Annotated in this window: 45 protein-coding genes and 23 pseudogenes (2 of these 68 running past the window's edge); 41 read left to right on the top strand and 27 right to left on the bottom strand. The window is 71.9% G+C overall.

The features are described from left to right. The 5 genes and pseudogenes from UG55_RS13015 to UG55_RS13030 all read left to right on the top strand — a co-directional run. Positions 1-91, top strand: partial view of a pyridoxamine 5'-phosphate oxidase family protein gene (locus UG55_RS13015; RefSeq protein ID WP_066067555.1) — the end only. Its footprint begins 434 nt before the window's first position; only the last 91 of its 525 coding nucleotides appear in the window; its start codon lies off the left edge, out of view; the stop codon is at positions 89-91. Positions 92-699: 608 nt separating this feature from the next. Next, a partial coding sequence (locus UG55_RS13020; RefSeq protein ID WP_242424274.1) for a diguanylate cyclase occupies positions 700-1,888 on the top strand: 1,189 nt, incomplete at its 3' end. Position 1,889: 1 nt separating this feature from the next. Beyond that, positions 1,890-2,181 (top strand): annotated as a pseudogene (locus UG55_RS36430) (EAL domain-containing protein); the annotation flags it as partial. Positions 2,182-2,253: 72 nt separating this feature from the next. Further along, positions 2,254-3,627, top strand: coding sequence for a dienelactone hydrolase family protein (locus UG55_RS13025; protein WP_083986738.1), 1,374 nt, complete (start codon positions 2,254-2,256; stop codon positions 3,625-3,627). Between the two features lie 251 nt (positions 3,628-3,878). After that, positions 3,879-4,376, top strand: a complete 498-nt coding sequence (locus UG55_RS13030; RefSeq protein WP_066067561.1) for a hypothetical protein — start codon at positions 3,879-3,881, stop codon at positions 4,374-4,376. Here the strand turns inward: UG55_RS13030 and UG55_RS13035 are convergent. From UG55_RS13035 to UG55_RS13050, 5 genes and pseudogenes are all read right to left on the bottom strand, one after another. Continuing rightward, positions 4,322-4,960 (bottom strand): hypothetical protein, encoded by a 639-nt coding sequence (locus UG55_RS13035; protein ID WP_066067564.1) that lies wholly within the window; start codon positions 4,958-4,960, stop codon positions 4,322-4,324. The two genes, UG55_RS13030 and UG55_RS13035, sit on opposite strands and share 55 nt — an antisense overlap. Positions 4,961-5,170: 210 nt before the next feature. Beyond that, a pseudogene (locus UG55_RS36435) lies at positions 5,171-5,353 on the bottom strand (FadR family transcriptional regulator); the annotation flags it as partial. A gap of 1 nt (position 5,354) precedes the next feature. Next, a pseudogene (locus UG55_RS13040) lies at positions 5,355-5,995 on the bottom strand (FadR/GntR family transcriptional regulator); the annotation flags it as partial. Between the two features lie 732 nt (positions 5,996-6,727). After that, positions 6,728-7,267: a carboxymuconolactone decarboxylase family protein gene (locus UG55_RS13045; RefSeq protein WP_066067570.1), complete on the bottom strand. Its 540-nt coding sequence runs from the start codon at positions 7,265-7,267 to the stop codon at positions 6,728-6,730. Next, positions 7,267-7,830, bottom strand: coding sequence for a peroxiredoxin (locus UG55_RS13050; RefSeq protein ID WP_066067573.1), 564 nt, complete (start codon positions 7,828-7,830; stop codon positions 7,267-7,269). The genes UG55_RS13045 and UG55_RS13050 overlap by 1 nt, the downstream gene beginning before the upstream one ends. Positions 7,831-7,939: 109 nt before the next feature. Here UG55_RS13050 and UG55_RS13055 point away from each other — a divergent pair, with 109 nt between their 5' ends. From UG55_RS13055 to UG55_RS13075, 9 genes and pseudogenes are all read left to right on the top strand, one after another. Beyond that, on the top strand, positions 7,940-8,914 hold the full coding sequence (locus UG55_RS13055; protein WP_066067576.1) for a LysR substrate-binding domain-containing protein: 975 nt from the start codon (positions 7,940-7,942) through the stop codon (positions 8,912-8,914). A gap of 758 nt (positions 8,915-9,672) precedes the next feature. Further along, a partial coding sequence (locus UG55_RS36440) for a glutamate-cysteine ligase family protein (RefSeq protein WP_242424262.1) occupies positions 9,673-10,050 on the top strand: 378 nt, incomplete at its 3' end. Between the two features lies 1 nt (position 10,051). Next, positions 10,052-10,984: pseudogene (locus UG55_RS36445) on the top strand (YbdK family carboxylate-amine ligase); the annotation flags it as partial. Between the two features lies 1 nt (position 10,985). Then, positions 10,986-12,261, top strand: a pseudogene (locus UG55_RS36450) (circularly permuted type 2 ATP-grasp protein); the annotation flags it as partial. Positions 12,262-12,617: 356 nt separating this feature from the next. Further along, positions 12,618-13,309 (top strand): annotated as a pseudogene (locus UG55_RS36455) (N-acetylglutaminylglutamine amidotransferase); the annotation flags it as partial. A 1-nt stretch (position 13,310) separates the two neighbouring features. Then, positions 13,311-14,177 (top strand): annotated as a pseudogene (locus UG55_RS36460) (asparagine synthase-related protein); the annotation flags it as partial. 1 nt (position 14,178) lies between these two features. Next, positions 14,179-14,334, top strand: a pseudogene (locus UG55_RS36465) (hypothetical protein); the annotation flags it as partial. A gap of 66 nt (positions 14,335-14,400) precedes the next feature. After that, positions 14,401-16,563, top strand: coding sequence for an LpqB family beta-propeller domain-containing protein (locus UG55_RS13070; protein WP_066067585.1), 2,163 nt, complete (start codon positions 14,401-14,403; stop codon positions 16,561-16,563). A gap of 66 nt (positions 16,564-16,629) precedes the next feature. Continuing rightward, positions 16,630-17,055, top strand: a complete 426-nt coding sequence (locus UG55_RS13075; protein ID WP_066067588.1) for a GNAT family N-acetyltransferase — start codon at positions 16,630-16,632, stop codon at positions 17,053-17,055. A gap of 62 nt (positions 17,056-17,117) precedes the next feature. On the opposite strand, the gene UG55_RS36470 is transcribed toward UG55_RS13075, so the two are convergent. Beyond that, the gene (locus tag UG55_RS36470) at positions 17,118-18,533 is read right to left on the bottom strand and encodes a pectate lyase (RefSeq protein ID WP_242424263.1); all 1,416 of its coding nucleotides are present in this window, start codon (positions 18,531-18,533) and stop codon (positions 17,118-17,120) included. A gap of 354 nt (positions 18,534-18,887) precedes the next feature. Then, positions 18,888-19,667 carry a sporulation protein gene (locus UG55_RS13085; protein WP_066067591.1) on the bottom strand — a complete coding sequence of 260 codons (780 nt, stop codon included), beginning with the start codon at positions 19,665-19,667 and terminating at the stop codon, positions 18,888-18,890. Positions 19,668-19,961: 294 nt separating this feature from the next. On the opposite strand from UG55_RS13085, the gene fdhD reads away from it, so the two are divergent. Beyond that, a complete protein-coding gene (gene fdhD, locus UG55_RS13090; RefSeq protein WP_083986739.1) occupies positions 19,962-20,822 on the top strand; it encodes a formate dehydrogenase accessory sulfurtransferase FdhD in 861 nt (286 codons plus the stop codon). Between the two features lie 36 nt (positions 20,823-20,858). Continuing rightward, positions 20,859-21,434 (top strand): hypothetical protein, encoded by a 576-nt coding sequence (locus UG55_RS13095; protein WP_066067599.1) that lies wholly within the window; start codon positions 20,859-20,861, stop codon positions 21,432-21,434. A gap of 29 nt (positions 21,435-21,463) precedes the next feature. Here the strand turns inward: UG55_RS13095 and UG55_RS13100 are convergent, their stop codons facing one another. Continuing rightward, the gene (locus tag UG55_RS13100; protein ID WP_066067602.1) at positions 21,464-22,450 is read right to left on the bottom strand and encodes an aldo/keto reductase; all 987 of its coding nucleotides are present in this window, start codon (positions 22,448-22,450) and stop codon (positions 21,464-21,466) included. Positions 22,451-22,758: 308 nt separating this feature from the next. Here UG55_RS13100 and UG55_RS13105 point away from each other — a divergent pair. The 5 genes and pseudogenes from UG55_RS13105 to UG55_RS13115 form a co-directional block, all read left to right on the top strand. Continuing rightward, positions 22,759-24,203: TerD family protein (locus UG55_RS13105; protein WP_242424264.1), on the top strand; the 1,445-nt coding region annotated here is incomplete at its 3' end. Position 24,204: 1 nt separating this feature from the next. Beyond that, positions 24,205-24,258 (top strand): annotated as a pseudogene (locus tag UG55_RS45340) (hypothetical protein); the annotation flags it as partial. A gap of 10 nt (positions 24,259-24,268) precedes the next feature. Continuing rightward, positions 24,269-24,451 (top strand): annotated as a pseudogene (locus tag UG55_RS36475) (AIM24 family protein); the annotation flags it as partial. Between the two features lies 1 nt (position 24,452). Further along, positions 24,453-24,946: pseudogene (locus UG55_RS13110) on the top strand (AIM24 family protein); the annotation flags it as partial. Between the two features lie 31 nt (positions 24,947-24,977). Continuing rightward, a complete protein-coding gene (locus UG55_RS13115) occupies positions 24,978-25,973 on the top strand; it encodes an AIM24 family protein (RefSeq protein ID WP_066067612.1) in 996 nt (331 codons plus the stop codon). Positions 25,974-25,996: 23 nt separating this feature from the next. Here the strand turns inward: UG55_RS13115 and UG55_RS13120 are convergent, their stop codons facing one another. The 3 genes from UG55_RS13120 to UG55_RS13130 form a co-directional block, all read right to left on the bottom strand. Further along, the gene (locus tag UG55_RS13120; protein WP_066067759.1) at positions 25,997-26,884 is read right to left on the bottom strand and encodes a DMT family transporter; all 888 of its coding nucleotides are present in this window, start codon (positions 26,882-26,884) and stop codon (positions 25,997-25,999) included. Positions 26,885-27,031: 147 nt separating this feature from the next. Next, entirely contained in the window at positions 27,032-29,023 is a 1,992-nt protein-coding gene (locus UG55_RS47130) for a phosphatase PAP2 family protein (RefSeq protein ID WP_396230891.1), read from the bottom strand. A 263-nt stretch (positions 29,024-29,286) separates the two neighbouring features. Further along, entirely contained in the window at positions 29,287-30,720 is a 1,434-nt protein-coding gene (locus UG55_RS13130; RefSeq protein WP_083986740.1) for a wax ester/triacylglycerol synthase domain-containing protein, read from the bottom strand. 235 nt (positions 30,721-30,955) lie between these two features. On the opposite strand from UG55_RS13130, the pseudogene UG55_RS36480 reads away from it, so the two are divergent. The 4 genes and pseudogenes from UG55_RS36480 to UG55_RS36495 form a co-directional block, all read left to right on the top strand. Next, positions 30,956-31,172 (top strand): annotated as a pseudogene (locus UG55_RS36480) (deaminase); the annotation flags it as partial. A gap of 1 nt (position 31,173) precedes the next feature. Beyond that, positions 31,174-31,522: pseudogene (locus tag UG55_RS36485) on the top strand (dihydrofolate reductase family protein); the annotation flags it as partial. A gap of 49 nt (positions 31,523-31,571) precedes the next feature. After that, positions 31,572-31,896 (top strand): flavodoxin family protein (locus tag UG55_RS36490; RefSeq protein ID WP_242424275.1); only part of this gene is annotated, 325 nt, incomplete at its 3' end. Between the two features lies 1 nt (position 31,897). Next, a pseudogene (locus tag UG55_RS36495) lies at positions 31,898-32,036 on the top strand (flavodoxin); the annotation flags it as partial. Positions 32,037-32,108: 72 nt separating this feature from the next. On the opposite strand, the pseudogene UG55_RS13145 reads toward UG55_RS36495, so the two are convergent. From UG55_RS13145 to UG55_RS13155, 3 genes and pseudogenes are all read right to left on the bottom strand, one after another. Further along, positions 32,109-33,527: pseudogene (locus UG55_RS13145) on the bottom strand (DUF222 domain-containing protein); the annotation flags it as partial. Between the two features lie 113 nt (positions 33,528-33,640). Next, the gene (locus UG55_RS13150; protein ID WP_066067762.1) at positions 33,641-34,939 is read right to left on the bottom strand and encodes an APC family permease; all 1,299 of its coding nucleotides are present in this window, start codon (positions 34,937-34,939) and stop codon (positions 33,641-33,643) included. Between the two features lie 373 nt (positions 34,940-35,312). Continuing rightward, positions 35,313-36,764 (bottom strand): multicopper oxidase domain-containing protein, encoded by a 1,452-nt coding sequence (locus UG55_RS13155; protein ID WP_313954608.1) that lies wholly within the window; start codon positions 36,762-36,764, stop codon positions 35,313-35,315. A 594-nt stretch (positions 36,765-37,358) separates the two neighbouring features. On the opposite strand from UG55_RS13155, the gene UG55_RS13160 reads away from it, so the two are divergent. After that, on the top strand, positions 37,359-37,610 hold the full coding sequence (locus tag UG55_RS13160; protein ID WP_242424267.1) for a hypothetical protein: 252 nt from the start codon (positions 37,359-37,361) through the stop codon (positions 37,608-37,610). 22 nt (positions 37,611-37,632) lie between these two features. Further along, entirely contained in the window at positions 37,633-38,064 is a 432-nt protein-coding gene (locus UG55_RS13165) for a MarR family winged helix-turn-helix transcriptional regulator (RefSeq protein WP_066067627.1), read from the top strand. A gap of 30 nt (positions 38,065-38,094) precedes the next feature. On the opposite strand, the gene UG55_RS13170 is transcribed toward UG55_RS13165, so the two are convergent. Then, positions 38,095-39,111: a zinc-dependent alcohol dehydrogenase family protein gene (locus UG55_RS13170; protein ID WP_066067630.1), complete on the bottom strand. Its 1,017-nt coding sequence runs from the start codon at positions 39,109-39,111 to the stop codon at positions 38,095-38,097. 145 nt (positions 39,112-39,256) lie between these two features. Between UG55_RS13170 and UG55_RS13175 the strand changes: the two genes are divergently transcribed. The 6 genes and pseudogenes from UG55_RS13175 to UG55_RS36510 form a co-directional block, all read left to right on the top strand. Continuing rightward, positions 39,257-39,847, top strand: a complete 591-nt coding sequence (locus UG55_RS13175; RefSeq protein ID WP_066067632.1) for a TetR/AcrR family transcriptional regulator — start codon at positions 39,257-39,259, stop codon at positions 39,845-39,847. Between the two features lie 44 nt (positions 39,848-39,891). Further along, a pseudogene (locus tag UG55_RS45345) lies at positions 39,892-39,958 on the top strand (ATP-binding protein); the annotation flags it as partial. A gap of 1 nt (position 39,959) precedes the next feature. After that, positions 39,960-40,146: pseudogene (locus UG55_RS28480) on the top strand (ATP-binding protein); the annotation flags it as partial. A gap of 139 nt (positions 40,147-40,285) precedes the next feature. Continuing rightward, positions 40,286-40,722 (top strand): aldo/keto reductase (locus UG55_RS36500; RefSeq protein ID WP_304440408.1); only part of this gene is annotated, 437 nt, incomplete at its 3' end. Between the two features lies 1 nt (position 40,723). Next, positions 40,724-40,841: pseudogene (locus tag UG55_RS36505) on the top strand (aldo/keto reductase); the annotation flags it as partial. Position 40,842: 1 nt separating this feature from the next. Further along, positions 40,843-41,281 (top strand): annotated as a pseudogene (locus UG55_RS36510) (aldo/keto reductase); the annotation flags it as partial. Positions 41,282-41,316: 35 nt separating this feature from the next. On the opposite strand, the gene UG55_RS13190 reads toward UG55_RS36510, so the two are convergent. The 4 genes and pseudogenes from UG55_RS13190 to UG55_RS28485 form a co-directional block, all read right to left on the bottom strand. Continuing rightward, positions 41,317-41,991, bottom strand: a 675-nt coding sequence (locus UG55_RS13190; RefSeq protein ID WP_242424268.1) for a nitroreductase family protein, incomplete at its 5' end; no start/stop codon positions are given. Between the two features lies 1 nt (position 41,992). Next, positions 41,993-42,111 (bottom strand): annotated as a pseudogene (locus UG55_RS45350) (NADPH-dependent oxidoreductase); the annotation flags it as partial. Between the two features lie 133 nt (positions 42,112-42,244). Beyond that, positions 42,245-43,474 carry a CoA transferase gene (locus tag UG55_RS13195; protein WP_066067768.1) on the bottom strand — a complete coding sequence of 410 codons (1,230 nt, stop codon included), beginning with the start codon at positions 43,472-43,474 and terminating at the stop codon, positions 42,245-42,247. 7 nt (positions 43,475-43,481) lie between these two features. Then, positions 43,482-43,934, bottom strand: coding sequence for a helix-turn-helix domain-containing protein (locus UG55_RS28485; RefSeq protein ID WP_066067642.1), 453 nt, complete (start codon positions 43,932-43,934; stop codon positions 43,482-43,484). 61 nt (positions 43,935-43,995) lie between these two features. Here UG55_RS28485 and UG55_RS13205 point away from each other — a divergent pair, with 61 nt between their 5' ends. Continuing rightward, positions 43,996-44,709, top strand: a complete 714-nt coding sequence (locus tag UG55_RS13205) for an NAD(P)-dependent oxidoreductase (RefSeq protein WP_083986742.1) — start codon at positions 43,996-43,998, stop codon at positions 44,707-44,709. Between the two features lie 42 nt (positions 44,710-44,751). On the opposite strand, the gene UG55_RS13210 is transcribed toward UG55_RS13205, so the two are convergent. The 3 genes from UG55_RS13210 to UG55_RS13220 are packed head-to-tail and all read right to left on the bottom strand — an operon-like array spanning position 44,752 to position 46,405. Continuing rightward, entirely contained in the window at positions 44,752-45,687 is a 936-nt protein-coding gene (locus UG55_RS13210; RefSeq protein WP_066067645.1) for a 2-hydroxyacid dehydrogenase, read from the bottom strand. Positions 45,688-45,722: 35 nt separating this feature from the next. Then, positions 45,723-46,001, bottom strand: a complete 279-nt coding sequence (locus tag UG55_RS47135) for a hypothetical protein (RefSeq protein WP_396230892.1) — start codon at positions 45,999-46,001, stop codon at positions 45,723-45,725. Beyond that, positions 45,905-46,405, bottom strand: coding sequence for a DUF1772 domain-containing protein (locus UG55_RS13220; RefSeq protein ID WP_066067648.1), 501 nt, complete (start codon positions 46,403-46,405; stop codon positions 45,905-45,907). The genes UG55_RS47135 and UG55_RS13220 overlap by 97 nt, the downstream gene beginning before the upstream one ends. Before the next feature lie 195 nt (positions 46,406-46,600). Between UG55_RS13220 and UG55_RS13225 the strand changes: the two genes are divergently transcribed. The 3 genes from UG55_RS13225 (at position 46,601) to UG55_RS13235 (ending at position 49,430) form a co-directional block, all read left to right on the top strand. Next, on the top strand, positions 46,601-47,542 hold the full coding sequence (locus UG55_RS13225; RefSeq protein ID WP_066067651.1) for an AraC family transcriptional regulator: 942 nt from the start codon (positions 46,601-46,603) through the stop codon (positions 47,540-47,542). Between the two features lie 110 nt (positions 47,543-47,652). Continuing rightward, positions 47,653-48,969, top strand: a complete 1,317-nt coding sequence (locus UG55_RS13230) for an acyltransferase (protein WP_083986743.1) — start codon at positions 47,653-47,655, stop codon at positions 48,967-48,969. A gap of 152 nt (positions 48,970-49,121) precedes the next feature. Beyond that, positions 49,122-49,430, top strand: coding sequence for a hypothetical protein (locus UG55_RS13235; protein WP_066067654.1), 309 nt, complete (start codon positions 49,122-49,124; stop codon positions 49,428-49,430). A 12-nt stretch (positions 49,431-49,442) separates the two neighbouring features. On the opposite strand, the pseudogene UG55_RS47140 reads toward UG55_RS13235, so the two are convergent. Both UG55_RS47140 and UG55_RS47145 read right to left on the bottom strand, forming a co-directional pair. Further along, positions 49,443-49,630: pseudogene (locus UG55_RS47140) on the bottom strand (hypothetical protein); the annotation flags it as partial. A 1-nt stretch (position 49,631) separates the two neighbouring features. Next, positions 49,632-50,414, bottom strand: a pseudogene (locus UG55_RS47145) (LLM class flavin-dependent oxidoreductase); the annotation flags it as partial. Positions 50,415-50,649: 235 nt separating this feature from the next. On the opposite strand from UG55_RS47145, the gene UG55_RS13245 reads away from it, so the two are divergent. Next, positions 50,650-51,543: a LysR family transcriptional regulator gene (locus UG55_RS13245; RefSeq protein WP_066067660.1), complete on the top strand. Its 894-nt coding sequence runs from the start codon at positions 50,650-50,652 to the stop codon at positions 51,541-51,543. 61 nt (positions 51,544-51,604) lie between these two features. Here UG55_RS13245 and UG55_RS13250 read toward each other — a convergent pair. After that, a pseudogene (locus UG55_RS13250) lies at positions 51,605-51,910 on the bottom strand (carboxymuconolactone decarboxylase family protein); the annotation flags it as partial. Between the two features lie 88 nt (positions 51,911-51,998). Here UG55_RS13250 and UG55_RS13255 point away from each other — a divergent pair. Further along, the coding region (locus tag UG55_RS13255) for a hypothetical protein (protein WP_206779367.1) at positions 51,999-52,469 on the top strand (471 nt) is incomplete at its 3' end. A gap of 140 nt (positions 52,470-52,609) precedes the next feature. Beyond that, on the top strand, positions 52,610-53,440 hold the full coding sequence (locus UG55_RS13260) for a hypothetical protein (protein WP_066067666.1): 831 nt from the start codon (positions 52,610-52,612) through the stop codon (positions 53,438-53,440). A gap of 1,586 nt (positions 53,441-55,026) precedes the next feature. On the opposite strand, the gene UG55_RS28490 is transcribed toward UG55_RS13260, so the two are convergent. Beyond that, entirely contained in the window at positions 55,027-55,542 is a 516-nt protein-coding gene (locus tag UG55_RS28490; RefSeq protein ID WP_128422968.1) for a hypothetical protein, read from the bottom strand. 419 nt (positions 55,543-55,961) lie between these two features. Continuing rightward, positions 55,962-56,270, bottom strand: a complete 309-nt coding sequence (locus UG55_RS28495) for a hypothetical protein (protein WP_128422969.1) — start codon at positions 56,268-56,270, stop codon at positions 55,962-55,964. Between the two features lie 455 nt (positions 56,271-56,725). On the opposite strand from UG55_RS28495, the gene UG55_RS13280 reads away from it, so the two are divergent. Further along, a protein-coding gene (locus tag UG55_RS13280; protein WP_066067678.1) for a helix-turn-helix transcriptional regulator crosses the window boundary here: on the top strand, positions 56,726-56,861 show its 5' portion. The gene runs 611 nt beyond the window's last position; the window shows 136 of its 747 coding nt (coding positions 1-136); the start codon lies at positions 56,726-56,728; the stop codon falls past the right edge of the window.

Genomic DNA, 56,861 nt, shown 5'->3' on the forward strand with positions numbered 1-56,861 from the left:
CCGCTACGCCGAGCGGTACCGCGTCCCCCGGCCCAACCCGGAGCGGGTGGTGTTGGAGATTCTGGTGACTCGGGTTCTCGGCAGCGTCTGACCTGGGAGTTCGAGGGCTTGTCGAGCCTTCCGCCGGTCGCCCTCCCGCTGGGTGTGACGTAAATCACTTGCCATGTTACCCAATTGTTTCGGTGGATGAGCTGTCGCCGGGCAAGGGGGCGGCGTCGACGCCCGCNGCGGGCCCGGGCGGTGCCTTCGGGAGGCGTCGCAGTCGGTGCGCGGAGCGCGAGCGATGGTCGACACGGCGCGGTGACTGACAGACCGGGGTCTTGCGGACATTAGACTGCGCACTCCGGGCGGCGCGGTGCGGGAGGTGCGGTGATCGCTGGGGTTGCGGGCATGGCCGCTGCTGCGTCGTCGGTCGGAATGCTGATCGTCACCGCGGACGGCAGGGTGGCCTGGGTCAACGACGCCCTCGTCGAGCTCGTCACCGGCACGCGGGACCCCGACTCCGCCTTCGAGGCCAGGCTCGCGGTCGCCGATGCCGGGCTGCCCCTGACCGGGCTGCACCCGGCCGCCCCGCCCGCCGTCGTCGGCTGGACCAGCGCCGACGGCACCTCGCACCGGCTGCGGGTCAGCTGCCGTGACATGAGCGCGGGCCAGCCTTCGGAGCTGCTTCTCTTCGAGATCGTCGATCTTCCCGGTGAGATGGCCCCGGACGCCCCAGGCGTCGCTCCCGGTCTGGACGGTCTGGACGGTCTGGACGGGCTGCACGGTGGGGTGCCGGAGGGCGTTCCGACACCGGATGCCGGGGCCACGCCGGATATCGCTGTTCTGCCGGCCACGGCGGTCACCGCGGACGGCCCCGGTGCGACCGCCGACGGCCAGGCGGAACTCCGCTCCGTCGATCCGCTGACCGGCCTGCTGACCCGGTACGCGCTGGCCGAGGATCTGGAAGCGCGGACGGCGGGCACCGAGCCGGCGGAAGGTTCCCTGCTGCTGCTTGATGTAGATCATCTCGCGGACGTCAACGACCTGCAGGGCTGCTCGCTCGGCGACGCCGTGCTGTGCGCCGTCGCGGGTGTGCTGCGCGAGGAGCTCGGTGACACCGCCACCCTCGGGCGCTTCGGCGGTGACGAGTTCGCCGTCCTTCTTCCGGACGGGGCAGGTGCCGAGGGCCTGGCGATCGCTGATCGGCTGTGCACCGCGGTCGCCACCCGGACCGCGGCAGCCGAGGAGATGGCAGTGCAGGTCACTGTCAGTATCGGGGTGGTCCCGCTCGACCTGGCCGCGGGCAGCGAGGCCGCGTTCGCCTGGGCGGACCTGGCGTTGCGGGAGGCCAAGCGCGCCGGGCGTGACCGGGCCCGGCTGTTCACCCGCGAGCAGTACGACGAGGCGGCGCTGCGGGTGACGGTGACCGGTCGGGTCGCCGCCGCGCTCGACAACGGCCAGATGTCGCTCGACGCGCTACCGGTCATCGATCTGGCCAGCCGGGAGGTGATCGGCTTCGAGCTGCTCTCCCGGCTGCGGGACGGGGTCTGGCCCGAGCTCGGCCCGCGCGGCTTCCTGACGGCGGCCGAACACACCGACCTGGGGCTGCACCTGGACCGCTGGGTCGTCCTCCGCGCGGTGAATGCCCTGGTCAGCGGCCTTCCCGGGCGGCTTTACGTCAATCTGGCGACCAGGTCCCTGCGAGACCCGGCGTTCGGTGACTTCATTCTCTCGACGTTGCGGGACAGCCGGGTCGACCCGTCCCGACTGGCTGTGGAGATCTCCGAGAGCGCGGCGCTGGCGAATCTGGACGCCGCCCGGCGCCTGGCCGAGCAGCTCGGGGCGGCCGGCTGCCCGGTCCTGCTCGACGACTTCGGGATGAGCGCCGGTGCGGTGACCGCGTTGCNGGACCTGCCACTGTGGGCGGTGAAGATCGACTCCGGTCTTGTCCGGACCGTTGACACCAGTCCGCGTGACCGGGCACTTGTCGAGGCCGTCGTCCGGATAGCGCAGGCCATGGGGATGATCGTCATCGCTGAGGGGGTCGACCGCGCGCCGCTTACGCCGGCACTGCTCGACATCGGTGTCGGCATCGCGCAGGGGTATCACGTCGGTCGCCCGCGCCGACTGACCGAACTGCTCGGCGGTCCGGAGGGGGACGACGTCACGACGGTGATGAGCCTGGGCGGCAGGCGCTGATCGTGCCGGCGGCGCCGGCAGTGCCAGTGATCCGCTCGCCCGGCGGCGGTCACTGTGCGTAGTGTCAGCCGCATGGTTGGGGCGTCGGAGCCGACGCCGCCGCGGTACGCCCGGCTGGCGGACCATCGGCAGCGGCTCGAGCGCCGCCGGCTGACGTTCCGGCAGTCGTCGCGGGCGGCGGCCTGGTCGTTGCTGGTGGCCGGCACCCTGCTCGTGGCGATGCTGGTGGCTTCGTGCGGACCGCTGCCCGGCGCCGGCCAGCCGGCGGCCGGGGCCGAGGCCCCACCGCCCACCGCCCTCCCGCCCGCGCGTGAGCCCTCCGACCCAGGTCAGCCAGGGCCGTACGGGGTGGGTTACCAGACACTGCTGGTGCCGAATCGGCAGCGCCCCGACCGTGTTCTGACGACCTCGGTCTGGTACCCGTCGCCGCCGTCGCCGCGGCGCGCCGCGCCCGGCGGTGGTCGGCCGGGGAGCACCAGCGGCGGGCCGCTCGCTCCCGCCCGGACGGCACCTGCCGCCCAGACGATACCGGCCGTGATCGGCACCCCAGCCCGCTATCCGGTGGCCCCCGGTGTCGAGGTGCCCGCCGCCCGGGCCGAGGAGGAGGCGACGGTCGCGCCCGGCCGCTTTCCGCTGGTGGTGATCTCGCACGGCAGCGCGGGCAGCCGGGTGCAGCTCGCTTATCTCGCCGAGGCGCTGGCCTCGCACGGCTTCGTCGTGGCAGCGCCGGACCACCCGGGAGACACCATGATCGAGGCGGCCGAGGGCCGCCAGGCGCCGCTGGTCGACCTGGCCAGCGATCGGATTCTCGACGTGTCGAGGGTCATCAGCGCGTTCACCGACGACGACTGCCCGCTCTCCGCGATGGTGCGGGCCGACGAGGTCGCGGTTGTCGGGTTCTCCTTCGGTGGTTTGACCTCTGTGGTCTCAAGTGTGGGTTTCCTGCGGGCCCCGGCCGACCCGCGGGTCCGCGCCGTGGTCGGGATCGCCGGGGCCACCGAGGTCGTCCCGACCGAACAGCTCGCCCGGGTCACCGTGCCGGTGCTGCTGATCGGCGGCCGCATGGACGGGGCGGTGCCGTTCGAACGCAACACGCTGCGCGCCTTCGACGAGCTCACCGGGGCCCGCCCGCGTTACCTGGTCGCCGTGGCGGGTGGGACGCACAACTCGTTCACGGAGATCTGCGCCCAGGCCGCCGCGGCGCGGGAGGCCGAGGTGGCGCGGGCGGCCGAGGTGGCGGACGGTGTACGGCTGCGCCTGGAGGTCACTGAGGAGATGACCTGTCGCCCACCCGCCATCGCGATCGACCGCGCGCACAGCCTGACTGCCCACTACACGGTGGCTTTCCTGGAACGTCACCTGGTGGGCGTGACCGGTTACGGCCGGTACCTCACTCCCGCGACGGCCGAGCCCCATCCCGAGGCCGAGCTCCGGGCGGTGAACTGAATGGCCTCGCCGCGGCGGGAGGACACCTCCGTGGTCTGATCAGCGGGGGAAGTGACCGGTGACCTGGGGCGACGCGCGGAGGATGCCCCGGGCCACGGACAGGAGCGGGGAATCGGATGACCATCCCCGATCACGGCGGCTACGGTGGCCCGACCGGTCTGCCGCTCGCCAGCCGGCGGCGGGCCGGTCACCGCCGGGGTGCCGGGCAACGTCGCACGGCAGGGCGAGGTCTCGCAGGGAGGTCGACCAGCATGTCCGCTCGCCAGATTCGACGGTTCCACATCGAACGCGACGTCGACGTGTCCGGAGTGTCGGGCACGGGCGCGGTGGCCTACGGAGTGCAGGCTCCGGACGGCACCTGCGTCCTGTGGTGGAACTCCGACCACGGGTCCGTCGCGTTGTACCCGTCGATGGCCACGCTGCTGGCGATCCACGGCCATGGCGGGATGACCAGAGCCGTCTACATCGATGATCCCGTGGTGACCGACCGCCCTGCGGCCGCACCGACGGGCTCGGCGCGGGGCTGGCGGGTGCCGGGCGGCACCGGTGCCCGCGCCGGCCGGTCGGCACCGGCGAGGGCGGCCGGCGGGCGCGCCCGGCGCACCCGGGCCACCGGGCTTTCCTGGGAGGTCGCCACGAGGTCGATCACGGCGCGGGCGGCCGCGCGCGGTGGCATCGCCCGTGTGCTGCCCGCTCAGGCCAACGGCCGGAAGCACGGAGCGGTCGGGCCGTCCGGGTCGATGGTGTAGAGAGCCAGAGTGCCGGCCATGTCCTGAGGGTCGACACCGATGATCCGCATGTCCTCCGCCATGCTCGCCATGACGCCGAGGGCGTGGCGCAACATGATGGGCCCCATCCCGCGTGGATTGTCGACATGGGTGTGGAACTCCACGGCGGAGTCGGCGTCGGCGGTCAGTGCCGCCAGGACGCCAAGCCTGATCCTGTCGGTGAGGGCCTCCCACACCCGCTCCGATTGCGGAGCCTCAGGGCTGCGCCACACCTGGCGATAGGACATGGCGGCGACCACCGTGGCAGGGGGGCGCCCCGTGCGCAGGTGAATCGTCACCGTCCACATCGCCAGTAGCCAGCACAGCGCGGCCATGGTGCGATGAGGGTCGTCCTCGGCCCGCTCGACGAGCTTCTGTTCGGCGGCGAACCGGGTCTGGGGTGAAAGCCACGTCACGACGAGTCGTTCGATGTCGACGACGTCGATCATGGGCAGTTCACGTGGATGTGGACGGGCGAGCGCTGCGGCCCGCCGTGAGCTGGTATCTACCAGGGCCAACGCCCCCGCGTCCGGGAGAGTCTGCCAGGCGAGTCCCGACAGCGGCATGGCGCACACGGTAACCCGACGCGCGGACTTTAACCATCGGCGTTGGTGAAGGCTTGTTGTCGCTTCTGTTTCCGGTGCTACCGCTCAGTGCCGGCGTGCCGGGATTTCTGCCAGCCCCGTCACCGCACCTGTGCATTCTGGTGACGCGGAGGCCCCGACGGCGTGCCCAGAGTGCCCGGATCGGGACACGCCGGGCCCGCCGCGCCGTGGCTACTCGCCCAGAAGGTCTAGGACGATGGTGGGGGACTGGTGGGGTGAGGTGGCGATATGGGTGCGCCAGTGGGCTTCGGCGGCATCCGGGTCGTGGTGGGCGATGAGGTCGAGGAGGTGGGTGTGGTCGTGGTGGTTGTGGGGTGCGGTCTGGGGCGGCGGGGTGTGGGTGTCCAGGATGTGNCGGAGCATCCCCGCGATCATGCTGAGTGTCTGGTTGCCGGCGTGTTCCAGGAGCTGGTGGTGGAAGTGGCCGGGGTCGGGATGGGTGAGCGCGCTGTGTAGGGCGCTGAGGACGGCGTCGGTGTGGTGGGTCGCGAGGAGCCGGACGGCGGCCGGCTCCAGCAGGGTGTGGGCGGTGTGCACATCCGCGAGAGTGGTGTGGCGGTGCTCGAGGACAAGACCCGCGTAGCGAGCCGCGACCTGCCCGTCGGGCGTGTGCACGCGGGCACCGCCGTGAGCGCCGCGGCGGACCGAGATGAGCGCTTCCGACTCCAGGACGCGGAAGGCCTCGCGCAGGGTTGGTCGGGAGACCCCGAACTGCTCCATGAGGACGGCCTCGGGCGGCAGCGCGTCGCCCTCGACGAGTTCGCCGCGGACGATCTGGCGGCGGAGCTGGGCCGCCACGAGTTCGGCGGTCTTGGGCACCCGGACCTGCTGGCCGACCTTGCTCTCGGGCAGTGGGCCGAGGCGCGGTGGGCCGGCCGAACCGGTGCCGGGCCCGTCGGGCGCGGTCACCCCGGCGGACTCGCCGCCGCGCCGTGGCACGCGCAGCGCGTGCCCCCCGCGCACGGGACTGATGTTGGCCGGGTTCAGTAACGCCATGACGTGCTCCCCCAGTTCCTCATGCCGCCGGCGCCCGTGGGCTGACGTGACCGGCCGCCTCGGCGGTATCCATATCCACGCTCGTCGGTGGCCGGCGGCCCGCCGGGTGGCCTGGCGCCAGCGTCGGGAGACTTCCGGCCTGGGTAGGCCGGGCTGACTCCCACCACGGGCGCCTGCAACCGATATCCGACGTCGACTACAAGGCCGTCGACTACAAGGCGTGCTTGTGAAGTTGCATTGTGGCATCAGATTTGCGGCTTGGTTGCGCTAGGCGGAATCAGACCACGGTGTAAACCGAAACTGGCTAGGCGCAATACGGCGGCCTGGTTACTCAAAGTGGCGAGATGAGAGCGCCCGTCGTCCGGCTTCGGGAGGGCCGGCGGCGGCCCGGCGGGTGTCGATCCGCATGTTGTGCCGCGTCAGGAGGGTGTCGCGCGCGGGGGAAGGGTGGTGGCGAGGGGAGGCCCGCCGGAATCCCCGCGATCACGCTGGGTCGTCCTGAGGCCCCGTCGAGGCCGGTAACGATTCCGGCACGCGACGCGCCGTGGGGGGCCGCCACGGCGTGGCGTGGGCCGCGCGAGCGTGCTGGGAGTGTGGCGGGAGGTCGCCGGGAGGACTGGGCGGGGCTTGGGTGGCGAAGGGAAAGGCCCGGCGCCGCGGCGCGGTTGCGCCGCGAGGCCGGGCCTCGGCGAGAGCGACGTCTCGGAGTGGGAGTGGCGGGGTGCGCCGGGGTCAGGTCGCCGCGGGGATCCGTTCGTGGGCCTCGACGGTCACCGCCGCGGCGTGCACCACGGAGGCGACCCGGATGGCGTCCTGGATCACCTCGCGGGAGACCCCGCGCTGGCGCAGCTCGTGCTCGTGCGCGGTGAGGCACATCCCGCAGCCGTTGACCGCCGAGACCGCCAGTGACCACAGCTCGAAGTCGACCTTGTCGACGCCCGGGTTGGCGATGGCGTTCATCCGCAGGCCAGCCCGCAGCTTGGAGTACTCCTTGTCCTCCAGCAGGTGCATCGTCCGGTAGTAGACGTTGTTCATCGCCATCAGCGCGGCCGCGGTGCGCGCGGCGGTGGCGGCGGTGGGGCTGAGATTCTCCACCGCCTCGGCCTCCAGTTCCGCCAGCGCGGTCCCGCCGCGGCTGGCGATGGCCGAGGCCAGGACCGTGCCCCACAGCTGCTGGGTGCTCAGGTTCGACTGGGAGGTGACCGAACCGAGGTTGAGCCGGATGTCCTTGGCGTAGTCGGGAAGCAGCTCCCGCAGGTGGGCGACGCTCATCACGCCGCGACCTCCGCGGGGGCGGGTGCCCCGCTGCCCAGGGTGGCCTCGCCCTTCTGCCAGTTGCACGGGCACAGCTCGTCGGTCTGGAGGGCGTCGAGCACGCGCAGCACCTCGGCCGGGTTACGGCCGACGCTGCCGGCGGTCACCATCACGAACTGGATGACGCCGTCAGGGTCGATGATGAAGGTCGCCCGCTGCGCGACGCCGTCGTCACCGAGCACGCCACAGGCCTGGGTCAGTTCGCGCTTGATGTCCGCCAGCATCGGGAAGGGCAGGTCGCGCAGGTCCTCGTGGTTCTGGCGCCACGCGAGGTGGACGTACTCGCTGTCCGTCGAGACGCCGAGTACCTGGGCGTCGCGGTCGGCGAACTCGCCGTTGAGCCGGCCGAAGGCGGCGATCTCCGTAGGACAGACGAACGTGAAGTCCTTCGGCCAGAAGAACACGACACGCCACTGCCCGGGGCGGCTGCTGGAGGTCTCCTGCACGAAGGCGGTGTCCGGGTTGGTGGACACGACACCGGTCAGGTCGTAGGCGGGGAAGACGTCGCCGACGGTCAGCATCGGGGTGGCTCCTCTCTCTGCGCCCCGGTGTGGGGCGACGGGTCCACTCTTCCGATCGTCGACTCAGAAGGGAAATCGAAAAATTCAGCGAGTTTGATAGCCTCAGGCTATGGCGCAACCTCAGCCCACCCTGGCTCAGCTGCGGGCACTGGTAGGTGTCGCGGATCACCGGCACTTCGGTCGGGCCGCGGCCGCGCTGCACGTCAGTCAGCCCACGCTGTCGAGCGCGGTGGCGGCGCTGGAGCGCACACTCGGCATCCAGCTCGTCGAGCGGACGACCCGCAGTGTTCTGCTCACGCCGGTCGGTGAGGAGATCGTGCGGCGCGCGCGTGGCGTCCTCGGTGCGCTGGACGACATCAGCCAGCTGGCGATGAGCGCGCGGGCACCGCTGTCGGGCGACATTCGGCTCGGTGTGATCCCCACGGTGGCTCCTTACCTGCTGCCCCGCCTGCTGCCCTCGCTGCGGGCCCGCCGCCCGGACGCCCGGCTGGGGCTGCGCGAGGCGCAGACCAAGCCGCTGCTCGAGGAACTGCGCGGCGGCGCGCTCGACCTGGCGCTGCTCGCCCTGCCGACGGACGAGCCCGGGATCGCCGAGCTGCCCCTCTACGACGAGGACTTCGTCCTGGTGGCACCCGTCGACCACCCGATGGCCGGTGGGGCGGGTCTGCCACTGGCGGCGCTCGGCGGGCAGGAACTGCTGCTGCTGGAGGACGGACACTGCTTCCGCGCGCAGGCCCTCGATGTCTGCCGCGAGGCGGGCGCGCGGGAGCGCAGCGCGCTGCGCGCCGCCAGTCTGTCCACGATCGTGCAGATGGTGGCGGGCGGTCTGGGGCTGACCCTCGTTCCGGCGGCGGCGGTCGGGGTCGAGGTGGGTGAGGGTCGGGGCCTCGCGACGGCGACCTTCCGTGATCCCGCGCCGCGGCGGCGGATCGGCCTGGCGTTCCGGGCGACGTCGGCGCGGCTGGCGGACTGGAGCCTGCTGGCCGCGGAGATCCGCGACGCGCTGCCGGGCACGGGCCTGCCGGTCGCCCCAGTCACCCCAGTCGCTCCGGTCACCGGGTCGGCCGTGCCCCGCTCCGCCTGACGGTCCTCGGTAGTCGGGCATCCTCCGGCGGGACCGCTTTCCCCCGATTCACCCGCTGGTTTCCCCGGGGTACCGCTGGGTGACTATTCCGGAACGCGGGCACAAAGCCCCGTCCCCGCGCGGCTGTCGCCAGCCCGGGCGCACCTCGCTTCCATCGCGGGTTCACCGCCGCTTCCGGGCGTTTCGTCCGATCCCGCCACGCCCACGGGTCGCGCACGTCGGATTTCGGGTGCCCGCGTTTCGACAGTGGTTCGGACCATCCGGTCCGGCGCCGCCGGAGCCGGCGGCGCCGGACGGGCCGGGCGCAACGTCAGCGAGCGGTCACAGGCGGACTGTCCGCCGCCGGACAAGTGGGCCGAGGCACTCCCGTGTCGGGGAGTGTCGGAAGTGATTCCCGGTAAGCTGAGGTCGTTTCGTCATGGTTTAAACACCTTCTCGCTGGGTACTTGAGACGTGCTGGCGGAGGCGGTGACCTGCCCTGGGCTGGCACGCAGGCGTCGTCCGTTCCCCCGCCCGGGGCGGGGTGAGGTGCTGTCCGCGGATCCGGCCCGCATGGAAACCGCCATGTGTGCTGGGCCGCGCCCGATCAGTTCGGAGCCGATGTGAACAGGCGAGACCGTGGAGTGACCGCGGCATCAAGGATTTCCGCACACGGGGCGACAACTTACGGAATCCCGCCCGGGATCAACCGGACAAACGCAAGCGGTGACACGTCCACGACATATCCCCGTAACCCGTCGGCCCTAGTGTAGGTATTCATGAGCGACGCGCGGATTGCGGCGGTCGGAGTAGAAGAAGAGTTTCACATCCTCGATCTCGGGACGCGGCGGCTCGTTCCGCGGGCCGCGGAGATACTCCGCGCGCTTCCCGACGACCAGTTCTCCCCAGAGCTCCTGCGGTCGGTTGTGGAGACCAACAGCAGACCGTGCACGGACCTCGCGGACCTGCGGGTCGACCTGGTCGACCTGCGCCGGCGCCTCGCTGCCGCGGCCGGGTCACTGGGGCTGGGCCCGGTGGGGGCGGGCACCGTGCCGATCGTGGGCGCGGAGGTCCATGACGTCTCGCCGGACCCGCGCTACCTGCAGATGGCGGAGGAGTACCAGCTGCTCGCGCGTGAGCAGCTCATCTGCGGCGCCNAGGTCCATGTTGACGTCGCCGACCGTGACCTCGCGATGGCCGTCACCGCCTGGGTCGCCCCCTGGCTGCCGATGCTGCTCGCGCTCTCGGCGAGCTCCCCGTTCTGGAACGGGGCCGACAGCGGTTACGCGAGTATGCGGACGATGGTCTGGCAGCGCTGGCCGACGGCCGGTGTCGCCGGCCCGTTCCGGACGGCCGCGGAGTACGACCAGCTGGTGGCGGACCTGGTCAAGTCGGGGGTGATCAGCGACCCCGGGATGGTCTATTTCGACATCCGGCCCTCGGCCCATCTGCCCACCGTCGAGCTGCGCATCTGCGATGCCTGCCCCGACGTGGACACGGTGATCCTGATAACCGCGCTGTTCCGTGCCCTGGTGTGCCGGGCGATCGACGCCGTCACCGCGGGCAGCCCGCCGCCGTCGCCCCGGGCCGAGCTGCTGCGGGCCGCCACCTGGCGGGCCGCCCGCTCCGGCATCGAGGGCGACCTCGTCGACATCTCGGGTGCCGGCAGCATCCCGGCGGAGGAACTGCTGCGGCGGCTGCTGGCCGAGGTCCGCCCGGAACTGGAGCGGCTCGGCGACTGGGAGCTGGCCGGGCAGCTGGCCGAGGCGGCCGTCGGGCGCGGCAGCGCGGCGTCCCGCCAGCGCCGTGCCTTCGCCCGCCGCGGGCTGCTGACCGACGTCGCCGACCTGCTGCTCACCGAGACCCGGGAGTCGCCCGCCGCCTCGCTGGATCCGCCCGGTGTCGCCCGGTCGGTACGCCCCGCGGGGGAGGCCGGCTCACTGCTGGACCACTACCGGCCGACCGGCTTCGACGAGGCCGTGGAACAGCGGGACGGCGTGCGGCCGGCCTACCGCGGCGTCCTGCGCACCATGGAGCGGCTGGGCCCGGCCGTGCTGGCCGAGCGGGGCGAGGCGATGCAGGCCGAACAGCNGGAGCGGGGCGTGGTCTTCCGGGTCGACGGCGAGACCCGCCCGTTCCCGTTCGACCTGGTGCCGCGGGTCGTGGACGCGGCCGACTGGACGCGGCTGCAGGCCGGGCTCACCCAGCGGGTGCGGGCGCTGGAGGCCTTTCTGCGGGACACCTACTCCGAGCGCGCCGCGGTCGCCGACGGCATCATCCCGGCCTGGGTGGTCAACGACTCGCCCGGGCTGCGTCACTCGGGGCGGCTGCTGTCCCGGGACGGCGCGCCGCTGTCCGGCGGTGTCCGGGCGACGGTGGCGGGCATCGACCTGGTCCGCGGTGGCGACGGCGGCTGGCTCGTGCTGGAGGACAACCTGCGCGTGCCGTCGGGGGTGGCCTACGCGATCGAGAGCCGGCGGCTGACCCGTTCGGCGTTGCCGGAACTCAGCCCGCCGGGCGCCATTCTCGGTGTCGGCACGGTGCCGGCGCTGCTGCACGAGGCGCTGGCGGCCGCGGCGCCGCCGGCGGTGCGGGGCGAACCCGCGGTGGCTGTCCTCACCTCGGGACCGCAGGACTCGGCGTACTACGAGCACGCCTTCCTGGCCGAGGAGATGGGCGTCGGGCTGCTGACACCGGCGGATGTCCTGGTCGACGACGACGTGCTGTACTCCGTGGCCGGCGGTGCCCGCCGCCGGGTGGATGTCCTGTACCGGCGGGTCGACGAGGACGAGCTGATGGGCCTGCCCGGCGCGGACGGCGCGCCGCTGGGGCCGGGCCTGCTGCGTGCGGTGCGGGCCGGGCGGCTGGCGCTGGCGAACGCACTGGGCAACGGGGTGGCCGACGACAAGGTGGTGTACGCCTTCGTCGCCCGGATGATCACCTACTACCTGGGTGAGCAGCCTCTGCTGGACGATGTCCCGACCTATGTGTGCGGGGATCCCGAGCAGTGCGCGCACGTCCTGGAGAACCTCGACCGCCTCGTCGTCAAGCCGGTCGACGGGTACGGCGGCGCCGGGGTGGTGATCGGCCCGGCGGCCGGGCCGGGCGAGCTCGACCGGGTCCGCGAGGACATCCTGGCGGACCCGCGGGGCTGGGTCGGCCAGGAGGTCGTGTCGCTGTCGACCCACCCGACCTGGGTGGACGGTGAACTCCTGCCGTGTGCGGTCGATCTGCGGGCCTTCGTCTACGCCGGCCGGGAGACGGTCGTCGCGCCCGCGGCGCTCAGCCGGGTCGCGCCGCCGGGCAGCCTGATCGTCAACTCGTCGCGCGGCGGCGGCTGCAAGGACACCTGGCTGCTGCGTCCCTGAGCCTTCCGCGCCACCCCGCGCTTCGAGCGATCTCACCCGGCCCCGTCCGCAGCTGTGGACGGGGCCGGGCCGCGCGTGCCGCGGGTCGCCGCGGCCGGCCCACTCGGCCCGTTTCTGGCGATTCATTCCGGTTCGCGTGGCGGTTGCGGCGGTGGCATTGCGCACAGCAACACTGCTGTCATCGTGGTGAAACCTCGGCCGTCGAAGGTGGGTGCGCGAGCGGCACCGGATCGCGGGGCGCGCGGCGCGGCATGTCCGTGTCGTGACGTTCGTCGGTTCCGGTGGCCCGAAGGAGTGGACCCGGCCGAGGGGGAGCAGAACGACCGTCTGACCGACCGATCGACGGGAGCTGGAACATGTGCGGGCTGAGCGGTGAGCTGAGGTTCGACGGCCGCGGGGCGGATGTCGCCGCGGTGGGGCGGATGACCGCCGCCATGGTCGCCCGGGGCCCGGACGGAGTCGGGACGTGGTCGGCCGGCCCGGTGGCGTTCGGCCACCGCCGGTTGAAGATCATCGATCTGTCCGAGCGGGGCGCCCAGCCCATGGTCGACACCGCCCTCGGCCTGACGGCGGTGTTCAACGGCTGTATCTACAACTACCAGGAGCTGCGCGAGCGGCTTGTCGACGCCGGCTACGCCTTCTTCTCCACCTCCGACACCGAGGTGATCCTCAAGGCGTACCACCACTGGGGCCCGCGCTGTGTGGACCACTTCGCCGGCATGTTCGCCTTCGCGGTGTACGAGCGGGACACCGGCCGCCTCGTCCTCGCCCGGGACCGGCTGGGAATCAAGCCGCTCTACGTGACCCGGGACGCCAGCCGGCTGCGGTTCGCCTCCAGCCTGCCCGCGCTGCTCGCCGGTGGCGGGGTGTCGTCCGACATCGACCTGGTCGCGTTCCACCACTACCTGTCGTTCCACGCGGTGGTGCCGCCGCCGCACACCATCCTCGCGGGCGTGCGAAAGCTGCCGCAGGGCACCATCCGCACCGTCGAGGCGGACGGCACCACCCGCGACGAGGTCTACTGGCGACCCGACTTCACCCGGCGGCCNGAGCAGGCGTCCTGGACCGCGCACGACTGGCGGGACGCGATCGGCGAGCGGCTGCGTACCGCGGTGCGCCGCCGCATGGTCGCGGACGTGCCGGTCGGCGTGCTGCTCTCCGGCGGGCTGGACTCCAGCCTGATCGTCGCGCTGCTCGCCGAGGCCGGGCAGAAGGACCTGGCGACGTTCAGCGTCGGTTTCGAGGCGGCCGGTGGCGAGTCCGGCGACGAGTTCTACTACTCGGACATCATCGCCGGCCGCTTCGGCACCGAGCACCACCAGATCCGGGTGCCCGGCAGCGGGCTGCTGCCCGCGATCGACGCGGCCGTCGCCGCGATGAGCGAACCGATGGTCAGCCACGACTGCGTCGCGTTCTACCTGCTTTCCCAGGAGGTCGCCCGGCACGTCAAGGTCGTGCAGTCCGGGCAGGGCGCGGACGAGGTGTTCGCCGGCTACTCCTGGTACCCGCCACTGGCCACGGTCCCGCGCGCCGACGCCGTCGACGCGTACCTGCGGGTGTTCGCCGACCGCCCGCACAGCGACCTGCCGGCGATGGTCGAGGCGCATCATCTCATCGAGGCGGACGCGAGCCGCCATTTCGTCGCCGGGCAGTTCGCCGAGCCGGGGGCGGAGACCTCGGTGGACGCCGCGCTGCGCATCGACTCCTGCGTGATGCTGGTCGACGACCCGGTGAAGCGGGTCGACAACATGACGATGGCGGCCGGCCTGGAGGCCCGCACCCCCTTCCTCGACCACGAGCTGGTCGAGCTGGCCGCGGCCTGCCCGCCCGAGCTGAAGCTCGCCTCCGGGGGCAAGGGCGTCCTCAAGGACCTCGGCCGTTCCCTGCTGCCCGCCGAGGTGATAGACCGCCCGAAGNGGTACTTCCCGGTGCCGGCGATCCGGCATCTCGACGGGCCGTTCCTCGCCCGGGTGGCCGACGCGCTGACCGACCCGGCGGCGCGCGCCCGCGGACTGTTCCGCCGGGACTGGGTCGACACGATGCTCGCCGACCCGAACGCGAACCGCACGACGTNGGGAGCGAACGCGCTCTGGCAGGCAGCCCTGCTGGAGATGTGGTTGCAGACACAGGGGGTGTGAATTGCTCCGTCCGGTCGAGTCGGGCGCCGCCGGTTTCCCGCTTCAGCCCACCGCTCCGAGTCCGGAGAACCTCGCGGTGGACGGGGCGGACCTGGCGGCGGTGACGGCCCTTCCGACGCCGTCGCTGGCACAGCTCGCCGCCCCCGTGCCGGACGGCGCGCTGCCGCGGCCACGGGACGGGTCCGGTCCGCGTGACCTGGTGGACGAGTGGGCCGCCCCGCCGAGCGTGCGCGGCGCCTCGCCCGGGCCGGACGGCGCCCACGCCTTCGTGGGGGACCGCGACGGGCCGCCGGAGCTGTGGATCCGGTCTGCCGACGGCACGGAGCGGACCATCGACACCGGACCCGGGCAGGTGCGCTCGGTGCTGTGGTCGCCGGACGGCGCGCACCTCGCCGTGGTGGTCGCGCCGGGCGGCGGCGAACGCACCGAGGTGCACGTGGTCCGGCCCGACGGGACGGGACTGCGCCGGTTGGCCGGCGGGGCAGGCCCGGGCACGTCCGAGCCGACCGCCGCGACGGCGGTGCGCTGGCTGGGCGGCGGCCGGCTGCTCCTGATCACCGAGTCGGTCCGCTCCGGACTGACCCACGCGCTGGCCGTCGATCTGGCGGGACGTCGTCGGCACCTCGCGGTCGGCCTGGCCCTTCAGGTCTGCGCCGTGCACGAGGGGTTCGGCGCGGGTGCCGCGGACGCCGCGGACGCCCCGGACGACCGGTGGCTGCTGCTGCTGCGGGAGGGGCCGCGTGGGGCGCGCCGCGTCCTGATGGCGGCGGTGCCGGCTCCCGTCCCCTCCGCGGCGGCCGCGGCGAGCTTCACGGTGCCGGGCGGCACCGTCACCGCGGTGTCGGGCACCTTCAGCCCGGACGGTTCACGGGCACTCCTCGCCTGCGATCTCGGCAGGGAGCGGTCGGGGCTGCTGGAGGTCGTGGTGCGCCCCGACGGCACCCCGGGCGCGGCGCGGCTGGTGGCCGGGCGTGCCGACGCCGACCTGGAACGCCTCGCCCTGATCGACGCGACCACCGCCGTGCTGAGCTGGAACGTCGGCGGTCGCAGCGAGCTGGCGCTGCTCGATCTCGGCACCGGGGCGTCCCACCCACTGCCCTCACCGCCGCGTGAGGTGGTGACCGCTCTTCGCTGTGCCCCGGACGGGGCGTCCCTCGTGCTGGAGCTGGCCGGCTCCACCGCGCCCGGCGAGGTGTGGACCTTCGACCTCGGCGCCCGCCGGGCCGGGGGCGAGGCGGGCTACCAATGCCTCATCTCGCACACCCCCACCGCCTACCCGACGGTGGGTCTCACCGCGGTGGGCGTCGACGGGGAGCCGGCGGCCCGTTCCGCCGAGGCCGGCGGCTACCGGCTGGTGAGCCCGGTCTGCCGCCACTTCCGCGCGCACGACGGGCTGGAGCTGACCGGCTGGTGGTACCGCCCGCAGGTGGGCCCCGGCCCCCTGCCGACCGTCCTGTACTTCCACGGCGGGCCCGAGGCGCAGGAACGCCCGGTGCTCAACCCGCTGTTCCACGCGCTGCTGGCCCGGGGTATCGCCGTCTTCGCGCCGAACGTGCGCGGCTCGACCGGGTTCGGCCGGTCCTTCGAGGAGGCGGACCATCGCCACCGGCGGTTCGCCGGGATCGCCGACGTCGAGAGCGCCGTCGCCTACCTGGTGGACGAGGGCCTGGCCGCTGCGGGCCGCATCGGGGTGGCCGGGCGCTCCTACGGCGGGTACCTGACGCTGGCCGCCCTCGTCAGCTTCCCCGCGCTGTTCGCGGTGGGTGTCGACGTGTGCGGGATGGTCGACCTGGAGACCTTCTACGAGCACACCGAGCCGTGGATCGCGGCGCCCGCCGTGACCAAGTACGGCGATCCGGCCACCGACCGCGAGCTGCTGCGGGCACTGTCGCCGCTGCACCGGATGGACGCGCTCGTGGCCCCGCTGATGGTGGTGCACGGGGACCACGACACCAACGTCCCGCTCTGCGAGGCCGAACAGACGGTGGCCGCCGCCCGGGCCCGCGGGGTGCCCTGCGAGTACCTGCTGTTCGAGGGTGAGGGGCACGAGGTGGCCCACCGCGCGAACCGGCTCGCCTTCGTCCGCGCGGTGGTCGACTTCGTCGCGGCCCGGCTGGTCGGGGCCGAGGCGTCGGAGCTGCTGGGAGCGGCGGAGGCCGTGTGAGCCGCGCTGGCCGGCGACGGGAGGCCTTTCCACACTTCACGCGATGGAGCTGTAACGTAGCGTAATGTGAAGATAGAGGAGCTGGAGGCCGAACGCACCTGGCTCGCGTTCGACCCCATGCGGCAGCTGCGGCCCCACCTGACCTCGGCGGGGTTCGTCCGGCTGGTGAACGAGGTCCAGCGGCCGCAGGGCTACCGCCTGGTCGGGTCGTGGGACGGTGATTCGGGCCGGATCGTGGCGGCGGTCGGCTTCCGCGAGCTCAGCTCGCTCGCCTACGGGCGCCACCTCCTCGTGGACGACCTCATCACGATGCCGAACATGCGTGGGCGGGGGCACGCGACCCGGCTGCTCGCCTGGGTCGAGCGGGAGGCGCGCCGGCTCGGCTGCGGGCAGGTCCACCTCGACTCCGGAACCCACCGCCACGACGCGCACCGGCTCCTGCTGCGCAGCGGTTTCACGATCCCGTCCTTCCACTTCGCCCGCCGCTTCTGAGCCGCCCACCGCCGCCGACCCGGGGCGGTTCCGGGTCCGCCCCGGGTCGGCAGTCGGCCGGGCTACTTGTAGGTGATGTCGGACGTCGAGTAGCGGCAGTAGGTGCCGTCGGCGCCGCTGCCGGTCTTCGTCGGCTCGGAGCCCTTGCTGTTGCCGGTGTAGCGGTCGCAGATACTGATCTTCCGACTGCTGTCGCCGACGACGGTGATCCCGGAGAGGGTCGCGGTGTCGCCGTAGTTGGTGTTGATGCCGACGAGCGCCTTGCCCGGGGCCGTCACGACGACGTTGCGGACGATCACCGCGCGGCGGTGCTGGCTGGAGCAGTTCCCGCACGACCGGTACAGCTTGCCGAAGTCCCGCACCTGGAAGTTCTGGATGATCATCGTGCCGGGACCGTTGTGCTGGAACACCTTGTCCGCGGCCGCCCGGGCGCCGCCGCCGTCGATGGTCATCGTCTGCGACGCGGACGTGCCCTTGAACGTGGCCGCGTCCTCGCCGACGTCCTCCCACCAGACGTTGCGCAGGGTGCAGGTGCCCTTGCAGTGGATGCCGTCGGCGGCCGGCGATCCGATGACGACGTTCTGGATGACGCCGCCGTCGGCCACACTGAAGATCGGGTCCTGGCCCTCGTCCTGCCCCCCGTCACTGACCCCGGAGTAGCGCTTCAGGCCGCCGTCGAAGGTGCCGGAGATCGAGATCGTGCTGCTGACCCGCACATCCCCCTTGGCCTGCGGCCAGCTCGGCAGCGACCCGGTCGACCCGGGCGGGGAGGTCGACGCGGGCGGGGAGGTCGTCGGGCTCGTGGTGGTCGGCGTGGTTGCACCCGTCGACGGGCTCACCGCGACGTCGTCGAACGAGGCTGCCGCGTAGGAGGTCATCAGGGCGAGCTGGCCGCCACCGGCCGGTACCGCCCCCGACGCCACGACCTGGCCGTCGACGGATGCCTGCGCGCTCGTGCCGCGGACATCCAGGGCCAGCGAGTACCACCGGCCGGTCGTCACGGCCACGCTTTTCGCGCCGATGACCGCGACCCGCCCGCCGGTGACGGCCTGCAGCTCGGCGCGGCCGGACGACAGCAGCGCCAGCCGGACGAAGGTCGTGTTGCTCGACGCGCGGGCCGCGACCGCGGCCAGCCCGGCGGAACCACCGAAGACGGTCGGCTTCACCCGGGCCTGCACGGTGACATCCGCCCAGGAGGCCGAGCCGGCGAACTGCCGGGCGAGCTCGCTCGTGGCCTTGTCCTGCCGCAGGACCTTCGAACCGTCGGCGACCACCGACCAGGAGCCACCGGACTTCGACCAGCCGGCGAGATCTCCGTCCTCGAAGTCGTCGGCGAACAGGGCCGACGCGCTCGCCGCGGTCGTCACCGAGTCCGACAGCCGGTCCTGGCTCCCGGTCAGCGGGCCGGCGACCAGCGCACCGGTCGCGGCCAGCAGCACCGCGGCGGTGAGGGCGGGCAGGCCCCAGCCGATGCGCACCGGCGGCCGACCTGTTCGCGCACCCCCGCGTCGCCGGCTCGGCCGGCCGGCCCGGCCGGGTTGGTGTTGCTCGTGTTGGTCACGGTCCGCGGCGCCCGTACGACGTGCCATCAAGCCGTCCCTTCAGCGGCGGCGAACAGCCGACCCGTCCCACCCCTCCTCGGCGGTTGCCGCTTTTCGACAGTTCCGCCCTGTCTGTCGCCGGTGGATCACCGAAGGTTGCCGCCGCGGTCATCACTTTCCGCACAACGCCGCACACATCACGTGGACGGGATGGGGTTGGCGGTGTCCGAAGCGCTGGGCGGAGCCGCCGCCCCCGGCCGGCTGGCGGCCCCGAAACGCGCGGGAACGGGCTCAGAACCAGCCGCGGCGGGCGCCGAGGGCCTGCAACTGCTGGTGCAGCGCGCCGGCCAGGGCGTGCCGGTCGGTGTCGTGGTGGCCGACCCGGAAGCGGCTCAGCTGGTCCCCGCCGGAGTGCAGCAGCCCGCCGCGGCGGTCGGCCTCCAGGACGACGTCCATCCCCGCGCCGTCGACGAGGAAGGTGACCTCCAGCTCCTTGATCCGGCGGGCGTACTCACCGGACGGCCTGAGCTCGATCTCCTGGTAGAAGGGCAGGTCCGAGCCGTGCAGCCGGCCCTTCTCGACGTCCGCCGACCGGAACTGGAAGCCCAGGTCGCCGAGCGCCGCCAGCACCGCCTCCTGTACCGGCAGCGGATGCACGGCCACCGGGTCGAGGTCACCGGGGTCGATCGCGCCCGGGATCGACAGGGACGTGCGCACGCCGATCTTCATGCCGTGCAGGTGCCAGCCGCCGACGTCGGTGATCGGTGTCTGCCAGGGCACCGGCAGCTCGAACCGGCCGGCCTGCTGCTCGCCGGGCCGGATCACGAAGCCGCCGCCGATCTGCTGCGTCCCGAAGGTCACCTGCTCGTACCAGGTGGAGTCGTCGGTCTCGACCTCGACGGTCGCCTCCAGCGCGACGAGGACCTTCTCGATCTGCTGCTCGACCTTGCCGCCGGTGATGGTCGTCAACCCGGTCACCACGGCGCCCGGCAGGGTCTCCGGGCGGTCCAGCACCGTCTCCACCTCGGCGCCGCCCACACCGAGCCGCGACATGAACCGCTTCATTCCCATGACCGTTCCGTCCCCTCGTCGTCGAGCTGTCGTGTCGGGCTGTCCGCGTGGCGGGCCCGGGTCTCCGGGACACCCGTCCCGGCACCGACCACCACATAGCTTCCGACCATCACATAGCTGTAGCAGGTACCGGGCGGCAGATCGCGCCGCGTCCGCGACCGGACACCCCGCGGCCGCCCGGCGTGGTGTTTTCCGGTTGTCTGTCCGGCAACGGCGGGAGCGCGCCCCGGGGAGCGTCGGCGTCGAAGGCTCGACATGATGGATTTCTCGCCTCACCTGGGGGACGGTGTGCCTATGGGGCGAGCAACCACGCGACGTCGGGTCATGCGGGTGACTCTGGGGACGGAGCCGACGCTGCGGCCGGACACCGTCGTCGGTGAGGAGCCGCTGGAGATCCGGGTGGGCGGACGCGCGCTGGCGGTCACCATGCGGACACCGGGTGACGACATGGACCTCGCCGTCGGCTTCCTGCTCGGCGAGGGTCTGATCGCCACCGCCACCGACATCGCCGGCATGCGTTACTGCGTCACCAGTGAGGGCTCGGTCGACGAGGCGGGGCGACCCACCTACAACGTGCTGGACGTGACGCTCGCCCCCGGCGTGCCCGCGCCCGACGTCGATCTGCGGCGCAACTTCTACACCACGAGCTCGTGCGGTGTGTGCGGGCGGGCGAGCATCGACGCGGTACGGCTGCGCGGGCGGTACGAGATCGGCGACGACCCGTTGCGGATCACCGCCGAGGTGCTGGTCGACCTGCCCGGGCGGCTGCGCCGGGCGCAGCGCCTGTTCGCGACGACCGGCGGCCTGCACGCCGCGGCCCTGGCGGACGCCGACGGCGAGGTGCTGGCGGTGCGCGAGGACGTCGGCCGGCACAACGCGGTCGACAAGGTCGTCGGGTGGGCGGCGCGGGCCGGGATGGTGCCGCTGCGCGGGCATGTGCTGCTGGTCAGCGGGCGGGCCTCGTTCGAGCTGGTGCAGAAGGCGCTGCTGGCCGGGCTTCCGCTGCTCGCCGCGGTGTCCGCGCCGTCGGCGCTGGCGGTGGATCTCGCCCAGGAATGCGGGATGACCCTCGCCGGCTTCGTCCGGGGGTCCTCGATGAACCTGTACACCGGCGCGCACCGCGTGATCCTTCCCGTGGTCGCCGCCGCCCGCTGAGCCTACCGGGCGAACCACCCGATAGCATCTCCGAACGTGACCTGCATCGTCGGTGTGGAGCACGACGGACGGGTCGTGATCGGGGGGGACAGTGCCGGCGTGGCCGGCTGGTCGATCACGGTCCGCGCGGACACGAAGGTTTTCCGCAACGGCGAGTTCATCATGGGATTCACGGATTCGTTCCGGATGGGCCAGCTGCTGCGGTACAGCCTCGTTCCGCCCGTCCCGCACACCTGGGACCTCGACCGCTTCATGGCCACCGAGTTCGTCTCGGTCGTCCGGGACTGCCTTCGGGAGGGTGGCTTCGCGCGCAACGAGGCCGGTACCGAGTCGGGCGGGCAGTTCCTGGTCGGTATCCGGGGCCAGCTCTACCGGATCGACTCCGACTACCAGATCGGCCGGACCGTCGACAACTACGACGCCGCCGGCTGTGGTGAGGAGTACGCCCGCGGGTCGTTGCACAGCACGATCGGCGAGGCGCCCGAGGAACGGGTCCGCAAGGCGCTGGAGGCCGCGGCCCACCACTCGACCGGAGTGTGCCCGCCGTTCCACATCATCTCCGACGACGGCGGCCACGACTCCGGTGACCTCGACGACCGGACGACGTTCTAGGCGATCTCCCGTGGATCAAGGCCGGATGGTCAGGGCCGCCCGACCCGCTCGGCGGCCATCGCCGCCCACGACGCCGGGCCCGTCAGCGGGGAGAAGTTCTCGGCCGCGGAGGTCAGGGCGTCGTACTCGTCGTCGGTCAGCGTGATGTCGGCCGCCGCGGCGTTGCTCTCCAGCTGGGCCACGCTGGAGGCGCCGGGGATGGCGACGACGTTGGGGTGGTGCACCACCCACGCCAGCGCGATCTGGGGCACGGTCACTCCGTGTGCCACCGCCACCTCGCGCAGCACGTCGAGCAGCGGTGCCAGCCGGGCCAGGTTCTCGGTGAGGAACAGCGGGTTCGCCCTCCGCACCGCCCCGGTCGGCCGGTTCGTGACGTCGTAGCGCCCGGAGAGCAGTCCCTGCGCCAGCGGGCTGTAGGCGATGATCAGGCGGCCCTCGCGCCGCGCGAACGGGATGAGGTCCCGTTCCGGCTGGCGGCGGACGAGGCTGTACTGGACCTGGTTGGACAGCACGCGGCTGCCGAGCGCCTCCTCGGCCGCCCGCCAGCGCTCCAGGGAGTAGTTGCTCACCCCGACCTCGTCGACGAGGCCGACCCGGCGCAGTGAGGCCATCCCGCGCATCGTGGTGCGGTCGCGGACGACCGGGTTCGGCTGGTGGACCTGGTACAGGTCGATGGTGCGGACCCCCAGCCGGTTCGCGCTGGCGATCGCGCGCTGTTCGACGACCGGCGCGACCGGCAGCACCGGAAAGATCTTCGTGGCGATGAAGGCGGCCCCCGCCGCGCCGGCGGCTTCCGCGAGCGCGTCCCCGAGAATGCGCTCACTGCGGCCGAACGCGTACATCTCCGCCGTGTCGAACAGGGTTACCCCGAGTTCCAGAGCACGCCGGACGATCAGCGCAGCGTCGGTCTGCGCGTAGGACGATCCGTAGCCCCATTCACGCGAGCCGAACTGCCAGGTGCCCAGTCCGATCCTGGAGATTTTCTTCGTTGTGGAGACGACATCCACATAGCGCATGGCGTCCAGTCAACGCCACCGGCGCCAGAACGGCGAGGGGAACGTCGCGCGCTGCCCGCCCCGGCCGGTGGCGGGCGGCTGTCCGCGGCCGGTCGTGCGCTGTCCGAGGTCCGACAGGCTCCGGTGACGGGCGCGTCCTGCCGGTGACGGGTCGGGCTGCTAGTTTCCGGTCAGTCCGGTTCGTGCGGGTGGCCTCCTGCCGCCCGCCCAGGCGTCGGCCGCGACGGCGAGACGCCGGGCATCGGCAGATGCGGCGATGCGCGGCGGAGGTGCCGCGCCGCGCCGGCACGCCGATGGGAGGGAGAGCGGTGGCAACGCAGTTCAGTCGAGGCCAGAAGTCCCCACTGTCGGCGGTCACCGCTGGCACCGACCTGTACATCGGCGTCCAGATCAACGCCCCGGGCGAATGGGACGTGTCCTGCTTCGGCCTGGACGGCGCCGACCGCCTCTCGGACGACCGGTATTTCATCTTCTTCAACCAGCCGCGGTCGCCGGAGTCCTCGATTCAGCTCCTCGGCACACAGGCCGGTGACACCCAGTCGTTCCGGGTGACGCTGGACCAGGTTCCCGACTCCGTGCAGAAGCTGTCGTTCTGCGCCGCGCTCGATGGTCCGGGCAGCGCCGCGCAGATCGTCTCCGGGTACTTCCGGATCGTCGCCGGCGGGACGGAGGTGGCGCGCTACTCCTTCAGCGGCGCGGACTTCTCCGACGAGCGCGCGGTCATGATCGGAGACGTGTACCGCAAGGGCGTCTGGCGGGTCGCCGCCGTCGGCCAGGGTTTCCGGGGTGGTCTGGCGGAGCTGATCCGCAGCTACGGCGGTGAGGTCGCCGACGAGCCCGCGCCGGCCCCGGCGGCGCCCTCCTTCGGGCCACCGCCGGGTGCGGCGCCGGCCGGGGTGCCCGGTTTCGGTGCCCCGCCCGCGCCAGCCCCGGCGTTCAACGCGCCGCCGCCCGCGCCGCCACAGCCCGCCTACGGACAGCCGCAACCCGCCTACGGCCAGGCCGGGGGCGCGCACCAGGGATACGCCCAGCCACCGTCGGCACCTCCCGTCCCGCCACCCGTCCCGCCGACGATGCCGATCGCCCCCGGCCACGGCACCCCGGGCGGTTTCGGCGGGCCGACGCCGTACCTGCCGTCGCAGGTCCAGCCGATCCAGCCCGGCGCGATGAACAGCCTGAACCCGTACCGCGAGGTACCGACGGCCGGCCGCTGGACCCAGCAGAACGGCAAGCTGGTGAAGGTGACCCTCGGCCCCGAGGCGCTCGCGCTGCGCGGCGCGATGGTCGCCTACCAGGGCAACGTGGACTTCGACTACAAGAGCGGCGGGATCCGCGGCCTGATCGAGGAGAAGCTCACCGGTCAGGGCCTCAAGCTCATGACCTGCAAGGGAACCGGCGAGGTGTTCCTCGCCCGGGACGCCGCCGACCTGCACATCGTCGAACTCGGCAACCAGTCCCTGTGCGTCAACGCCAAGAACCTGCTGGCGATGGACGCCACCGTGCGCTCGGAGGTCCGCCGGATCGAGAGCCCCGGGATCCCCGGCGGCGGCTTCTTCCACTTCGAGGTCTCGGGGCCAGGGTCGGTGGTCGTGATGACCAAGGGCACACCGATGACGCTCAACGTCGCCGGGCCGACCTTCGCCGACATGAACGCGCTGGTGGCGTGGACGTCCGGCATGCGGGTGAGCGTGTCGACCCAGGTGCGCGTATCGCGCCAGATCTACGCGGGGGCCAGCGGCGAGTCGTTCGCGCTNCAGTTCATGGGCTTCGCGGGCCACTTCGTCGTCGTCCAGCCCTACGAGGTGTGAGGAGCAGGCCGTGCAGGGAAGCCTGATGGACCACTACGGTCCGACTCCGATCATGGATCGGATGAGCAAGCACGGATCCAAGATCGCCAAGGTTGTCATGCAGCCGGGCCAGGACCTCTTCGCCCGGGTCGGCTCGATGATCGCCTACGAGGGGCTCATCGACTTCAACCCGCAGCCGCCGCAGCTCGGCCGTNTCGCCTCGTCCTGGGCGACCGGCGAGGGTGTCCCGCTGATGACCGCCACCGGGCAGGGTCTGCTCTACCTGGCCGACTACGGCAAGGAGGTCATCGTCGTGCAGCTCGCCGGCGAGGGCCTGTCGATCAACGGCAAGAACATCCTGGCGTTCGACGCGCACCTGCAGTGGGGCATCGAGCGGGTCAGGGGCGTGAACATGCTCTCCGGGATGGGGATGTTCAACGTCGTCGTGCGCGGTCACGGGTGGGTGGCGCTGACGGCGAAGGGCAACCCGATCATGCTGGACACCCGGGAGGCGGCGACGTTCGTCGACACCGACGCGCTCGTCGCCTACACCGACGGCCTCCGGGTGGAGCCGCGGCGCACCGCCCGCCTCGGCGGGCTGATCGGGCGCGGCTCGGGGGAGGCGTTCCAGCTCGGTTTCTCCGGCCAGGGTTTCGTCGTGGTGCAGCCGAGCGAGGACGAGCGCCCGTCGTTCTCGGCGCGCGGCTGACCGCGGGCGCGGGTGAGAGGATCTACTGATCATGACGCACGGCGGAATGTACGGCGGTCACCCCGGTGGGATGCCCCCCGGTGGGATGCCCCCCGGTGGGATGCCCGGCCCCGGCGGGCCGGCGGGCGGTATCCGCAGCAGCCTGCTCGACAACCCCGAGGTCAACAGCAACGAGCGGTTCGCGTTGCAGAACGGCAAGATGCTCAGGGCGACCCTCGGGGCCCAGGGCATGCGTGAGTTCTACGCCCGCCGCGGCGCCATGGTCGCCTACCAGGGCGGGGCGACGTTCGACGCCCACTGGGAGGGCTGGGGTTCCCGGTTCCGGAGCTTCTTCAGCGGCGGCGAAGGCCTGAACCTGATGCGGGTCGCCGGCGCCGGCACGGTCTATCTCGCCAACCAGGCGCAGGACCTCCACATCCTCGACCTGGCCGGTGACGGCCTGACCGTCGACGGCAAGAACGTGCTCGCCTTCGACGAGGCGCTGACCTGGGACCTGGTGCGGATCGACACCCAGGTCGGGATCGCCGGCGTCGGCAACTACCAGATCGACCTGCAGGGCACCGGCAAGGTCGTCGTGTGCACCACCGGCGCCCCGCTGGTGATGCGGGTGACCTCGCAGAACTACTACTTCGCGGACGCCGATGCCGTGGTCGGCTGGTCGTCGAGCCTGCAGGTCTCGATGCAGGCGGCGGTCACCTCAAGCTCCGCCTGGAAGCCGCGGGGCAACACGGGGGAGAGCTGGCAGCTGCAGTTCTCCGGCGAGGGCTTCGTGATCGTCCAGCCGTGTGAGCTGCTGCCACCCTATGACGCGTTGGCCGGCTCCGGCCTGGCCGGGCAGTTCGGCCTCGGCCAGGGCGGCTTCGCCGGCAACCAGCTCGGCGGCCAGGGCGGCCACGGTGGCCACGGCGGCGGCCACGGTGGTGGCCACGGCGGCGGTGGTTTCGGCGGCCTGGGGAACCTCGGCGGCTTCGGCGGCGGGCAGGGCGGCGGCTTCGGTGGCCTGTTCGGCAACCCGGGTCGCCATTGACCCCCGCTGATCTTCAGTAACGGTCAGGGCAGTTGGCTGGCGGGCCTCGGCAGTGCCGGAGCCCGCGAGAGCAGGACCACTCCGGACGCGATCAGGGCGGCCCCGAACGTGACCCCCAGGAGCTGCCCGGCGGTGTCGGGCACGGGAACTCCGTAGAGCAGCACTGCCAGCAGGTAGGAGACCACGGGCGTGGTGATGTTCATGGCGGTGACCGCCGGGGCGAGCGGCCCGATCGCGTAGGCGGCCTGCCCGAGCAGGAGGCTGCTCGCTGTGGCGGCGGCGAGCGCGTAGCCGCCCCAGTCGGTCGCGGTGCCGACGATGCCCTCGTGCAGTAGCTGCTCTGTGGTCTCCTTCATCAGCACCGCGCTCAGGGCGCAGAACAGGCCCGCGGCGAGCGCGAACAGGGCGGCCCGCACGGCCGGTGACCGGCCGCGAGACAACACGACCAGCACACCGGCCATCGCGCTGGTCGCCGCGATCGCGGCGACCAGCCGGGTCTCGTCGATACTCGCCGCCGGTGGAAGTTCTCCCCGGGACGACAGCAGCGCGGCCAGCCCGGCGCAGACAGCCGCCGCGCCCCACCAGGCACCCGCCGACATCCGCCGGCCCGTTCCGATCAGGCCGAGCGGGAGCGCGAAGAGCAGCTGGCAGACCATCAGCGGCTGCACCTCGGCCACCGATCCCAGGTGCAGCGCCGCCGCCTGGACGCAGAAGCCGCTGATGTTCGCCAGCCAGCCCAGTACCCACAGCCGGTCGCGGACGAGTTCGGCCAGCAGCCGGATCCCGGGCACGGCGTGGGCGCTGTCGTCGCGCGCCGCGAACGTGCTCCGCCCGGCCGCGCGTTGCTGCAGAGCGGCCGACGAGGCGAGCAGGAAGGCGGCGAGCAGGGCGACGGGGACGGCGGCGGGCATGGTCACACAACCAGAATGGCTACCGGACGGGCAAGATCACGTAATTGGAATTGTCACAGGACACCGCGGAGGCCACCCGGCGACGCCTGACCGGCCGCCCGGGGTGCGCTGACCGGTCGGCCGGCATCCCCGGCGAGCCCGGCCCGTTCAGGCGGAGCGGGCCAGCGGCGAGGCCGGTTGCAGCGGGCAGGGTGCAGCCAGCCGGGTCAGGTCTGCCAGCGCCGCCCGCAACGCCGCCGCGAAGACCACCGGGTCGACCCGGGCGGGATCGACGGTCGCGGCCACGCAGTAGCGGCCGTTCCACCCGAGCGCGCCCACGGAGATTGGCACCTGCGCGGCGAGCGGGACGATGGGGAACACCTCGCGAAGGGGGCAGCCCAGCAGGGTCAGCGGTCCCGGCGCCCCGCGCATGTTCGACACGATCGCGGTGAAGTACCGGGCTCGGTACACCGAACGTGCCGCGGTGCGGTGCAGGTTGTTGGGCAGTGCTCCCATCAGCCGCAGCACCGCGGCGCTCGCCGGCAGCCGCCCGGACGTCCGCCGGCCCCGCGCGGCCTGCGCGACCAGCTCGGCGCGCCGGGCGACCGGCATCGGCCCGAGGGGGATGTCGAGGCGAAGCGCGGCCGTCAGGTTCCCCGGCCCGCGCGGCACACCGCGGTGATCGGCGCCCGGTATGCGCATGGTCACCGGGACAGCCGCGCGCAGCACCTGCCCCGCGGGCCGGGCACCGGTCGCGGCGACGGCCGCGGTGGCGGCGTCCCCGACCGCCGCGAGCAGCAGATCGGTCACCCGGACGTCCAGGCCGCCGGCGCGGGAACGGAGCGCCGGCAGGGACCAGGCGGACGTGAGGTACGCCCGGGAGGGTCCGAGCGGACCGGACAGTGTCACCGGCGGCGCGGCGCCGTCCCGAGCCAGGCTGACGAGCCCGCCCGCGACGGCGACCGGACGCGCGACGCACCGGCGCAGGAGCCGACCCGGGAGACGTCCCGGCTGATCCGCGGGGGCGACCGGTGCGCCGGGCGCGGCGGGCGACCCCACGTCGAGCAGGTGCCGCAGCATCGCCACGACACCGAGCCCGTCCGCCACGGCGTGGTGGACGACGACCACGACCGCCGACCGCTGTTCGCCCAGGCCGTGGACCAGCCAGATCCGCCACGGCGGCCGGCCCGCGTCGAGCGGGGTCGCGCACAGGGTGGCGACCAGGCGGTCGAGGGCGGGCTGACCGCCCGCTCCACCGCGTCCGGGCAGGGTCGTCTCCTGGACGTGCCAGGACAGGTCGGGGTGCGGATCGGCCGCCCAGCGGTGGTGGCGCAGCGGCCCGGCCGGCCGCACCCGCCGGGTGAGCCTGGGCACCGCCGGTAGTCGCCGCTCCACATGTGCCCGCAGCGTGTCCAGGGTCGGCGCGGGTGTGGCGGCCGTGTCGAGAACCGCGACCCCGCCGACGTACTGCGGGTTGGTGGGGGTCTGTACCTGCAGGAAGATCTCGTCCGCCGCGGCCACCCGGGGGGTGCGCCGGCGCCGGGCCAGCTGGTCCGCCACGACCACCGCGATCGCCACCGCCGCACCCCCGGCCACCAGGTCGAGCACGTAGTGATTGGCCGTGGCGAGCACGACCAGGACCGTCACCCCGAGATGGGCCGCGCCGAACGCCCGGCCGGCCGGCCCGACCCGGTGCGCGCGCAGGGAGGCCACCACCACCCACACCGCCCACGCGGCGTGCAGGCTCGGCATGGCGGCGAACTGGTTGGCGCCGGCCGACACGGGCCCGCCGCCCCAGGACAGCGGCGGATGGTGGATCGCGACGATGTCGACGAACGGTTCCCCGGGCAGCAGCCGCGGCGGGCTGGTCGGCCACAGTGCGAAGCAGGCCAGCCCGAGCAGGGTGGTGGCGGCCAGACTGTCCCGCGCCCAGCGGTAGGCCGGGTCGGCCCGCGCCCACAGCACGCCGAGCAGCCCGAAGGTCGTGATGATGTACGTCGTCGCGTACTCCCACGCGGCGAGGATCTCCAGCGTCGGGTGACCGCGCAGCGCCAGGTTGAGCGGTTCCGTCGCCGCGATGTGCAGCCAGCGCTCGGCGGCGAGCAGATCCTCCCCCCGGCTGTCCGCGGCGGCGCGGGAGACCGCCACCCCGTGCGTCACGATCAGGTAGAGCGCGAAGATGGCGAGCCCGATCGTCAGCTGGCACAGCGCGTCGCCGCCCCGTCCCGCGAACCTCGCCCGCCGACGCCCGCGCGGGCCACCCGGAGTCTCGGCCNGGCGGTTTCCGCGGTCCTGACGGACTGGCGATCGACGAGCCATTTAGCGTCACCCCGCTGCGCAGAGTGCCCTGGATCGGTACTGATCACGCTAGCTGGAACAGAGTGAGAGCAATTCATCACGGAAAGTCGCTGCTGGGTTGACGCTCACGCCGGCACGTCGGTCCGCGGTGCGTTCTCGCGCGGTGCGTCGGTGCGGGGCGCCGCGGCGCCCGCGGTGGCGCCCGCGGTCCTGGCCACGAGGGGGTCGAGGGCGTCCAGCTCGGCGAGCCAGTGGTCGGCGAGCTCGGTGTGGCGGGGCACGCTCGCGCTCGCCGTGAACGCGGCGCACACCTGCGCGCCGAGGCCGAACAACGCGACGGAGAGATGCTGCCGGCCGACGAACAACGGCGGCATGCCGATCAGTGCCGCGACCTCGCGGCCGGCGAGGGTGTAGGGGCCGCGCATCGTCCCGGTGTTGCTCGCCACCAGCGCGGCCTCCTTCACCCGCGACCCCGAGGAGGCGGCCTGGGCGAGCATGCGGGGCGACGCGCTGGGTGGGATCCTGTCCAGGATCCGCCGCTCGACCGCGCCGATGCTTCCGCCCGCCTTGATCCGACGGGTCTCCGCGGCGACCAGGGCCAGCCGGCGGCGCGGGTTCGCCTCCTCGCAGGGCAGCCGCAACCGCGCGCCGAAGGTGAAGTTGGAGAGGATCTCGCTTTCGTCCCGCGAGCGCAGGCTGATCGGCATCGCCGCGTGCACGGGGCGCCGGCTGTGCTCCCACTCCGGCAGCGACCAGGCGCGGATCGCGCCGGCGACGCCCGCGAGGTAGACGTCGTTGACGGTCACCCCGTTCCGGCGGGCGATCCGGCGCAGCTGGTCGAGCTCGACGAGCGCCCAGGTGTGCCGGGCCCCGCCCCGCGGCGGGCCGCCCCAGGACGTGAGCTGGCGGGTCGGGGGGATACCGCGCAGCAGCGCGGCGGCCATCCGGGCGTAGTCACGGGCGCCGGGCGGGGCGAAGGTCGGCAGGTTCCGCAGGGCGGGTTCGCGGTCGGGGCCGAACAGCAGGTGCAGCGCCTGGTGCAGTCCACTGCCGTCCTGGTGGATGTGGCTGAACCGGTAGACGACGGCAACTCCGTCGGTGATGTGCCCGTGCAGCAGCCAGATGCGCCAGAGCGGGCGGTTCAGGTCGAGCGGTCGGGCGGCGATCCGGTCCATCGCCGCGCGCAGGCCGTCCTGCCCGCTGCCGGCGGGCAGCTCCTCGGCCGTGACGTGATGCTCAAGATCCAGCCTGTGGTCGGGCCGCCAGACGAAGCCGTCCCCGGACGACTTCTCCGCGGCAGCCGTCCCGGTGCCGGGCATCGTCGAGTGGGAGAGGCGCTCGGTGAGCGCCGGGGCGTCCCGCAGCCGTTCCGCGACGTGCGCGCGCAGCTCGGTGACGGTCAGCGTCGGGTCGTCGACCAGCAGGACCACGCCGGCTTCCAGCCGCTCTCCGGGATTGAGCCGGGTGAAATGCAGGAAGGCGCGGTCACCCGTCGTCAGCGATCTGATCTCCGGAGTCTGCGGGGTCGTGTCGGCGGTCGCTGTAATCGGCTGGGTCATCCGGCTCCTTCTGGCTCCGCACCCGCCCGGCTCACTGCCGAATGATCGATCCGGCCTGGACTTTGATATCCATCCGAATACGGATTTCCGGGTCGGTGCGACAGCGTATACGCCCGGGAATCGCCCGGCCCCGGGCCCTCGGGACGGAGTTCACCCGAAGGAGCCATCAGGTACTACCATTCCGGAATTACAGTCGCCGGGCGCCTGCGACCGCGGCCGGGGAAGAGAGTGGACTGTGCGACCGCTCCGGTACTCGATCAACATCACCCTCGACGGTTGCTGCGACCACCGGGAGGGCGTTCCGGACGAGGAGTCGCACCGCTACTGGGCCGCCAGCCTTGAACGAGCCGACGCCCTGCTCTTCGGGCGGGTGACCTACCAGATGATGGAGGAGGCCTGGCGGCAACCGGCCACGGGAACCTGGCCTGACTGGATGGCTGACTGGATGGTCCNCTTCGCCCAGACGATCGACGCGGCGAAGAAGTACGTCGTGTCGGCAACCCTCGACCGGGTCGACTGGAACGCCGAACTCGTGCGGGGCGACCTGCGGAAATCCGTCCAGGAGCTGAAGCGGATGCCGGGCAGCGGCCTGTTCGTGGGAGGCGTGACCCTCCCGCTGGCCCTGGCCGATCTGGGGCTGATCGACGAATACGAGTTCGTCGTGATGCCCGTCCTGGCGGGCCACGGCCCGACGTTGTTCGCCGGCCTGCGCGAGCGGGTCGAGCTGAAGCTCGTGGGGCGCCAGGAGTTCCGGTCGGGGGCGGTTGCCCTGCGCTACCACCCCGCTCGAGTCACGGCCTGACGGCCGGGCCGGGCGCGCGCCCGGGCCGGGGATCGGTGGCGGCAATAGCATCGTCAGGATGCCGACGTTGTTGATCGTCCACCACACGCCGTCGCCAACGACGCAGGCGATGCTGGAGGCGGTGCTGGCCGGCGCGCGGGACGAGGCAATCGAGGGCGTCGACGTCGTCGTGCGACCGGCGCTGGCCGCGAGCAGCGTCGACGTGCTGGCAGCGGACGGCTACCTGCTCGGCACCCCGGCCAACATCGGCTACATGTCGGGCGCGCTCAAGCACTTCTTCGACCAGATCTACTATCCGTGCCTCGAAGCGACGGTTGGCCGGCCGTACGCGCTCTACGTCCACGGCAACAGCGACACAACCGGGGCGATCCGCGNGGTCGAGACCATCACCACCGGACTGAAGTGGAAACGCCTGCGCGATCCGCTGTCGATCGTCGGTGAGGTGGACGCCGCGGCGCGCGATGCCTGCTGGGAGCTTGGCGCAACGGTGGCCGCCAGCCTGATGCCGGAGTGATCGGCGACAGTCAGGACAGCGCGAAGGTCGGCGTGGCGGGCCGGGTGGTCAGTGGGATGGGCCGGGTGGGGNGTGTTCTTCGCCGGTGAGGTAGTTGTGGGGGTAGGTCGTGGTGGTGGCGCCCAGGGGGCTGGTCCAGGTGAACTCGCCGGGTCGGGTTTGCCGGACGGTCCAGCGGTGCTGGGGGCGGTGTTTGAAGGTGTGGTGCCGGCCGCAGAAAGGGCCGAGGTTGCTGGTGTGGGTGGGTCCACCAGCGGCATGGGGGTGGGTGTGGTCGGTGTCGGTGCGGTACGCGGGCCGGGTGCACACCGGGTGCGCACAGGTCTGGTTCCGGGCCCGGACATGGCGGACCTGGGCGGGGCTGGGGAACCGACGCTCCGCCACCTCCAGCAGCGTCCCCTGGGGATCGGTGAGGATTCGCCGCCACGTGGACGTCGCCCGCTGGGCCATCTCGCGGGCGATGGAGCCGGGGATCGGCCCGTAGCCGGGGATCTCCCCGGGGGTCGTGGCCAGGCCGAGCAGGGTGGTGACGGGGACGATGACCTGGACGTCGCAGGGGATCTGGGCGTGGGGGGTGCGGCCGGTGATCAGGTCGACGAGGGTGTCGGCACGGATCTGGTCCCGGGTCCGCCGGTCGTCCGCGCCGCGGGTGCGGGTGATGGTGTCGGTGAGGCGGTCGAGGCGCTGGTAGCAGGCGGCGGCGTCCTCGGCGGGCAGCAGCGCGGTCAGAGTGCTGGTGGCGTCATCGCCGGGGTAGAGCCGCACGTGGCGTTCGGTACGGCGTTCGGCGGCGCGGCTGTCCCCGCCGTCGGGGTCGACGTCCAGGACGGCGCGGCGGCAGGCGCGGGTGAAGGCGCGGCGGTGCCGGCGGGGTCCGCTGTCGAGGATCCGCTGTTCGACCTGCGTGGTCTTCTCCGCGTCCAGCGGGGTGACGGCGTGGTCGAGGGAGTGTAGGCGGGGTAGGTCGAGAACACCGTCGGCCAACGCCTGCAACGCGCCGGGGAGACGGCGGGAGACGGAGGAGGCGAACCCCATCTGCCCACCCGCGGACGCGGCCGAGACCCGCAGGACCCGGGCGAGCTCGTCCGGCGCCGACATCGCATAGGCAGCGAGGGGGTCCACATCAGCCGGGGGGTGCAGCCCGGTGTACTCGGCGAGTAGGCGCAGCATCCCCGCCTGCGCCGCGGCCACCACCGCAGCCTGCTCCCTGATCCGGTTGAGCAGCTCCCGCGCCTGCGACTGGAACACCGCCATCCGCTCAGCCACACCGGACCCGCCGGCGTCAGGCTGGCCGGTCTCGGCAGGACCGAGGCCGCCGCCGGGGTCGGGATCCGCTCTGGGGCGCGCGCCCGAGCGGCTGGGAGCGCCCGGCCGGGTAACCGACGGGGCGGCCGAGGGGCGCTGCGGAGAGCGGCTGTGGGCAGGCATGGAGTGCTCACCTCGATCAGGGGTCGAGCCGGAGTGGCACGCCCGACGCGGAATCGAACGCATGTTCGATTATCGTTCGTGGGGGCCACCGCGGATCGGAGTCCGAGGCAGGAGACCACACCAAGCACCGCGAGCGCCCGCCGCTCTGCCCGCCGCTCTGCCCGCCTCAGACCGCCTCAGACCGCGGTCGTCCGGCCGCCGCGCTGACCGCGGGTGGTCCGGGAGCTGACAGCCTTCTGGGCCGCGAGAAGGACGGCGGCGATCGTCAGCAGGCCCAGGGCGCGCAGGTAGACCGTGCCCTCACGGTGGACCAGCGGGGTGGCCAGTGTCGCGCAGGACAGCGCGCCGAGCGCCGGTGCCCAGGTGGGGGCGCGGTATGCGCCCGGCGGGGCCGGCTCGCGGCGCAGTACCAGCGCGCTGACGTTGACGATGAGGAAGACCAGCAGCAGGAGCAGGACGGTGGTGTCCGCCAGGCCGGCCAGCTGGCCGGTGCAGGCGAGCGCCAGCGCCAGGGCCGTCACGAGAGCAATCGCCACCGGCGGGGTGCGCCGGCCGGGCAGCACCCGCGCGAAGACGGCCGGGATCGCGCCCTGGGCGGCCATGCCGTAGACGAGCCGGGAGGCCATCACCATGTTGATCAGGGCGGTGTTGGCGACCGCGACCAGCGCGACCGCGGCGAACAGCTTCGGCGGCACCGGCACGTCGGAGGCCTTCACCACCTCCAGCAGCGGGGCGCTCGAACCGGCGAGCACGTCGGGATCGACCAGCGTGGCACAGGTGAACGCGACGAAAAGGTAGATCAGGCCGGCGATGGACATGCCGCCGAACAGGGCCCGCGGCAGGTCCCGGCGCGGCCGGCGGGCCTCCTCGACCAGGTTCACCGAGTTCTCAAAGCCGAGCAGCGCGTAGAACGCGAGCGTCGTGCCGGCGAGCAGGGCGAGCGGCGCGGGCTCATCGGTACGCAGCTCGAAGGCCCGTCGCGGCTCACCGGTTCCGGTGACCAGCGCGTACGCGCCGATCCCGACGATCAGCAGCAGCCCCGCCAGCTCGATCACGGTGAGCACGAGGTTCACCCGGGCCGACTCCTCGATCCCCCGTGCGTTGAGGACCGCGGTCAGCAGGATGAACACCACCGCGACCGAGACCGCGGGGGCTGTCACGAACTCCGTGAGGTACTTGCCCCCGATGGCCCGCGCGGCGGTGGCAGTGGAGGTGACCCCGGCGGCCAGCACGGTGAAGCCGACCATGAAGGTGAGCGGCGGGCGACGGAACGCCTGGTCGGCGTAGAGCGCCGCGCCGGCCGCCCGGGGGAACTTGCCGACGAGTTCGGCGTAGGACGACCCGGTCAGGAACGCCAGTGCGAAGGCGATCAGGAACGGTGCCCAGATCATCCCGCCGACGTCGGCGGCGATCTGCCCGGTGAGCGCGTAGATCCCCGAGCCGAGGACGTCACCGAGCACCAGGAACATCAGCATCCGCCCGCTCAGGACGCGCGCCAGGGCGGGCTGTCCGGTGTCGGGCGTTCCCTCGGTCACCGCCGTCTCGTCATCGCTCGACCCCCGGCCGGATACTGACACCGTGCCCGCCGGCCCGCCTGTTGGGACGGCCCGGTGCGGTGCCGTCCGCCGAGCATGTTCGGAGCCCGCACGGCCCGACCCGGCTGGCCGCGGCGCCGGGCCTGCTTGGTGCTGCTCGACGCGCATGGCCCGAGTTCGCCGCTGCATGGCGATGGGCCATCAGCTCTGGGACGACCTATGCCAGTGATCGTCGGTGTTCGGGCCCGTGGGCTGCGCGGTCCTGGCCGGCGGTGGTAGCTGGCCGGGACCGCGCAGGTGGGTCGGGAGCCGATCAGGTGACGACCCGGTAGGGCAGCATCATGCAGTCGTCCTCGTGGTCGAGGACGTGGCAGTGCCACACGTATCCCTGCAGGGTCTCGCCTTCCGGGCTCTGGAACGGCGCGTCGGGGTCGAAGTGCAGCTCGTCCGCGGTGGGGAAGCGGACGAGGACCCGGGTCACCGTGTTGCTCGGGCAGCGGACCGTGTCCTTCCACCCCTTCTCCCAGGCCGCCGGCTGCTGGGTCGGCTGGCCGACGGTGAACGGCCCGACGGCCGGTGTCCACCTCGTCCCGACCGGCGGGCGGGGGTTGAGCAGCTCGTAGCTGTTCGCGGCGAACCGCTGCCGGTGCAGGATCCGGAACTGGACGAGGTGCAGGTGCACCGGGTGCTCGTCGTCAGTGGTGTTGACGATGTCCCACTGTTCCACCGAGCCCTGGCGCGGCCGCTCGATGTCGCTGTCGTGGAACCGCAGGTTGTTCAGCGTCATCATGGCCGGTGGCCAGCGGACGGCCACCAGCTGGCTGAGCGTGACGGTGCGGACCTTCTGCGGTGACGGCAGCGGCGGCAGTGCGGGCGGCTTGTTGCCGCCGCCGCGCAGCCTGGCGGGCGGCGAGCCGGTGAACCCCTGGGCCGTGCCGACGGTGAACTGCATGACCCGCGGCAGGACGTCCACGCCGATGACGGTCGACTGGAACGGCGGCGCCTCGTCGTTGCGCAGTTCCAGGCGCGTGCCGGGAGCCAGTCCGGAGAAGTCGATGAGCAGGTCGTACCGCTCACCGGAGGCGATGTGGAGGTCGGTGGTGCGCACCGGCGCGTCCAGCAGGCCGCCGTCGTTGCCGATCACCCAGAACGGCATCCGGTTGGCGAAGAACAGGTGGTACGTGCGCAGGTTCGCGGCGTTGACCAACCGGAAGCGGTAAAGCCCGCGGGCGACGGTGAGGTTCGGGTTGACCGCCCCGTTGACGACGACCGTGTCGCCGGTCATCCCGCCTTCCCAGACGCCCTGCTCGATGAGCTTGAAGACGCGGAAGCTGAGTGAGCCGTCGGCGCTGAACATCTTGTCCTGCAGCACCAGCGGGATCTCGAACTCCCCGGTCGGCAGGCCGAGCGGGTTGCCGGGCCGCCCGGTGTCGTACTGGTCGCGCACCAGGCACATTCCGGCGAGCCCGGCGCACACGTTCAGCCGGGTGATCCCCTCGGTGTGGTCGTGGTACCACAGCGTGGTCGCTTCCTGGTTGTGCGGGAAGTTGTAGACCACGTCACGGCCCGGCCGGAACGTCGCCGACGGGTGGCCGTCGGACCCCGGCGGGCTGGGCGCCCCGTGCAGGTGCAGAACGGTGCGCGGTGACGTGCGGTCGAGGTCGCTCGCCCCGTGCAGGCTGGTGTCGACGTCCGCGGCGAAGATGTGCTGCCCGAGGCGGTTCCCGTGGGTGATCCGCTGCGCGGCCCCTGCCTGGACCTCGATCGTCGGCCCGNGGTAGGCCTGCCCGCCGTAGCCCCAGGTGCGGGCCGGGCCGAGGTCCCGGTGGAAGCGATGGGTGCCCTCGGCCGCGTTCAGTGTCAGGTCGCCGGAGACGACCGGCGGGATGGGTAGCTCGTCCACGTAGGGGGTCAGCTGCGGGGAGTGGAAGACCAGGTCGGGGTAGGGTGGTGCCGCCCCCGCGGACCCGATCGCGCCCCCGTTCAGGAGCCAGCCCACGCCGCCGCTGGCACCTACCCAGCCGGCGGCGGCTCCCGCCCGCAGGATGCCACGCCGACTCGGCCCCCGGCGGCCGGGCTCCTGACCGTCCCCCGCTACCCGCGCACGCTGCCGGCTCACCGGTACGCACCCGATCGCCGCCAGGCCGGGCATTCCATTCCTGCGAGGTCGTCGCCGCAGGCTAACTCCGCCATGTGCACCTCCGGCGGCGCACCGTATCAATCAGTACTGCTCATCGTCGCGGAGTTGTCACCCGAAGGTGTCGATCGGGTTGGAGGGCGAGTCCAAAAGGATGTGCAGAGATAATCTACGCAGCGATTATCTCTCCAGGAGGTGCCAGGATGTGGAGCTACGAACACGGTGTGGTCACGACGGCGTCGCCAGACGCGGTCTGGCGAGGTCGAGTTCGCTGACATCGTCGTCCGCACCATCCACCGCGTTGAGCGACGTGACGCCGAGCACAGCCGGGTCGTCTACCGGATGGAGATCAGCGGCCCGGCCGCGGCCGACCTCGGCCCCGAGGTCGGCCCGGCGATTTCCGGCGACTTTCCCGAGACGATCGCCGCGCTCGTCCGCCTCGCCGAGGGGACAGCGGCCTCGGCGCGGCCCTGACGGAAAGGGCGGTCAGCTCGGCGTGGCGTTGCATCCCAGTGAGTCCCCTGGCTTCCTGCTCTGGCACGCCACGCTGCGCTGGCAGCGCGCGATCGCGGCCGCGCTCGCGCCGTTCGAGCTCACGCATGTCCAGTTCGTCCTGCTCACCTCGGTGTGGTGGCTGGGGAGCCAGAGCACGCGGCCCAACCAGCTCGCGGTGGCCGCGCACGCCGGCACGGACGTGAAAATGACCTCTCAGGTGCTGCGCACCCTGGAGAGGAACGGCCTGGTCAGGCGCGAGACCGATCCGACGGACAGCCGGGCCAAGCTGGTGAGTGTCACGAACCGCGGTGCCGAGCTGGCTTCCCGGGCGGTCGCGGCCGTCGAGCGGGTCGACGCCGAGTTCTTCCGTCCGGTCCCCACGGGGGAGGCGCTGCGCCTGCTCCGCTCGTTGCGGGGCGGCGACGAAAACTGAGGAGGAGGGTCTTCCCGCCGCTGCCGACGGTCAGACGGTGACGACGATCTTTCCGATCTGGTTTCCGCGTTCGAGGTGCCGGTGCGCCTCGACGATGTCGTCGAGGCCGAACACGGCGTCGACGGTCGGGCGCAGCGCGCCGAGGCGCAGGCCGGCGCCCAGGAATGCCGCCATGCGGCGCACGACCGCGGGATCGAGGGTGTGCTCGAAGCTCATGTAGCGGTGAATCGTCAGCGGCGCGTTCATGGGCATCGACGCTGGGCGGGGGTCCAGCCAGCCGACGGTGAGCAGAGTGCCGCCGAAGCGGGCCGCGGTGGCGAGCTCGGCGAGGCCGGGTCCCATGACGGCGTCGAAGATGACGTCGGCTCCGGCCCCGCCCGTGTGCTCGCGGGTGGCCGCGACCACGTCGTCCCGGCCGGTGACGAAGACAGCCGCGGCGCCCGCGGCGAGCAGGGCGTCCTTCTTCGCGGCGCTGCGGGTGACCGCGAGGGGGACGCCGCCGAGCTGGTTGACGACCTGGATGGCGGCCAGACCGGTGGCGCTGGAGGCCGCGGTGATCAGGATGTGGTCGCCGGGCCTCGTGCCGGCCTTCTCGACGAGCGCGCCGTACGCGGTCGAGTACGCCACCCACAGCGCCGCGGCGCTCGTGGCGTCCACCTCGGCGGGCCGGCGGATGAGGGCACGGGCCGGTACGACGGTGAACTCGGCGTACGTTCCGTTGACGTCCATGTCCGGTACAGCGGTGATGATTACCGGGTCGCCGACGGCGAGTCCCCCGACGCCCCCGACGCCCCCGACGCCCCCGACGGCCCCCACGCCCGGGCCGATCGCGTCGACGACGCCGGTTCCCTCGCAGCCGATGCGTGCGTGCGGCAGGCGGATCGGCCGCGGGTAGGCGCCCGCGCGCATCATCTGCTCGATGCGGTTGAGGCCGATCGCCTCGATCCTGACCCGCACCTCTCCGGCGGCGGGCTCGGCGACCGGCTCGTCGACGATGTGCAGCACGTCGGGTGTGCCGGTCTCGTCGAAGACGACGACTCTGGGCATGGGTGAACTCCTTCGGAGCGCGAGAAAAGAAGACGCCGTGGCTGGTGCGGCCGGGCGCACGCTGGCATGATGGAAACGGAACAGCGTCCCGTTTGACGATACGGGACGTTGTCCCGGTTAGCAACGTCCAGGTGGGGGGAGTTCGGTGAGCGCGTCTGGGTCAGCCGTCGAGCCCGCGCCGCGCCCCCGGCGGGCGGACGCGCGGCGCAACGAACAGGCTCTGCTGGAGGCCGCCGCCGCGGTGTTCGTCACGTCGGGTGTCGAGGCGCCGATCCGCGAGATCGCGGCCCGGGCCGGCATCGGGACGGCCACGATCTACCGGCACTTCCCGACCCGGGCGGATCTGATCATCGCCGTCTACCGGCACCAGGTCGAGGGCCTCGCCGAGGCCGGCCCGGCCCTGCTGGCCGCCGGCGAGACTCCCTACGCCGCGTTCGCGCGCTGGATCGACCTGTTCGTCGACTTCCTGGTCACCAAGCACGGGCTCGCCGGCGTGCTCAACTCCGACGACTCCTGTTTCGACCCGCTGCACGACTACTTCCTCGAACGGCTCGTGCCGGTCTGCGCCACGCTCCTCGAAGCCGCCGCGGCCACCGGGGAGATCCGCCCCGACCTGGAACCGCTGGAGGTCATGCGCGGCGTCGGGAACCTCTGCGCCGGCGCCACCGGCAGCCACGGTTACGACGCCCGCCGCCTCGTCGGCTTCCTCATCGCCGGGTTGCGCCAGCCCGGCTGATCCGGTCTTGCTCGGGCCGACTCGACCGCGATGGTGGATTTCTGGTGTGCTTCTGGAACCGAGGCACCCGTGATCGGTACAAGGCCGCGATCGAGCGACACGGATGTCGGTNGGAACTCGTCTTCCTGCCGGCCGATCCGGCGACGCTCCGGCATCGACTGGCGATCCGCAACCGGCGGAACGACGCGAACAGTGTCACCGTCTCCGACGAACTGCTGGAACGCTACTCCGCCACCTTCCAGGAGCCGGTGGGCGAGGGCGAGCGTGTCGTCTTTCAGCACGGAGTCCAGGCGGACTGAGGTCGACCGTTCGCGATTCGCGATGACTCCGGCAGGGTCGCCCTAAAGCACGCCCGGCGGGGGAGACTCGGGAATGCGGCCAGATCGCCCGCCCGGGCGAAGCTCCGGCTGACCCCTCATCGAGAGGACTCCGCCCAGCATGCAGTTCACCAACCTCGGTCGTTCCGGTCTGTCCGTCTCGCGCCTGTGCCTGGGCACGATGAACTTCGGGCCGCTGACCAGCGAGGCCGACTCCCACAAGATCATGGATTCGGCGCACGGGTACGGCATCAACTTCTTCGACACCGCCAACGTCTACGGCCTGCGTTCCGCCGGTGTGTCAGGCCTCGGTGAGGGTGTGGGCTACACCGAGTCGATCATTGGACGCTGGTTCGCGCAGGGCGGCGGGCGCCGGGAGCGCACGGTGCTGGCGACCAAGGTCTACGGAGCGATGGGGGAGTGGCCCAACGAGGGCCGGCTGTCGGCGCTCAACATCCGCCGCGCCCTGGACGCGAGCCTGACCCGTCTGCAGACCGACTACATCGATCTCTACCAGTTCCACCACGTGGACCGCGACACCCCGTGGGACGAGATCTGNCAGGCCGTCGACGTCGCCGTCGCGGCCGGCAAGATCCTCTATGCCGGCAGCAGCAACTTCGCGGGCTGGCACATCGCCCAGGCGCAGGCCGCCGCGGCCCGGCGCGGGACGTTCGGCCNGGTCAGCGAGCAGCCGATCTACAACCTCCTCACCCGCGAGATCGAGCTGGAGGTGCTGCCCGCCGCGCGGCACTACGGCGTGGGCCTGCTCCCGTGGTCGCCGCTGCAGAGTGGGCTGCTCGGTGGCGTGCTGCGCAAGGAGCGCGACGGCAGGAGGCGCCTGGAAGGCCGGGCCGCGTCGGTCCTGGCGGCCAAGCGCCCGCAGATCGAGGCCTACGAGGACTTCGCCGCCGAGCTCGGCCACGAGCCCGGTGACGTCGCGCTCGCCTGGCTGCTGCACCAGCCGGCCGTCACCGCGCCGATCGTCGGCCCGCGTGTCCAGCAGCATCTCGACGACGCCGTCCGGGCGCTCGACGTCCACCTGGACGAGAAGGCGCTCGCCCGGCTGGACGAGATCTTCCCGGGTTACCGGACGGCCCCCGAGCACTTCGCCTGGTAGCTCCTGCGTCCCGCCTGCCCCGCCCGGTCGCCCGGTCAGCGCGAGGGCAGGCCGAGGCGTTCCAGGATCTCGCGCAGCCGGTGCCGGCCCGCCATCGACTCCGGGCCGGCGAGGCGGGCGAGTGCGCGGTCGCTCCAGTTACCGTCGAGGCCGAACCGGGCGTTGTAGGCGGCCAGGCGCGCGTCGTAGGTCGGGATGTGCGCGTCCGCGGTGACGTCGTAGCGTTCCCGGTGCAGGACGGCCTGCTGCGGTAGCCGCGGCTTGACGTCGGCCTGCTCGGTGGGGTCCGGTGCGCCGACGGCGAGGCCGAAGGCCGCCACCGTGTGTGGTGGCAGCCCCAGCTCGGCCGCCACCTCCTCGGGGCGGTTGCGGACCGCGCCGACGAACACCGTGCCCAGCCCGAGCGACTCCGCGGCGACCGCGGCGTTCTGGGCCGCCAGCGCCGTGTCGACGAAGCCGACGAGCGTGGTCTCCAGGTAGTCCACGGCACCGAGATGTGCCCCGGCCCGCTCGGCCAGCCGCTGGACCCGGCCGAGGTCGGCGATCCAGACCAGGAACAGCGGGGCCTGCGCGATGAACGCCTGGTTGCCGGCGAGCGCGGCCAGGCGGCCCTTGCGCTCCCGATCGCGTACCGCGATCACGCTCCACACCTGCAGGTTGGAGGATGTCGACGCGGACTGCGCCGCCGCGACGATGGCGGCCAGCTCGCCNTCGCTGACGTCGCGCGGCCCGAACCTGCGCACCGAGCGATGCGCGAGCTGCACCCGCAGGACGTCGTTGAGCGTGTCGAGCGTCGCGGCGGGATCGCCGTAGCGGGCGGTGGCGGGCATGGGGCACGGACCTCGCAGGAGTCGTCGACGGGTCGGGCCGACCGCCTAACCTCGTCTTGTCGATCGTATTAGTGAAGAATACTCCTCGGGTCTGCTTCAGGCAGGTCGCCGACCATCGCGTCAGACCATCGCGTCAGACGAAGCGGGGCTGGTCGCTGCCCCACGGGTGCGCGGGGTGCGGGTAGTCGTCGAAACCGGGGATCGCCGGGCGCGCGGTGGTGAGCTGGCCGTGGGTGACTGTCGCCGCCGCCGTGGGGGCGGCCGCCGGCGGATGGTGGGGGTCGCGGCCGGGGGCGTCGAGCAGCCAGGTCGCGGTACGCGCGAGGGACGCGGCGACGTCTCGTCCCCGGCCGTCGGCCGCGCGTTCCACCAGAGCGTCGATGATCGCCGCCGCCAGGAAGTAGCCCGTGGCGTGGTCCAGTGCCTGCGCGGGCAGGGCGCCGGGTGTCACCCCGTCCGCGCTCTCGATCAGCCAGATGCCGGCCGCGGCCTGGACGATGGAGTCGAACCCGCGTCGGCCCGCCCACGGGCCGAGATCCCCCCAGGCGTTGACCCGGGCACGGATCAGCCCCGGCGGCATCCGCAGGCCGAAGGCCTCGATGGCGCCGGGCCGGTAGCCGGTCACCAGGACGTCGGCCTGGTCGAGAAGCTCCTGGGCGCGCGGCCGGTCGGTGCGCAGATCCAGCAGCGCCGAGCGTTTGCCCTGGCCGGTGTCGAGGTGCTGCCAGCCGATCTCCGCCGGCACGGGCGGGTCCAGCCGCAGGACGTCCGCGCCGAGCAGCGCGAGCGTCCGCCCGCAGACCGGCCCCGCGAGGACGCGCGTCAGGTCGAGCACCCGGATACCCGCCAGCGTGTGGCCGGTCGGGGTTCGGGCGGTCACGTCCTCGCGTTCGGTCGTTCGCACGAGTGGCCCGGTGGCGGCGGCGACCCCGGGCGCCGAGGCCCGCCACTCGGCCTCCGTCCGGGCCCGGACGGCGATCGCCCCGACCTGCGCCGCCGCCTCCTCCAGCTCCGCGGCGGAGCGGGTCGCGATCGTCCTGGCGACGGTCTCCCGGTCGGGTTCGGTCAGCCCGACGATCCGCAGCAGCCGGTCGCGGTGATGCGGATAGTTCGCGTGCGTCCGCAGGTACCCGTCCGCGGCGCGGAAGAAGCCGGACAGCGGCGCGAAGGCGTTCGCGGGCGTGCCGGCAGCCCGGAACAGGCGGTCGCTGGCGAAGGCGGCGGCCACCCGCTCGGGGTCGACAGCCGCCTCGGTGACGGGACCGGTCGCCCCGGATCGGACGGCCGCCGACCGCACCGCCTCCACCGAGGCGGTGGCCAGCCCCAGCACCGGCAGCGTCGCGGAAAGCCATGCGTCGGTCATCCGGACATCATCGACCGTACGGGGTGTGGACGCCGCGACCAGGGTCACGACCACGGGCGGGCTGCGCTGGCGCGCTCCCGCGGAGCGACCGCGCGAGGTCGTCGTCGTGCCGTTGGCGGGCCGCCAGGAGGTCGTCGAGGTTGTCCCGTGCCCAGTCCCGGGCGGCTTCGACCAGGCGCAGCAGCGTTCGGCCGAGGTCGGTCAGCTGGTATTCGACCCGGGGCGGGTTCTCGTCGAAGATGTCTCTGGTCAGCAGGCCGTCCCGTTCCATCGCGCGGAGCGTGTCGGTGAGGACCTTCGCGCTCACCGCGCCGAGGAGCTGTTTGAGCTCGGTGAACCGCCGTGGCCGGGCCTCAAGACACAGAACGATCATGGCGGTCCATCTGTCGCCGATCCGCACCGGGAAGGCGCTCATCGGGCAGGCCGGATCGAACGTCGGTGCGTCGGCAGGGTTCTCCACTCCGGCAACGGTAGCCGGTCACGTTGCGGTAACCGGCGGGTCGTGCCCTAGCTTCGCGACCATGACAGAAACGGTGAAGCCAGAACGGCGGGTCGCTGTCCTCGGGGCCGGGGGCCGCGCCGGCCGGGCCGTCAGCCGGGAGTTCGCCGCCCGGGGCCACCGGGTGACCGGCGTCGTCCGCGACCTCCGTCGGCATGACTCACTGAAGGAACTCGGTGTCGAGGTGGCCGAGGCGGACGCCACCCGGGGCGGCGACCTCGCCGACGTGCTGCGCGACACCGACGCCGTCGTGGTCGCGGTGACGCCCTTCTCGGCGCCGCCGCCGTCCTTCGACGGTTTCGACGAGGCGTTCTACGAACACGTCGTCGCCGGGGTCGTCGGCGCCGCGCGGCGGACCCCGCCCACCCGGCTGATCACGATCGGGCTCTTCGCCACCCTGACGATGTCCGATGGCCGAACCGTCATGGACGACCCCGACATCTTTCCCGCGGCGCTACGGCCGTTCGCGCGGGCACACGCGCGTGAACTGCCCGCGCTGCGCCGCCACGCCACCGAACTCGACTGGCTGGTCATCACGCCACCCGCGGGGCTGCGGCCCGATGGCGACGCCGCCGCGACGGGCTACGTTCTCGTCGAGCCGCCGCTCGACAACCGCCTGCTCGGGGGCGAGATCGGCTACGGGCAGCTCGCGCGTGCCGTGGTGGACCAGGTCGAGATCCCGACCTGGCACCAGGCCCAGGTGGCCCTCCTTCCCGCGCCGGCGGCGGGTAGCTGACCACAGACAGGTATCCGGTCAGCCCTGGTCACTCGGGCGGGTTCATGCCCGCGTCGGAATGACCACGTTGTGCGGCGGCTCGCCCGCGGACAGGGCGTCGATCTGGCGGCGGAGAAGGGCGACGACGCGCGGCAGCATCGCGGCGGTGTGCCCGCCGACATGGGGCGTGAGGATCACGTCGTCCAGGCCCCACAGGGGGTGTTCCGGCGGCAGGGGTTCTGGATCGACGACGTCGAGCGCGGCCCGGACCCGGCCGGCCCGGACCGCCGCGACCAGGTCGTCGGTGACGACGACTCCGCCGCGGGCCACGTTGACCAGCAGGGCACCCGGCTTCATCAGGGCCAGGAGCTCCCGGTCGACCAGGCCCGCCGTGTTCGGGTTCAGCGGGACGGCGAGGGTGACGATGTCCGCACCGGGCAGCAGCCCCGGCAGCTCGTCGACCGCCGACACCACGCCGTCGCCGTCCACGCGGTGGGACGCCGCCACGCGGATGATCTCGACCTCGAAGGGGCGCAGGCGACTGACGATCGCCTTGCCGACGCCGCCCTGCCCGATCACGATCACCCTGGAGTCGGCCAGCGCCAGCGATCCGGTGTGTGCCCACCGGTGATCCGCCTGCGCGCGGGTCAGCGCGGGCAGCCGCCGCTGGCTGGCGATCATCAGACCGATCGCCAGCTCGGCGGTGGACGTCTCGTGGACGCCGGCGGCGTTGCTGAAGGTGAGCCCGGCGGGAAGCACGGCGCTGACACCCTCGTAGCCGATGGACTGGCTCTGCACGAGCCGCGGGCGCAGGCCCTCGAGCGCCGTGAGCACGGCCGGCCCGGCCATGTAGGGCGGTACGACGAGGTCGAGGTCCGTCCGAGGCGGCGCGCCGGAGAGGTCCCAGACGACCACCTCGGCTCCGGGAGCGGAGGCCAGCGCCGCCCGGAGCTCCTCGGTGGGCACGGTCACGACCAGTGGCCGGCGGTGCTGGGGCAACGGACTTCCCTCCTGGTGCGGGTGTCTGACGGCGGTCAGCCGAGGCGGGCGCCGTACACGTGGTCCACCAGTGCCTCGACCTCGGGACCATACGGGTCGGTCCCCGGCCCGACGAGTGTCACCGCTCCCTCGGCGGTGGCCCAGCTCCGGCCGTCGGGGCTGGTGACCTCCAGAAGCCCCGCGGTGGCGGCCCGGCCGAGCCCGAGGCGGTGCCGGGTCAGCCTCGGCCGCGTGCCTGCAGCAGCAGCGCCCAGGTGAGGCAGCCGAACGCCGCCACGCAGGCGGCGGTCCGGATGAGGTTCCAGCGCACCCAGGTCGCTTCGAACCGGTCTCGGGCCGCCGCGAGGTCGGCGGCCCGGCCCGGTTCGCCGGCGGCGGCGAGACCCTCGTTGAGCGGGACGTTGACGGCCCCGGTGGTGAGGATGGTCAGGCCGTACAGGACGAACGCGGCGACGATCCACGGCAGTGCCGGGCGCTGGCCGGAACCGAGCTGCACCGCGCCGGCCAGGCCGGTGAGCGCCAGCGCGCCGAGGAAGGCGAGGAAGAACCAGCCGTTGAGGATCGCGGTGTTGATGGACCGCATCGCGGCGACGAACGTCCGGTCGTCGGTCGCCCGCAGGCCCGGCATGACCGAGCAGGCGAAGGCGAAGTAGATACCGGCCATCAGGCCGACGCCCACGGTGGCGGCGATCAGCGAGCCGTTGCGGAGTGGTTGCATCGTCGCCCCCGAATCTGTCGCCGTCTCCGCGGCTGTCCTGGGCCTCGTGGCCGCTCGACGTCGTCCGTCAGGGCGGTCGTCGTTCTGGTGGCGTGTTTCATGATCTTAGTAAAGGCCAACGGCCTGAGACGGGCCATGGCTGAAAGTCTCAGTTGCATGTTCACACGTCCAGATCCCGGCCGTTAGGCTCCGATCATGGACGCTGTCGTCGGCCTGCTGGACGGACCGCGGGCGCACGGCGCCTTCCTGCTCCGCTCGATCCTGACCCCGCCCTGGTCACTGCGCATCCAGGACGAGGCGCCGCTGTCGATCGCGGCGATGGTGCGCGGCGACGCCTGGGTCCTTCCCGACGGCGGGCAGCCCACCAGGCTCGCCGCCGGGGACGTGGCGGTCATCCGCGGGCCCGCTCCCTACACCGTCGCGGACGACCCGGCGACCTCGCCCCGGATCGTGATCCACCCGGGGCAGCACTGCACCGACCTGGCCGGCAACAGCCTGGCCGCGACGATGGACCTGGGCGTGCGCACCTGGGGCGACAGCCCCGACGGCCCCACGGTGGTCCTCACCGGTGCCTACCAGCTGGACGGGGAGGTCAGCCGGCGGCTGCTGCGGGCGCTGCCGCCGCTGCTGGTGGTGACCCGCGACAGCTGGGACTCCCCGCTGGTCCCGCTGCTCGCCGACGAGATCGTGAAGGACGAGCCGGGCCAGGAGGCCGTGCTCGACCGACTGCTCGACCTGCTGCTTATCGCCGTGCTGCGTACCTGGTTCGCCCGGCAGGGGGCGGCGGCCCCGGGCTGGTACCAGGCGTACGCCGACCCGGTGGTGGGCCGGGCGCTGCGCCTAATGCAGAGTCATCCGGCCCACCCGTGGACGGTGGCCGGCCTCGCGGCGCAGACCGGTGTCTCCCGTGCCGCGCTGGCCCGCCGCTTCACCGAGCTGGTCGGCGAGCCGCCGATGACCTTCCTGACCGGCTGGCGTCTCGACCTCGCCGCCGACCTGCTCCGCGACCCGGAGACCACCGTCGGCGCGGTCGCCCGGCAGGTCGGTTACGGCAGCGCGTTCGCGCTCAGCGCGGCCTTCAAACGGGTCCGCGGGATCAGCCCGCGGGACCATCGGACCGCGCGGCCGGCAGGCTGACCGGCCACGGCCGGTGCGGACCGGCGGGAGTGACCGCCGAGGTCTTTGGGTAGCGCTTATGTCGCGCTCGGTGACGGGCGGCCGGTCTGGCGGGTCTGAGGGGAGGGCCGATGGCGCGGCATGGAAACGGGCGGACGGGCGGCCCGCTCGCCGGTCCGGCTCCGCCCTGGGTGCCCGACCAGCCGCGGCCCGCCGGCGGAGCCGGGCGCGGCGCCTACAACCCCGCGCTGGACGGCGTCCGCGCGCTCGCGGTGCTCTGCGTGCTCGTGTTCCACCTGGACTCGCTGCCCGGCGGGTACCTGGGCGTCGACGTGTTCTTCGTGCTCAGTGGCTTCCTGATCACCAGGGGGCTGCTGGCCGAGCGGGACCTGCTCGGCGGGGTGTCCCTACGGCGGTTCTACCTGCGCCGCGCCCGTCGGCTCCTGCCCGCCTTCTGCCTGCTCGTCCTCGTCGGCGCGACCTCCGTCCTGCTGCTGGGGGTCGGGCCGGCCGGCGAGCGGGCCGAGTTCCTCGACTCGCTGGTCGCGTCCACGCTGTATGTGAACAACTACTTCCAGGTGGTCCGGCAGAGCACCGGGGCCGGCTGGCTCGGGCATACCTGGTCGCTGTCACTGGAGGAGCAGTTCTACCTGCTCTGGCCGCTGCTGCTGCTCGTCCTGTGCCGCCGGCCGTCGCTCGAGCGGCGGCTGCCCGTGATCCTGCTGGGCGGGGTGGCCGCCGTCCTGCTGTGGCGGGAGGTACTGGCCGCCTCCGGTGCCTCGGCGACGCGGATGTACTTCGGCCTCGACACCCGCGCGGATGCACTGCTGGTCGGCTGCGGGCTGGCGGCGTGGCTGCGGCCCACCCGGCAGCGGCGTTCCGCCGCCCGTGCCCCGGCTGCCCCTCCAGCGGTTGTCCCGCCAAGGGCCGTCCTGCCCGCGGCGGGGCTAACCGCGCTGGTGCTGCTCGCTGTGGGTACGGCCATCGCACCGAACGCATGGGGCCCGCGGCCGACCGTGATGTGCCACGGCGGCTACACCGCCGCCGCGCTGCTCGCCGGCGTCGTCATCCTCGCGCTGGAGCGTGGGGCGACGTCGAGCTGGCTGTTCCGCGCCCTCGCCGCCCGGCCGCTGGCCTGGCTCGGCCGGATCTCCTACGGCTTCTACCTCTGGCACTTCCCGGTGGTCGCCCACTGGGGCCGTGGCCTGACCGCTGCTCTCGGCCGCTGGCCGGCGATCCTGGCTGTCGGTGTCATCTCCGCGGCCCTGGCGGCCGCGTCGTACTACCTGCTTGAGCGGCCCATCCAACGGCGCCGACCGGCCAGGCCCCGCCGCCGACCCCGCCGAGGCGCCGTGGGCCCTGTCGGCCTCGAGCCGGCCGGCCCGCCGCGACGTGCGCCGGCGGTGGCGGGCAGCACGGGGCCGGACGCCCATGGCCGCCGGCCGTAACGGTCACGGCGCTCGTTCTCGGCTGGGTTGGCGGCAGCCTGGCCGGGCGTCCGGCTCCGGCCGGGGCCGCGACGTGCGACCTGCCGAAGCCTTCACCGGCCGCCTTCCGCGGCGCCGTCCTGGAGACGTCCGAAAGCGGGCGGAAGGCAACCGTGCGGACCGACGCCGGGCGCGTGGTCACGGTGCACGGGGGAGCGATGGGCGGCGCTGTCTGGACGTCGGCCGACCGCACCTACACAGTCGGCACCCACTACGAGTTCCACCCGCGCAACGACACCGACCCCTACCGGGACGACATCTGCACCGCGACGCATCCGGTGGCCGCTCCCGCACCGTCATCGACCGGGTGGCTGATCTCCGGTGTGGTCACCGGTGTGACCGCTGGTGTGGTCGTCGTCGGGGTGGCGCTCGGTGCCGGACTGGTCGTCATCCGGCGTCGCCGCGCGAATCCGCATCGTTAATCGTCAAGATAGTCAACCTTGTTGACGTGGACCCGTCTGCGAGTTGATCTTGGACAATGCCGTGGCGAAGCTGGTGGTGCGGTCGCGGTCGGCTTCGGGGCCGCACGGGATGATCTGTAGTTCGGTCACTCCGGCCTCGGCGAAACGGTCGATCTCGCGTTCGAGGGTGCTCTCGTCGCCGATCAGGGCCATGTCCGCCGNGCCGGCGACACCTTCCCGGTCGAAGGCGGCGCGGTAGCTCGGCAGGCCGGTCGCCGCGCCGAAATGCTCGTGCACCCACCCACGCAGACCGTCGGCGTCGTTCGTCAGGCCGACACAGACACCGGCGACCACGGCTGGGACGGGCCGGCCGGCGGCCTCGGCCGAGCGGGTCAGCGCCGGCAGGACGTAGTCGGTCACCGTGCGCGGCCCGGTCCAGCTGGTCACCGTGCCGTCGGCGACCTCGCCGGCGAGCTGGAGCATCCGCGGGCCGAGCGCGGAGAGGAGGACGGGCGGCGGGGGTACGGGGGGAAGGCCGAGCGCGCCGATCGCCGTCCAGCTCGGGCCGTCGTGCTTCACCGGCTCGCCGCGCAGCAACGGCAGCAGGATCTCCAGGTATTCACGCAGGTTGGCGACGGGCTTCGCGGTGCTGTAGCCGTACTGGCTCTCGATGAAGGGCAGCGGGCCGGGACCGAGGCCGAGGACGAGCCGGTTGCCGGTGGCGGCCTGGGTTGTCAGCACCTGTGCGGCGAGTGCCAGCGGATGGCGGGGGTAGGTCCGCACGATCGAGGTGCCGAGCCTGGTCGAGGTGCTGAGCCTGGTCGAGGTGCTGAGCGCGGACGACGCGGGCTCCGGCCCGGCGGCGCAGAGCAGTGTCAGCGGGTCCCAGCCGCCGCGCTCGCTGAGCCAGACCGAGGCGAAGCCGGCGTCGCCGGCCGCGCGCAGCTGCCGCCGGACGTCCTCCACGGTTCGCCGGTGGTCGTCGACCCACAGTCCTATCCGCATTCCGAGTGCCTTTCGTTTTCCCGCTATATGTCCCCGCGGCGTCTCCGCGGGCGCCTATATGTGCCTCCTTCAGTCAACGTGGCGGGTGCCGGTCGACCAAGGTCCGCTTTCCACGCACAGCGATAACGAGAACTGATCGATGGGCCCGATCGGCGGGCTGTGAGTTCGGCGACGTGGCACGGTCGGTCCGGTGCGGCCGGCGGGGATTCGTCGCGCGCCGCGGTAATGGTGGACCGTGGAACTGCGCCAGCTTCGCTACTTCGCCACCGTCGCCGAGGAGTTGCATTTCGGCCGGGCCGCCGAACGCCTGCACATCGCCCAGCCCGCGGTGAGCCAGCAGGTGAGCCGGCTCGAACGGGAGCTGGGCCTGCGCCTGTTCGACCGGTCGTCGCGCCATGTGCGGCTGACGTCGGCGGGGGAGCGCCTGCTGGTCGAGGTCCGCGCCGCGCTCGCCGCCGCGGACCGGGTTGCGGTGCTCGCCGCCGATCTCACGGCCGCGCCGATGAACGTCCTGCGGGTGGGAGCGAACCCCGGCCTCGGCCCGCGGCTCGACCGTGGGCTGGAGCGGCTGCGGCGGGCGAACCCCGGGTTCGAGGTGGAGCTCGAGCTGGTCGGGATGCCGGTGATCGACCAGCTCGCGGCGGTGTCCCGAGGCGAGCTGGACATGACGCTGCTGCGGGTCACGCCCACCGGGGAGGGGCTGCGGGTGATCGACCTGTGGCCCGAGCCGGTGGTGGCGGCGCTGCCGGAGGCGCACCCGCTCGCCCGGCGGGCTGCCGTGCGGCTGGCCGACCTCGCCGACCTGCCGTTGCGCCTGCCGTCCCGGGAGCAGGACCCGCTGTTCCGCGCGTTCGCCCTGGACGCGTGCCGTTCGGCGGGCTTCGAGCCCCGGCTGAGCCGGCCGACCGGCAGCCCGGCCGACGCCGTCCTGGAGATCGCGAACGGTTCGCCGGCCTGGACGTTGGTCTATGCCGACGCCGTCCCCGAGGCGGGCGCGTCCCGGGTCGCGGTCCTGCCGCTGGACCCGCCCCTGACCGCGCGTGGCTGTGTCGTGATCCCCAGGACGCGGACCGCGGCGTGCGTCGCGGGCCTGCGGGGTGCCTTCGGTGCCGGCGGGGGAGGCGACTGAGCCCGCGCCGGCTGCTCCGCCGGGGCGCCGGCTGTTCCGCCGGCTGTTCCCCGACCGCGGCTCAGACGGTGGTGGGTGGCGGGGTGCGGGTGGTGACCGCGAACCGGTTCCAGAGGTTGATCGTCGCGATGGCGACGATGAGGTTGGCGGCCTCCTCGTCGCTCCAGACCTTGGTCACGGTGTTCCACACGTCGTCGGGCACGCCGTCGGGGCCGAGCCGGGTGACGGCGTCGGTCAGCGCCAGGGCGGCCCGCTCCCGCTCGGTGAAGAAGGGCGACTCGTGCCAGGCCGCCACGGAGAACAACCGGCGACTCGACTCGCCGGCGGCGAGCGCGTCACGGCTGTGCATGTCGACACAGAACGCGCAGGCGAACTCCTGATCACGTATTGACGTGAAGATGCCCCCGGTGGTCCTGGCAGACCCCGGGGGCGGAGTGACTCGGGAGGTCACCCACATGATCAGCAGTGTACGACGCGCGGGCCCTGAAACGCCTGGCCTGGTGAAGGTTTCGCCCGCAGATGTCGCCCTTGACCAGCGTATGTACGCCGCTGTCCACGAGTGCGGCCACACCGTCATGCGGTACCTGCTCAACCTGCCCGTGACCGCCGTCCACATCGACGAAGACGGGGGTGGGCTGAACGAGGGCACCGGCAAGATGATCCGCGCGTCCGACATGAACAAGATCAGCCTTGCCGGATCTGTCGCCGAGTTCATCCACGCTGGCATCACCGACCGGTCGCCGTTCGAAGCGGAGCAATCCCGCTACCTGGTCGACTGTCCCGAGGATGACGGCGACGATGGGTACTCAGACCATGGTTCCGTCGTCCGGGCCCTGATGACGATGTACCCGCCGACCCTTCATGATCACATCCCGGACATGATCACGGGTGAAGCGGCGTTCGTCCGCCTGCTTCTGTCCGACCCGNCCGCGTGGACCCTCGTCATCGCCATGGCTACCGAGCTGTACGAGCACGGGTCCCTGTCCGCCGAACGGGTCAGTGACCTCTGCCTGACGCTGCTGCCCGCTGACGCGCCCGTTGACGCTGCCGTGAACGTGGTAGCCCGATGAAGCGGATCACTGGACAGGGTGTCGAGCACGCCCTAGCCACCGCGCTCCCGTCCCTACTCGGAGCGGGTGTGTTCGCGGTGGCGTTCGTGCATGTCCACGATGTCGCCCGGTGGGCTGGACAGCCTGAGTGGGCATCGTGGCTCATAGCGACCACGGGTGAACTCATGGCGATTGCCGCGATCGTGGAGATCCGTGCGCGCCGCCGGGATGGGGGTTCCCTCTTCTGGCCGGTGCTCGTGCTCGTGGCTTCCGTGATCTTCAGTGGCGCCTGCAACCTCACCGCGGCGTACGGCTTGAAGAGTGATCCCGGTCACTGGACCCCCGTAATGGCGCTCTGGCCGGTGATCGCGTTCGCGTTGGTCGCTGGCCTGAAGGCGACCCGTTCCACACCCGCGCCGGTGAGCCTGCCCGTCGTCGAGGACAGCCCGGTGGTTGCGCCGGTGACAGCTCCGGTGGTGGAACCGATCACCGTAGGCACCACCGTGGAGTCTGCGCCGGTGAGCGCGCCGGAGCCCCTGCCGGTAGAGCCGACTCCTGAGCCCACACCCGCGCCGAAGACGCGCACGCAGAGCACCACGCGGAAGAGGACCACGCCCCCGAAGCTCACAAAGCGGGCGCAACTCCTGGCCCTGCTAGCTGCGGTTCCGTCATCGGACCGGCGCAACGAGGGACAGATCGTGGCTGACCTGGCGGCGCAACTGGACCTTGCTCCCGGTACCGCCCGTAGGTACGTCGCAGAGTCGAAGCGACCCGCGCCGGTAGCTGTCCTCGCTGGTGACACGTCGGCTGACGAGCTGGTTGACGAGTCCGTGGCGGTGGCAGCGTGAGCGCTCTCGTCTCCCCACCGGCCCGACCGACGATCCGTCCGCAGGTCCGTATTTGGTGGGCGTGGGACCTGGACCCCCGGACAGCGTCCGCGTGGATCGACGGACGGGGCACCGTGAACATCCCGGTTGGCTCCGACGTCGCCCCCCTGGTCGGTATCCAGGGCTACCCGACCGGTAACGGCCGGTGCAAGCGTCGGTGCCTCCTGGCGAACGTTCCGGAGCTTCTCCGCCCCCTGGTCGATATCGCCATATCGCAGTGGATCACGCGGCCCCAGGATCACCCGATGGCTAGCCGGATCCTCACCGACCAGGCCTTCACCAGCTCCTGAGCTGACCAGCCCCTCACAGGAAACGCCCCGTCGGACGAATCCGGCGGGGCGTCCCGAACCGCGTGTGCAACCACGCGGATCACTCACCAACAGACCTCGAAGGATACCGCGAGCCATGTCATTTGCTCTACAGCAAGCAGCGTGGGAGCTACTTCCCGGTGAGCTGTCGCCACAGGAACGGGTGGTGCTCCTGGCGTTGGCGGAGGACTGCCGTACCGGTCGTGATGTCGCGAGCCCCGGTCACAAGGTGCTCAGCGCCCGTACCGGACTCGCCCGGACACAGCTCAGTACGACGATCGCCCGTCTCGTCTCCCGGGGCCTGGTGAGCCTCTCAGAGCGTGCACGACGGGGCCGGAACGCGGTCTACAGGCTCCTGTTCTCCCCTGTGGATAACCAGGCACCGGTACCGGCCCCCCGAACGCAGTCCACACCGCAGGATGCTCCGACTGGTACCGATCATGGTTCCGATAGCGACCGGTCTACCGGGACCCTCCATGGAAAAGCTCTTCCCAAGAGTTCAAAACCAGGCGGTTTCGCATCGAGGATCAAGGACAAGATCGGCAGCAAGGGCAGGGGCGACTACCCATGGCGGGCCCCCTCGAACGCACCGACCAACCGCCTGGTTCCGGAGCCTCGCCCCGATCTGGGCTCCCTGCCGGTTCCGCCGGAGTGGGCGATTGAAGCCGCCAGGACGCAGCTAGGCCGTTTCGCTGCACGTCCTGCGGTTCTCGCCGTGGCACGTGAGCTTGCGGGGGCGGCGGCATGACTGAGCCCCTGACCAGCAAAAAACGATACTCAAGGCTTGGGCCCAGAAATACGGAACTGCCTGTTGTCTTGCTGGATGATCCGCCGCTAGGCCGATATCAGCATTTGTATTGAAGTATCGACCATCCCGACCCGGTGACGCTAGAACTTCCCAGATTATAATGGACAACTGAAGTGATGCCGTAAGATGAGTATTGCTCTATTGCTGTGCTCATCTTGAAGCCAGTTGCGTTCTGGTTGTATATACCGCCTATCACGGTAGGGCTTATCCCAAATGNGGCACCCCAACCGGTTCCCGCGGGCATGGTATGACTGGAGTGCACGTATATCGAAGAGCATAGGGTGTCGGGTGCCGCGGAAGCAGGTTTTGCCGTAAAAAAAGCCAGTAGCATCGTCGATGCTATCGCAAAAAATTTCAGAGCCAACCGAGAAGCTCTCGCCATGCGCCTATTCCCTGCTTTCTAGAATTTCTAGTTATCGCGATGAAGAAAACTACTCAACAAACATGACAAAAGATTTGCATGGGCCGGAGTTCTCAACGGTTATCTCCAGTTGCAGGTACTCTTTTCCATCGGAATCGGTAATCATTTCCGGCTTCCCTGTCGGGCGCGCCTGGCCGGCGAAACCGTCTGTGGAGAAGGCGAATCCGGTCGGATTCCTCGGGTAGTCGAATCCTTCGTCGAGTGGGCCAACCTTAATCGTGTATTTTCCGGGCCCTGTGATGTCTATGGGAAGTGATGCGTAGGCGTAGTCGCCAGCGTTCTCAATTTGAGTCCCAGGCTGTCCAGCAATTGGTGGCGGTGTTGCCAGAAGTTCACGCTTTCCTACACGCATTTCAGCGAGTTTTGTCGGTACGTCAACCGTGGTGCAGGGAGCGTCGGGATCTCCCGACTGTGCAACACTCGCCGCAGAGACCGTTACCCCCTCGCCTCCGCTACCGCATCCGGCCGATAGAGCTATCCCGAGAGAACAGCCGACGACGACAAAAGAACGCGCTAGGCGCTTCATTCATCTCCCACTTTCGATTAGACCGGGGCGGTTCACNGACTTCAAAGGATCACGTTTTGAATGCTGCATCGCAATTGGATGTGATGGTAATCATAGTTCAGTCAAATGCCGGACGTCGATGATTTCTTCGGCGCAGCCCGCTGACCTGCGGATTCTCGTCGGGCATTACGGAGTGTTAATTCGTTGACATAATTGCGACCGAAAGTAATCGTCGCAGGTAGGTGCCCCCCTGGTGAGGCTAGGGTCCGCCCCCTCCCGCAGGATGGTCTGCTGCACCTCGTGAACGTCGGACAGGATGTCCACCCTCGTCACGTCCTGGTCCTCAACCAGGGCCAGTTGCGCCNCCGTGGGAAGGTCGATCCTCCGGGCCTTCCACTCCGGGACGTACCAGTCCGTATGCCTCCCGGCGGCGGAGACTCTCAGGTACGGCATGTTGTGGTCCGTTTCCCCCGACCCCCCGACCGGGGGAGAACGCCACCGGCCGGAACGCCAGCGGCCGGAACGCCACCTGTCGGATCACGACGTGTCGCACCGACAGTTCTGGGCTCCTCGACGGGGCCCGAATCCGCCACCATCCGCCCGTGGTCGAAGATCTTTACCTGTTCCACGTCCGGCACCAGGGAGAGCAGGTGCGCGGCGAGGTTGGCCAGGTTGGCGTGCCGGAACGCCTGTCCGTCGATCACTGCGGACTCGGGAGGCCCGGATGCGTAGTACAGGACGATCAACACGGCGCACCGATCGCAGCATGGAGCCGGGCTCGCAGAGCGCGGGCANGTTCGACGCCAGGACCCGCGAGGAACAGCACCCGCGCGCAGCCATCGTCGAGCACCTCGACGGACGTCACGTGACGCTCCAGATGCTGGCGTGCGGCGGCCCGGACACCGACGTCCAGCAGCGTGCCCCACGGCAGGTAGGTCCTCTTTCGTTCACCTTGGACCCCGGTCACCACGATGTACGGCATAGGGCCCCCTGCCCCGTCGGGGCCCACGGGCACACCGGCTTCGTCGGCGGCAGCGCACCCGTGGGCGACTCGGTGAGCGCACCGACCCCCTGACTCCCCGATGCGCCCAGAGCAGAACCTGACAGGCACGGTGGGGACACGGTCACCCCCGGCGAGGGACACTTCGGGACGCCTTACGCTGGAAAGGTCCCCTGACCCTTGGTCCTCCTGGGAGCGGCCCCTATGCCCAACGAACGGCTCAGAACGGCGCTCACCCGACGGAGCTGGACACCACCGACTCTCGGCGAGGCACTCGGTGTGGACGCTAAGACAGTCGAACGATGGGTGACCAAGGGCCGGACCCCCCATCGGGCTACCG

Source organism: Frankia sp. EI5c (genome assembly GCF_001636565.1).
In the GTDB taxonomy this organism is placed as follows: Bacteria; Actinomycetota; Actinomycetes; order Frankiales; family Frankiaceae; genus Parafrankia.

What these genes read in the sequence shown, in the direction of transcription:
- UG55_RS13130 (WP_083986740.1), bottom strand. Translation starts at nt 30,720, where the DNA reads ATGACCCAGCCGATTACAGCGACCGCCGACACGACCCCGCAGACTCCG.
- UG55_RS13220 (WP_066067648.1), bottom strand. Translation starts at nt 46,405, where the DNA reads ATGCAACCACTCCGCAACGGCTCGCTGATCGCCGCCACCGTGGGCGTC.
- UG55_RS13260 (WP_066067666.1), top strand. Translation starts at nt 52,610, where the DNA reads ATGAAGCGGATCACTGGACAGGGTGTCGAGCACGCCCTAGCCACCGCG.
- UG55_RS13170 (WP_066067630.1), bottom strand. Translation starts at nt 39,111, where the DNA reads ATGCCCAGAGTCGTCGTCTTCGACGAGACCGGCACACCCGACGTGCTG.
- UG55_RS13030 (WP_066067561.1), top strand. Translation starts at nt 3,879, where the DNA reads ATGTCCGCTCGCCAGATTCGACGGTTCCACATCGAACGCGACGTCGAC.
- UG55_RS28490 (WP_128422968.1), bottom strand. Translation starts at nt 55,542, where the DNA reads ATGAAGCGCCTAGCGCGTTCTTTTGTCGTCGTCGGCTGTTCTCTCGGG.
- UG55_RS13225 (WP_066067651.1), top strand. Translation starts at nt 46,601, where the DNA reads ATGGACGCTGTCGTCGGCCTGCTGGACGGACCGCGGGCGCACGGCGCC.
- UG55_RS13150 (WP_066067762.1), bottom strand. Translation starts at nt 34,939, where the DNA reads ATGCTGATGTTCCTGGTGCTCGGTGACGTCCTCGGCTCGGGGATCTAC.
- UG55_RS13035 (WP_066067564.1), bottom strand. Translation starts at nt 4,960, where the DNA reads ATGCCGCTGTCGGGACTCGCCTGGCAGACTCTCCCGGACGCGGGGGCG.
- UG55_RS13195 (WP_066067768.1), bottom strand. Translation starts at nt 43,474, where the DNA reads ATGACCGACGCATGGCTTTCCGCGACGCTGCCGGTGCTGGGGCTGGCC.
- fdhD (WP_083986739.1), top strand. Translation starts at nt 19,962, where the DNA reads ATGGGGCGAGCAACCACGCGACGTCGGGTCATGCGGGTGACTCTGGGG.
- UG55_RS13205 (WP_083986742.1), top strand. Translation starts at nt 43,996, where the DNA reads ATGACAGAAACGGTGAAGCCAGAACGGCGGGTCGCTGTCCTCGGGGCC.
- UG55_RS13025 (WP_083986738.1), top strand. Translation starts at nt 2,254, where the DNA reads ATGGTTGGGGCGTCGGAGCCGACGCCGCCGCGGTACGCCCGGCTGGCG.
- UG55_RS13050 (WP_066067573.1), bottom strand. Translation starts at nt 7,830, where the DNA reads ATGCTGACCGTCGGCGACGTCTTCCCCGCCTACGACCTGACCGGTGTC.
- UG55_RS13230 (WP_083986743.1), top strand. Translation starts at nt 47,653, where the DNA reads ATGGCGCGGCATGGAAACGGGCGGACGGGCGGCCCGCTCGCCGGTCCG.
- UG55_RS13055 (WP_066067576.1), top strand. Translation starts at nt 7,940, where the DNA reads ATGGCGCAACCTCAGCCCACCCTGGCTCAGCTGCGGGCACTGGTAGGT.
- UG55_RS13115 (WP_066067612.1), top strand. Translation starts at nt 24,978, where the DNA reads ATGACGCACGGCGGAATGTACGGCGGTCACCCCGGTGGGATGCCCCCC.
- UG55_RS13100 (WP_066067602.1), bottom strand. Translation starts at nt 22,450, where the DNA reads ATGCGCTATGTGGATGTCGTCTCCACAACGAAGAAAATCTCCAGGATC.
- UG55_RS13120 (WP_066067759.1), bottom strand. Translation starts at nt 26,884, where the DNA reads ATGCCCGCCGCCGTCCCCGTCGCCCTGCTCGCCGCCTTCCTGCTCGCC.
- UG55_RS13085 (WP_066067591.1), bottom strand. Translation starts at nt 19,667, where the DNA reads ATGGGAATGAAGCGGTTCATGTCGCGGCTCGGTGTGGGCGGCGCCGAG.
- UG55_RS13045 (WP_066067570.1), bottom strand. Translation starts at nt 7,267, where the DNA reads ATGAGCGTCGCCCACCTGCGGGAGCTGCTTCCCGACTACGCCAAGGAC.